Genomic DNA, 57,671 nt, shown 5'->3' with positions numbered 1-57,671 from the left:
TTGAACCGCTCTAAGTTCAAGCCTGCACCCATACTGAAGCCTGCCCCATGGCTTTTTGCCTCACCAGATGTGTCGAAGATGCGCATCTCATGTGCTCTTCGGAAGTTATATCCGAGTCCAATCCAGAAGCTTTCTGATAGATATGCGTCGGCGCCTACTATGAGATGATCGATTAGTTTGTAGTTCCAATGATTCATGTCTACTATCGTTGCAGAAAGCCTTATCGGTGTACTCGTGAGCTGTTTTGAAACTCCTAACTGAACATCTAAAGGCATTTTGTCGTATCGATCAACGTAAGATTTGAGTTGTCCTCCAAGGTTTTTAGCGACTAAAGAGACGCTCCATTCATGGTCACTGTCATAGTAGTTAAGTCCTAAATCGACACCCATTGCGATGGAGTTATAGTCTCCAATATAGGATGTTATGACCTTCATTGCGATGCCACCAGCAAGCTTTTCGGCGAGCATATACGAGAAATAACCTGCCAAAGAGATATCTTTTGCGTTGAATTCTCCCGTTTGAACGTTGTCTGCATCGACCTCTTTCATCTTGCCATAATCAAGATATTGTGCCGACAAAGCCCATGAAGCATGCTCTCCAATGTTACGATTGAAGGCCGCACTTGCCATGTTTGCACCACGCATATAGTGCATAAAGTTGAGGTTGATTGACTTATCTGAGACGCTCGAAAGCAACGAAGGGTTGTTGAAAATGAGTGCTTCGTCATCCTCAATCATCGTGATATTGTCTCCTCCAATGGCTGCCGCGTGAGCACTAACTGGTAGTCTTAGGAAGTTAAATCCCGTCTGACTATCCTGCGCTTTGGATGGAGTCACGCTTAGAATTAATAGAAGTGCGAATGCAGTTATTTTCATTTAATTTTCCTAATTATTCGACAAAGATACGTTTTTTTTCAAATATAAGCATTAATTTTGCCTTACAATGTGAAGCCCTTTGCAGGTAATGTGAGCACCCTATCAATGGGGTGAGCATTTGAACTGCCTTAAAGAGGCTTTCGAATTGCGTCATTTTAGTGGATGAAATGGCCTTAATTAAACGATGAAATGAGGCATTTTGTGAGACGAAATGGCGTAGATTGCACGGCTATCTGAAACACATTGAATAACAATGTGTTAGTGGTGGTGAGTGAATCAGCCATCAGCCGTGGCGAAAGAAAATGGATTTTGCACAGCGTGGAGAAAAAGAAATCATATCAAGCAGACTTGGAACACCAGCGGATAACAAACTTTCTGTTGGGGTTAGTGTTTGTGTTGGCTTTGCTTTATGTGAGTTTTGAGTATACCTCTGCACCCACATCAGACGAGCACAACAATGAAACAACCGATGATATGAGCCAAGATATCGAGCTCATGCCTGCCATGGATACGCGCGATATGATTTCGGTTGCATCGGGTTCTGCCTCACATGCGGTTACCGAAAAACTCAAAGCTGTTGACGGAAACCCTAAGTTAGGCGATAAAATCAGTCCGAACAATGGCGATATGACACAGGGAGTGGGCGGTGAAAACGTGCGTACAAACACGCAAGATGAGTCAAACACCACCACAGCTCAATCCCAGGTAGCTGTTGACGAGAATGATAACCCATTGCATTTCCGTATTGTTGAGAAGCTGCCTGAATTCCCGGGAGGCATGGTTGAGTTTATGAAGTGGCTCACAAAGAACTTACATTATCCCGTGTTGGCACAGAAACAGCGCCTTGAAGGCAAGGTCGTTGTGTCGTTTATTATCAACAAAGATGGGTCTATAACGAATGAAAAGGTGGAGCGAAGTGTAGATCCTTTGCTTGATCAAGAGGCTTTACGTGTTGTGCGAATGATGCCAAAATGGAAGCCCGGTATAGACAAAAATAAACCTTGTCGGACGCTGTTTGCGATTCCGATAAACTTTAAGTTATAACATGAATGCTGATGAATTATTAGTGAAAGTCAACGACTTTCTAAGCAAGCTAAGGTATGACCGCAAGCCAAGTGGCCTGTATGACCCCGTGAAATATGTGCTTTCAATGGGTGGAAAGCGTATAAGGCCCGTGTTGATGCTATTGGCTTATGGGCTGTTTAAAGACGATGTAGAGTCTATTCTCATGCCGGCGTGCGGATTAGAAACCTATCATAACTACACCTTATTACACGATGACCTCATGGATAACGCTGAGATGAGGCGTGGACATGAAACAGTTCATCGTAAATGGAATGCCAATACAGCGATTCTTAGCGGTGATTCTATGCTGGTTCTTGCCTATGAACGTATTGCTCAATGCAGTCAAATCTATTTGTCAGATGTACTTCATACCTTCACCGAAACAGCCTTAGAGATTGGTGAAGGGCAGCAATACGACATGGATTTTGAAACTCGTAACGATGTCACTGAAGCTGAATATATCGAGATGATACGTCTAAAAACGAGCGTGTTACTGGCTTGTGCCCTCAAGATTGGGGCTATTTTGGCGGGTGCTTCAAAGCAAGATCAGGACTATTTGTATAAGTTTGGTGAGCAAATTGGACTTGCTTTTCAACTTCAAGACGATTATCTTGATGTCTATGGCGACCCAAAAGTCTTTGGAAAGAAGATTGGAGGAGACATCATTTGCAATAAAAAGACCTACATGCTCATTAATGCTTACAACTTGGCTAATAGCGAACAGCGCCGAGAACTGCAGCATTGGATGGAGGCAGAAACGTTTAACAACGATGAGAAAGTGGCCGCAGTAACGGCTATATATAATAAGGTGGGTGTTGATAAGCTGGCAAATGAGCAGATAACCCATTTCTTTGAAGAAAGTAAAAAGTATCTTGATGCCGTGCAAGTTGACGATAAACGCAAGACAGAATTGCGGCATTATGTTCAAAATATGATGCACAGAACGTATTAATTGAGCCTATTTCAAGACGTAAATCATGCCCTATAGACGATTACCTAAAACGGATGCAAGCAGACTTAAGGCATTAAAGACCTTGCTTGATAACGATAGTCTCTACACTGTTAATGGTAGATTTATCGACTGGAAGACGATGAATGTAGCCCAACCTGCTTACAATCAGCTCAAGACTGCAGTCGATCAATATGCTCTTCAATTGCAAGTGCAGACGCGAAGAGCACCTTATGTGGAGAAACCTCAACGCAAAGCGATGATGTATGTCGGTCATTTTATCCAGGTATTGCTTATGGCAGTAGAGCGTGGAGAGATACGAAAGACTCAGCTGAAGCTATATGGTTTGGAAGAGACGGCAACGGCTTTGCCTGCCAATCTCAAATCGGTTGAGGGATTACTTGATTGGGGACCAAAGATTATAGAAGGCGAAAAGAAACGCCTTTCGCAAGGAGGCAGAGCCATATATAACCCAACTATTGGTATGGTTTCGACGCATTTTGATATCTTTAATGAGGCATACGAGCAGCAGCTTAGATTGAAACAGCAAACGCAGATGGCTTTAGAAAAGGTGCAAGAACTACGTCCTAAGGTCGACGAAATCATTCTTGAACTGTGGAATCAGATAGAGGCACACTTCCAAAATGAACCTCCCGAGGTAAGGTTTGAGCAGTGTCGGAAGTGTGGAGTGATTTATTATTATCGACGAAACGAGGAACATTTATATTAAAAATGATATTTACAGATACACATACACATTTAGATGGCGACGAGTTTAAGAACGATTTGCCCGATGTAATCCGTCGTGCGAAGGAACAAGGAGTAGGGCGTGTGTTCATTCCTGCTATTGACTTGAAGTCTGTTGACAGTGTTGTTGCCGTGTGTCGGCAGTTTCCTGGCTATGCTTATCCTATGATAGGATTGCATCCCGAGGAGGTAAAAGCAGATTGGAAGGACCAGCTTGACAAGATAAAATCACACTTTCATGATGCTGATTTCATAGCCATTGGTGAGGTAGGACTTGACTTTTATTGGGACAGAACCTTTGAATCACAACAGCTTTTGGCTTTTGAAGCACAGGTAGAATGGGCAATTGAGGCGCAGCTTCCATTGATGATACATTGTCGGAAGGCTCAAAATGAGTTGGTACACATCTTGAAACGTTATGAAAAGCAACTTGTTGGAGGAGTTTTTCATTGCTTTACGGGCAATCAAAAAGAGGCAGAACAGCTGCTACAATTTGACAAATTTGCACTTGGAATCGGTGGAGTGTTGACGTTTAAGAGTAGTCATCTGCGTGAGGATTTACCTGCTTCAGTGCCTCTTGAGCGTATAGTCTTAGAGACAGATAGTCCATATATGACACCCGTTCCACATCGTGGAGAGCGCAATGAAAGTGCTTTTGTGAGGTTGGTATTAGAGAAGTTGGCTGAAGTTTATGGGGTTTCAGCTGATGAAGTGGCGCGTGTGACAGAAGAAAATGTAAAGCGTATATTCACAAAAATATAATAAACAGAAATAAAGATGAAACATTTTATGGCACGTATTGTCCTGCTTTTGCTGCTAACAGCCATGTCTTGTGGCCCTGTAACAGCACAGAACAAGAGTGTAAAACAAGCAAAAGCAGATACAACGGCAGTTGATTCATCGGCAAATGACGATGCCCTTGCAGCGCAATTGGATGAGGCTGCAGCAGATAGTAGTGCGTTATTAGGTGATGGAGTGACCAGCGAGGGCTTCCATCAAGCCTTGAAAACCAAGTTTATTGAAGGCGATGCAGGCTTTATGTCGCTTGTAGCTTTGGCCTTAGTCATAGGACTTGCTTTCTGTATTGAACGTATTATATATCTCAGTTTGTCTGAAATCAATGCGAAAAAGTTTATGAATGACCTTGACAATAGCATCATGCAAGGTGATATAGAGGGTGCAAAAGCGTTGTGTAGGAATACTCGTGGGCCTGTCGCTTCTATCTGTTTCCAAGGTTTAGAACGTATAAACGAGAGTATAGATAACATCGAACGATCTGTTGTTTCCTATGGTTCGGTGCAGTCATCCAACTTAGAAAAGGGTTGCTCTTGGATTACTTTGTTCATTGCTATGGCTCCTTCTTTGGGATTCTTAGGTACAGTTATCGGCATGGTTATGGCCTTTGATCAGATTCAAACGGCTGGAGACATCAGCCCAACTATCGTGGCTTCGGGTATGAAAGTGGCCTTACTGACGACCATATTTGGTATTATTGTGGCGCTGATTCTACAGATATTCTACAATTATATCCTTTCAAAGATTGAACACATCACGTCACAAATGGAGGAAAGCGCTATCTCTTTATTGGATATTGTGATGAAATATAAGTTAAAGAAAGAATGTTAAGACTGAGCAATATAAGGCATTGGCCAACGGAAAAGATATCACAACGTGTGCTTTATCTATTGATATCGCTCACGGTTTTGGTGTTTTTGTTGTTCTATTGTGTGGGATATGACCGTCCGTTTGCAGACAATCCGAGTTTCAATGCACCTCTTTTCACTGACTTATTGTTGATATTTATGCCACTGTTGGCAGTGCTTGCGTTAGCTCTTTCGATATGGGCTGTTGTGCGAAGTGTTTATCGTTTGCGTGGCGGGGGTAATGGAATAGAGAACAATGTGCCTGCCGCTCGCATCTCACGGAGCGTTGTTTTAGGTACTGTTGGCATTGTAATCGTGTCGTTTCTCCTATCATCTGGTCGTGCCATGCGCGTCAATGGACATCCTTATGGCGATTGGTTTTGGCTGAAAACAGCTGATATGTTCATCTATACTTCAGTCATATTGTTACTCGTTGCCATAGGTTCGGTGATCTATGGAGCCACAAAATATTACAGAGGAGCAAAGAAGTGAGCATGTTTAAACATAGGAAACATAGTGTACCGGGACTGAATACTACGTCTACAGCAGACATATCTTTCATGCTGTTGATATTCTTTTTGGTGGCTTCTTCCATGGATATTGATAAGGGATTATCAAGACAATTGCCGCCAGCGGAGCACAAACAGCAACAAAATGAGACTGAAGTGAATCGCCAACGGCTGTTGGAAATCAAGATAACGGCACAGAATCAGTTGCTTGTTGACGGTAAACCGATGACGCAAAAACAGCTTCCTTTAAGCCTTATTCAATTCATTACAGCACGTGGAAAGAATCATCTCATCACCTTAGATGCTAATCCTGAGTCGAGTTATGATGCTTATTTTCACGTTCAAAATGCGCTTGTTACTGCCTATCGCACATGGCGTGACCGCACAGCTAAAGCCAAATTCGGTCGCTCTTACCAACAACTTACGGCGCAACAACGCGAGCAACTGCGGACACTTTGTCCTCAACGGGTTGCTGAAACTTATGGAACGGCGCAGAAAGGAGGTTCAAAATGAGTATGTTTCGACATCATTCTCATGAGATGCCAGGCTTAAACACCGCGTCACTTCCTGACTTAATATTCTCTGTTTTGTTCTTTTTCATGATAGTAACCCACATGAGAAAGGAAACTCTTAAGGTACAATATCGGGTGCCACAAGGTACAGAACTCACGCGCTTAACAAAGAAATCGGCCGTTAGTTACATTCATATCGGCCGGCCAACTAATGCTCATTATCCTGCAAAGGCTTTGATTTTTGACGGTTCTTGCATTCAGTTGAACGATAAATATGTTACACCTCGCGAAATCATTGATTACATTTCGGCAGAAAAAAGCAGTCTTTCTCCAGAGGATCAACAGTTGATGACGGTCTCCATTAAAGCCGATAAAGCAACAAAAATGAGTGTTATTAATGAGGTAAAACAGGCACTTCGTCAAGCAAAAGCATTGAAGATAAATTACTCTGCGATAGAAACAAAGCACTAATTTAAGTGAAATCAGCTAACAATCTATCATTATATTAGAAATAAAGTTGCAATATTCGAACGAATATACTAACTTTGCAAGCAAATTAATATATAACATGTCACATCATAATTTAGATTTACTGGATAAGAAAATCCTTAGACTTGTTTCTGAGGATGCACGCATTCCATTCCTTGAAGTAGCGCGCGCCTGTAATGTAAGTGGGGCAGCTATCCATCAACGTATACAGAAATTAACTTCACTTGGCGTACTAAAGGGCTCACAATTTATTATAGATCCCGAGAAGATTGGTTATGAAACGTGCGCTTATATCGCTTTATACTTGAAGAATCCAGAGAAGCATGACCTCGTGGTTGATGCCTTAAAACGTATCCCTGAAGTAGTAGAATGTCACACAACTACAGGCGGAATGGATCTCTTTATCAAGCTATACGCGCGCAATAATCACCATATGATGCAGATTATTCACGACAAATTGCAGCCTTTAGGGCTATCACGTAGTGAAACAATCATATCATTTAGTATGCTCATTGACCGTCAATTGCCAATCGCCGACATTCAAGTGGACGAAGATAATGACGATGATGACGACGAAAAAGCTTAAGGATTGAATGCTCATCTCTATTCTTTCCCGAGATGAGATAACTATAATATAGGTGCAAAGGCATTCACTTAGCACCTATGATAAATAGAAAAGGCGAAGGCAAGTGACTTGCTTTTGCCTTTTTTATGCTCTTCTTGAGCCACAAGTTGCCAGTCGTCATAAGCTGGAAAGAAGGCATCTGCTTGCAGAGGTAAGGCATCTATCTCCGTTAAATAGAGCTTATCGGCCTGTGAAATGGCTTCTTTATACACCTGTTCACCTCCAATTACAAACACTTCTGCTTCTTTTTGGCACATGGCTAAGGCTTCTTCAAACGATGAAACACGAGTGCAGCCTTTGAAAACAGTTTGTGATTTGCTGATAACAATATTCTTTCTATGTGGTAAAGCCCCATTCGGCAACGATTCAAACGTATGGCGTCCCATGATAATCACATGGCCCATCGTCAATCGTTTGAAATGTTCCATATCTTCTTTGATGGCAAACAGCAGTTTGTTTTGATAGCCGATGGCTCGATTTTTGGCTACAGCTGCAATAAGAGAGAGCGTCATTCTATCACTATATTGTTATCATTTGGAATGTGAGAACTTTTGATTTTCCACGCCTGTGGATAGAGATTGTTCGCGCGATTCCCTAAGTTCTTAGCAAAACCAAGTGGGAAACCACGATAAACGAGCAACACTATACCTCGCGGAGCATCAGAAGTCAGCGTGATAGCCTCAGTCCTTAAGTAGGCAATGGCTTGCTGAAGATCTACCGAAACGTGTGGATAGTTCTCTAAATCAGCCGCTACTGAGAGGGCTTTTGATTGGTCGGGAATGGCCTGTTTGCCTTTTATTGTGTCGGGAAGTGGCCCATGTGACAACACATGTAGCCTTTTTAAATCCTTTTCATTGATAGTCTTTATCTCCTTCAAGCGCTTTTCTTCAGACATTACTTCAGTCTCTCCATGTTTCCGAAGTACAGCCATGAAGAGCCCTTCTCCACGAGTTCGCCCAGGAATAAAGCGGTAAACAGGGTGCTCATCCACAAGACTTCCTGTGATATTCCACGCCTTTTCTGTTGGAATCTCTATGAAGTCGGCACCTAATTCCTTTGCTATCCATGCAACATTCTCTTCATTTTCGTGCGCATTAAAGGTGCAAGTAGAATAGATTAACACTCCTCCCGGCTTGAGACAAGGCCAGATATCGTGCACAATCTCACATTGCAGACGGGCACATTCCTCAACTTTCTTCACACTCCAATCGTCAATTGCCCCTGCATCTTTACGGAACATACCTTCTCCAGAGCATGGAACATCGGTCAGGATAACATCAAATTGTAGTCGGCTTTGCTGGTAATCGCGTGCATAATTGTTTGTAACCACGATATCAGGAACCCCAAATTTCAATATGTTTTCATTTAGAATGTTCGCCCGTTGACGTATCGGTTCATTGCTAAAAAGCATGCTTCCGGCAGGTAAAGCCGCATAGGAGCAAGTGGATTTTCCACCGGGTGACGCACAAAGGTCAAGCATTCGTATGGGACGTTTGACCACTTCGCGGATTACATGGGCTACAAACATCGACGCCGTCTCTTGCACATAATAGAGTCCTTGATGAAAGAAAGGGTCGAAAGTGAAGTTTGGTCGCGACTTCAAAAACATTGCATCACGACACCAAGGCACATCCGTTTCCTTGTCCTTTATGCTCACTTGCGTGCTATCGAGCTTGAAAGGATTCAGTCGAATGCTGACCGGAACGTCTTCATTCATTGCGTTTTCAAAGGCTGTGAAGCACGTTTCACCCATCAATTCTCGCGTATATGCTGTAAACTCTTTAGGTAGTTTCATCGTCAGTTGTCTTGTTCTACCATGCAAAATTAAAAATTTTTTTGTTCCTTTGCAACTAAACCATAAAGTGGTTCGTCTAAAAAGCAGAAATAATTAAAAAAGCAATGAATATGAAACAAACATTAATCGCACTATTGTTCGTGCTAACATTCGGAACGGTTCCTGGCGCAATGGCTAAGTATCATAGGCATACGCCACGCACAGAAGCGGTTCATCACACTGCAAAGTCTTCTAATCAAGCTGCTCAAACGGCAGACAAAAGCGCAAAGGATAAGGGCATCGAAGCCTTTTCTGACACTACTTCAACGGATGATGCGGCTGAAGATACAGCAGTAGTAGATACGACTTACACCTCAGGTACAGCTGTTTATAGTAACGATTGGAATGATACGCCATGGTTCTTAAAGGCAATCACGGGAACATTGGGCGTTGGAGCAGTTATCTTTGCCTTATTGATTGTGGTGTTAGTCTTCTTCTTTCTCATCGCCCCTTTTATTATTATAGTTCTTGTTTTGCGTTATCTCATCCGCAAACATAACGATAAAGTGATGCTTACAGAGAAAGCCATTGAGAGCGGACGCCCTATTCCTTCCGTCGTAAAGTCACAGGCTCAATATCGTTATTCGAATGAACAGCAATGGCAACGTGGGGTAAAGACGGCCGCAACAGGACTTGGACTCATGCTCCTTTTCGCCTTTTTGGGTGCTGAACAGCTTATTGGTGTAGGTGCGTTGGTACTTTGTATGGGAGCTGGACAGATGATTATTGGGAAGACTTCTCGTAAGAAAGACACGGAAACGCATGATGATTTCTCAGATAGAATGCCTGAATTTAAGGAAGAGAAAGACACAGAAGTGGCTTCAAACAATGACGAAACTCATCCTCAAGACAAATAAAGCGTGAAACAATTAGACGATATCTCTCTCGTAACGCAGGTGGCTGTGTTTCACAACCGAAAGGCTTTCGACCGATTGGTTGTGAAATATCAGTCGCCTATACGGCGTTTCTTTCTCGCTCAAACCGGGGGAGATGTTCAGTTGAGTGACGACCTTGCCCAAGACACCTTTGTCAAAGCATACACTCATATCACGCATTTCCGGGGACTTTCCAGCTTTTCTACATGGCTTTATCGCATTGCATATAACACCTTTTACGATTATATGAAATGTAGAAAACCTACAGACAACATCGAAAGTCCAAGCATGTTGGGACAGAAAGCCAATGGCGTTGACTGTGGTTTGAAGCTTGATTTGCAGCAGGCGCTTTGCATTTTGTCAGACAAAGAGCGCCTTTGCATCACACTTCAACTGCTTGAAGGGCAGGCCATTGATAAGATTTCAGAGATTACCGGCATGACAGAAGGGACTGTAAAAAGCCATCTTTCGCGAGGCAAACAGAAACTAACCACCTATCTAAAGCATAATGGATATGACAGAAAATAATATAGATGAAAAGTTGATAGAACGCTTTTTTGAAGCCAATTCGCTGCCCGAGATAGAGAATCGAGGCTTCTCTCGCAGCGTGATGCGACGCATTCCGCAGTCAAGAATAAAGTGTTTGAATACGGTGTGGATGATACTTTGCACTGTGGCGATGGTCATTTATCTTTATGTTCACCAAGGAATGAAGGTGCTTTTTGTTGCGTTGACACACCTTTGGAATAGTCTTTCGACCTCCTTTTTCATGCCAGAACTGAACCTCACTACAGCGATATGGGTATATGTAGGCATTGTTTCGGCAGTAGTCTTTGGTGTATATCAAGTCTTGATAAGTGACAAAAGGTTTATTTGATTAATTGGTTTTGCAAGAGATTCTCAATCATATAGATAGACTCAAGCAGTTTAGAAAGCGAACAAACTCAAATTGTTCGCTTTCTTTGTTGTTATATCTGGGTTTTTGAACCCCCAAAGTTCACATAATGATTTGCGTCATATTGTCTTGCGATTTGCTTCATTTTACCGCGTGAAATGACGCAAAACGTGGCGTGAAATGATGCAATTTACGGGATGGTTTGATATGATGCAAAAAATGAGTTGGAATTAATTGCGTTATAAAATGTGGGAATCAACGTTGTCAAAAGTAAATGTCGGGCGTTTCATTCTCCTTCCTTTGTTGTATCTTTTCAGCCTCTTTTTTCAGTTTTCCGTCTTTATCAAACATGCCATATGTGGTGCGTAGCACACTGAACTCTGTGCGTCGGTTCAACTGATTGCATATTTCCTGTTGCTCTTTATTTAGCTTTTCTATAAATGCTGAAGTCAGTTTGTCGCCCTCTTTCAGCCAAGTGTACTTCTCTGTAAGCTTCTTTCGGATTACTTTCGGACGTTGTTTTCCATAACCAACTGCCGTTAATCGGTCGGCAGAAATGCCTTTACTGATGAGATAACGCACTACATTTTCGGCCCTTTGTTGAGACAAACGGAGGTTATATTCGGCTGAACCACGGTAGTCACAATGGGCAGATATCTCAATAGTTACATGTGGGTTTTCGTTTAACAACGCCACAAGGTCATCAAGAGCGGCTGTAGATTCGGGGCGAAGTGTGGCTTTATTGAAGTCATAGAAGATGTTATCAATCAGCACTGGGGCTGTAATTGAGGCCAAAGGAAACTGCAACACATATTCTTTTGAAGCCTTTTCAGCATGCACATTCAGTGCTTCGTGGTGATTGAGAAAGCCATCACAGGTAGCCAAGAAGATGTAATCAATCCCCGGTTTGACGGTTTCGGTGAAGGAACCATCGCCTCTTACGCTCAGTTTTAGATTCGTTCCATCGTTTCCAACCATATAAACCTGGGCGCGAGGGAGTTCATATCCGTCCTTCTCATATACCCATCCTTTGACTGTTTGCACAATTTCGGGGTATTCAAAGCTATAGATGTGGTCATAGCCTCGGCTGTCATTGCGGTTTGAAGAGAAGTATCCGCGGTTGTGAGGTCCCTCGAAAGTCATGCCAAAATCGTCTGCATTGCTGTTCAAAGGATAGCCAGGGTGGGAGAGCGTAGCCTTTCCTTGTGAGTCGAAATGTGCGATATAGATGTCTAATCCGCCCATTCCGGCGTGACCATTACTTGAGAAATAGAGGTCGCCATTAGGCCGAAAAGTCGGAAATTCCTCATTCCCTGCTGTGTTGATTGGTGCTCCCAGATTCTCAACTCCACCGAGTCCGGCTGCTGTTATGCGTACGCGCCAGAGGTCAAGTCCGCCTTTTCCGCCCGGCATATCCGATGTAAAGTAAAGCCAATTGCCGTCAGGTGACACGGCAGGATGAGCGAAGAGAGAAAGCGTGTCATGGCTAATTGGAAGCTCGGTAGGCTTAGTCCATGAGGCATCGCTACGTGAAGATGTCATGAGACGAGCATAGCGTGGTGAGACAGGATCAGTGGAACACTGCGTCAGATACATAGTTCTTTCGTCGGGAGAAAAGGCACATGCGCCCTCATCGAAAGCCGAATTAAGCTCTCCTCCAATAGGTTCGGGCTTGCTCCACTTGCCTTTATCGTTTCTTTCGGAATAGAAAATATCTCCGTTTTTCATTCCCGTTATCCCATTAAGTTCGTCACCTGAAGCTTCCTTTCGTGTTGAAGTGAAATATAGAATGTTGTGGTCTGGTCCATAGAATACAGGCGAATAGTCGGCTTTATAAGAGTTAAACACATCCATTTTCCTAACGATATACTTGCTTCCTTGCTTCTTCCAAGCGGGTGCCTGGCGTGCAGAAGCAAGACCATTTAATATCAAAGTGTCGTTAGGAAGAGAGTCTTTCAGAGCGAGAAATGCCTTTTCTGCCGCCTTGTATTGACCGTCTTTGAGCAACAGTTGGGCATAGATGAGCTTGTCGTTGAGTGTTGCTTGCTCATAGCGGATAGCGTTTTGAAAGGCTGAAATGGCTCGTTGTGTTTGGTTAATCTTTGCATAACAGCGTGCCATTTTGACTGCCATTAGTCCACGTTCTCGGCGTAGTTTGGTCGGTGTTTGTTGGTAAGCCTTGCGATATTGCACTGCCGCGTCGTAGTATTCTCCAACAGATAGGTGCTGATCGCCTTTCTTTATAGCACGCTCTAAGCTACAAGCGGTGAGCACAAGGCAGGCAAGAATATATATGATAAGGTGGGATTTCTGCATACATAGATAACGTTTTGCATGGAGTTATATTATAGTTTTTAGTGAGTTTTGATTGGAGTTCCAGATAGATTTTTATATCTTTGTCTGGTTGATAAACGCAATATGAAGATAAAAAAGGTTTTTATCAGACTGCTGATAGGCGTGTTTTGGACGTGCCTTGCATTGGAAATGCCACCGCTTCTCTTGAAGATTGCGTGGCCAGCTGCATTGAATGATACCCTTTGGTTACTTGGTCCGGCATCGTGTTGTGCCTTGATTATTCGATGGTTTTATGTGCAAAGCCTGCGTAATCCGAATGCCGTGACCAGAGCATTATACGCGATATCATGGCTAAGTTTGCCTGTTTTGGTATTGCACTTACTATTTTATAGTTATGTGATGACAGGCGGAACGTATGAGGTTCTCTATCAAGACAAGGAGTATGAAGTTGTAGTTGACTATGCAGCTTTTGTCACAAATAGTGATTATATATCAATATATAAAAGGTGGTTTGGGCTTAAAAGGAGAGTCTATAGAGGTTATTATGAGCGTGAAACCGACTCGTTGAGGAGTCGGAAAGCCATAGAAAGTTTCTTGAAAAAGCAGAATTAAGCGTGAATTTGGGCATTCATCAAATGGTTATTCACCTTGATGAACGTTGTCTAAGCTTTGTCATTGAAAGGCAAAACGAATTTACAGCCATCCTTCCAACAGCTACATCCATAAGCCGTTTTACCTTTAATGATGTGTCCTTTCCCACAAACAGGACAGGATTTTCCAATGAGTTCGTCATTTGGTACTAATGTTTTTGCCTTCTTTGCAGGTTTGTTTGTAGTCTTTTTTGAAGTAGCTTTCTTCTTCGTTTTCTTCTTTACGTCTTCATCAGAGAGTATGGTTACACGGCGATTGCTATTGTCACTGAGCACATCTTTAACGATATTAGCAATCTGTTCCTTTAGTTCGCTGATGAAAAGTGAGGCATCATACTTCATGTGTTCAATGTCTCTGAGCTTCTTTTCCCATATACCTGTGAGCTCACAACTGGTGAGTAGCTTCTCATGTATCATGTCAATGAGTTCTATTCCCGTAGGCGTTGCAACGAGATTCTTGCGTTCCCGTCGGATATATCGACGTTTAAACAGGGTCTCAATGATGCCTGCTCGGCTCGAAGGTCGACCGATTCCATTCTCTTTTAAGGCTGCTCTTAGCTCATCATCTTCAACAAATTTGCCCGCCGTTTCCATGGCTCGAAGCAGTGAAGCCTCTGTATAGTACTTGGGAGGTGTGGTTTGTTTCTCGGTCAGTGTAGGCGTATGAGGTCCACTTTCGCCTTGAGTAAAGGTGGGAAGCGTAATATTTTCTCCCTCAACTCCACCTCGAAGAGAAGAAGAAGTGTTTGCTTCGTTCTCTTGAGATGCCATGTTATTTGATGGCATATCATTCTTTTCATTCTTTGTTGAGGAGCTTTCAGTGAGGCATCTCCAGCCTTCTTCCAATATTTCTTTACCCGTAACCTTGAATTCAATGCCGTCAACTTCGCCAAGAACTGTAGTGGTAGAGAACTTACAATCAGGGTAAAAGGCACTGATAAAGCGTGTGGCGATGAGGTCAAACACATTTTGTTCCATGATAGTTAGCCCCTGAACAGGAACTCCTGTGGGGATGATGGCATGGTGATCTGTAACTTTACTGGTGTCGAAAACCTTCTTACTCTTGGGTAATTTCTTGCTAATGGCGGCTAAATTCCTTATCCACGGCATGTACTTTGGCTGACTTTCTATCTTACATTGACTCAATCCATTAAGTATTTGAGGGCATTTCGGGTAGATATCATCACTTAAATACTGTGTGTCTACACGTGGATAGGTGGTGAATTTCTTTTCATATAAGCTTTGAATTAGATTCAAAGTAGTCTCTGCCGAGTAGCTAAACTTACGGTTACAATCTACTTGTAAGGAAGTAAGGTCATAGAGATGTGGGGGAGTTTCCGTTCCTTTCTTCTTCTGAACACTTTTGATTGTGAACGGCTTTCCTTCGATTGTAGCAAATGCTTTCTCGCCTTCTTCCTTATTAGTAAACTTACCTGACGTTGCTGTGAATTGGGTATCACGATATATAGTGGCTAAAACCCAATAAGGTTCTGGCTTGAAGTTGTCAATCTCTTTTTGCCGATTGACGATTAAAGCCAGTGTAGGTGTCTGCACACGACCTATACTTAGCACCTGTTTATTTTGCCCATATTTCAGCGTGTAGAGTCGAGTTGCGTTCATACCAAGCATCCAATCGCCGATAGCTCGACTCAAACCAGCCATATAAAGCGGTTGATATTGCTGCTCATCTCTAAGATTTTGGAAGCCTTGTAGAATTGCTTCGTCCGTCATTGAAGATATCCAAAGGCGTTTTACGGGGCATTTTACGTTGGCTTTCTGCATTACCCATCGTTGGATTAGTTCTCCTTCTTGTCCCGCATCGCCACAGTTGATGATTTCATCTGCACCTGCATAGAGTTTCTCTATAATCGAAAACTGTTTCTTTATGCTATCTTCGGGGATGACTTTAATTCCAAATCGTTCAGGAATCATAGGCAAAGCGGCGAGACTCCAGTGCTTCCAGTTCTCGTGATAATCATTTGGTTCCTTCAATTCGCATAGGTGTCCGAAGGTCCAAGTGACTTGATATCCGTTGCCTTCCATATATCCGCTCTTTGCCGTTGTGGCTCCTAAGATGCGTGCTATGTCTCTTGCTACGCTTGGTTTCTCTGCAATACAGACGATCATTCTTTATTAGTTTAGGTCTGCAAAGATACAAATTATTGTTGAAAATGTCACGAAAATGAAGATTGAAGCCTTGCAAGTTGATAAAAAAGTGCTTTTAACATATAGATACTTCGATTTAATTTGTACCTTTGTAGATAGTATTCAATAACATTAGTACGCAATGAAGAAATTGAAGATAGAAATAGATTATGATTTCTGTCAATTCGAAGAGTTGAGTGAACAGGACCAAAACCTCATAGAATGTGCTAAGGCTGCCATCAAGAATAGCTATGCCAAATACAGCCATTTCCATGTAGGGGCGGCGTTGCGTCTGCATGATGGTCGTGTTGTTATAGGCGCTAATCAAGAAAATGCAGCTTTCCCCTCGGGCTTATGTGCCGAGCGTTCAGCCATATTTGCATCTCAATCGCATTATCCAGAGCAAGCAATTGATACATTAGCGATTGTTGCTCACAATGAGAAAGGCTTCTTGTCAGATCCTATTACGCCTTGTGGCGCATGCCGACAAGTAATGCTTGAGATAGAAGATCGATACAAACAAAATGTCCGTGTGTTGCTTTTTGGCACGTCAGGTGTTTATATTCTACATAGTGTTAAGGACCTTTTGCCCTTTGCTTTCGTGGATGAAAACATGCGAAAATGACACGCTTTATATTATAACAAAAACATTATGAAAGTAGGATTGTTTATTCCTTGTTATGTTGATGCACTTTATCCAGAGGCCGGAGTCGCCACATATAAGCTGTTAAAGCACTTTGGTGTTGACGTCGGTTACCCCGAAAAGCAAACTTGTTGCGGTCAACCGATGGGGAATGCAGGCTTTGAAAGCATGTCAAAGTCATTGGCTTTGAAGTTTGATTCCATGTTTTCCGGCTTCGATTATGTTGTTGCTCCATCTGCTTCTTGCGCTGCATACGTGAAGTTTTATCACCCTCGTTTGCTGAAAGGGGAACACGAATGTCTGTCTTCTAAGAAGGTAATGGACATCGTAGAGTTCTTACATGACGTGCTAAAAATCACGTCTTTGCCAGGTAGTTTCCCTCATGTGGTGAGCGTACATAATAGTTGTCACGGCGTGAGAGAACTTGGATTGTCTGCTCCTTCCGAGCGAAACATCCCTCCTTACAATAAGATTATCGACTTGTTGAAGTTAATCAAGGATATAACGATTAAGGAACCAGACCGCAAAGACGAGTGTTGTGGCTTCGGAGGGATGTTCTCTGTTGAAGAAACGGCAGTCTCTATACGCATGGGAGAAGATAAGATTGGTCGACACATGGCCACAGGTGCCGAGTTTGTTACAGGCCCAGATAGCAGTTGTTTGATGCATATGGCGGGCATTGCTAAGCGAGAACACAAACCCATTCAATTCGTTCATGTAGCCCAAATATTGGCTGCCGGACTCTAATTTAGCATAAAAGGAAAAGAAATCTATGAGTACAGATCATTCAAAAAGGGCTGCCATATTCAACGAAAACCATGACAAAACTACATGGCATGACCAAACTTTCTGGTCACTTCGTATGAAACATGATGCTGCTGCGCATCAGTTGCCTGAATGGGAAGACTTGCGACAGCACGCGAGTGATATCAAACGACACACTCTTTCACATCTTGTTGACTACCTTGAGCAGTTCACTTCTCAACTCGAAAGCCGTGGAGTCATTGTGCATTGGGCCAGTGATGCCGCCGAGTTTAATGCCATTGTATATGATATTCTCAAGTCACATGACGTCAAGAAGATGGTCAAATCGAAGTCTATGTTGACGGAGGAATGTGAGATGAATCCTTACCTAATAGAACGTGGAATCGATGTTGTTGAGTCGGACTTAGGCGAGCGTATCCTCCAGCTTTTAGGTCAACGGCCGAGCCATATCGTTATGCCTGCCATCCATTTAACCCGACAAGAGGTTGGAAAGATGTTCGAAGAGAAGGGCATTTCGCATGAAATTGGCAACTATGATCCTACATATCTTACGCAGTGTGCACGCTATTCGCTTCGTAATGAGTTTATAGAAGCTGAGGCAGGAATGACTGGTTGTAACTTCGGTGTAGCCAAAACAGGCGATATTGTGGTATGTACGAACGAGGGAAATGCTGATATGTCAACCTCTGTTCCGAAGCTACATATCGTTTCGATGGGTATAGAAAAGCTTGTGCCTGATTATGATTCATTGGCTGTTTTCCATCGTTTGCTAAGCCGATGTGGTACAGGTCAGCCTGCAACTGCTTTCACTTCACATTTCCGTCAGGCACGTCCAGGTGGCGAAATGCACGTGGTTTTGGTTGACAATGGACGCAGTAAGCTTCTCGCTAACCCTGATCATTGGGAAACTTTGAAGTGTATTCGTTGTGGCGCTTGCATGAATACCTGCCCTGTTTACCGTCGAAGTGGTGGGCATAGTTATACTTATGTCATCCCAGGACCTATCGGAGTGAATCTTGGAATGATGCACAATCCAAAGCAAAACTATGGTGATGTCAGTGCTTGTTCATTGTGTTTGAGTTGTGATAACATTTGTCCGGCCGAGGTAGCACCTGGTAGTCAGATCTATGTTTGGCGTCAAAGTCTTGATAAAATGGGTAAGGCTGACAGAATGAAAAAGGCAATGTCTGAAGGAATGAAAGTGCTTTATGACAGTTCTTGGCTTTATCATACGGCATTAATGTTTGCTCCTTTAGCCGACTTTGTCCCCGAAAGGATGACTCATTTCAAGCATCTCAATCCATGGGGAATAGGACATACGAAGCCCGAATTTGCCAAAAAGTCTTTCCACGAGTTATGGAAGAAAGGCCAGGCTAAATGAAATCATGTAATGAATAGTTATGGAAAAGAAAGATTTTCTCGATAGATTGCGTTCTCATATCCGTCAACAATATGACATGCCTGACTTGCATATCGATGCTCTTACCTATCCTGAGCCTATCAAGCAGTTTGTAGAAATGACTAAATCTGCAGGTGCAAACATTGTCGAAGCAAAGCCAACAGACGACCTTAACGCTTTAATTGCTGAGGCATATCCTGATGCTAAGGTCATTGCCAGTAATGTTCCAGGCATCAATGCCAAACTAAACCCCGACACAGTTGCCGAAGCCAGTGACCTCAATGGCACGGATGTGGGCGTTGTTAAGGGTGAAGTTGGGGTGGCAGAGAATGGTTGTATCTGGATACCTCAAGTCATGAAAGAGAAGGTTGTGTGTTTTATCTCAGAGAATTTAGTTATTATTCTCGACAGAAATCAAGTCGTAGATAACATGCATCAGGCTTATAAGAGGATAAAAATGACGTCTTATGGCTTTGGAACTTTTATCAGTGGACCGAGCAAAACGGCTGATATTGAACAGGCGTTGGTTATGGGTGCGCAGGCAGCACGCTCCGTTTTGGTGATTCTTGTGGGTTAAATCTTCACGCATACTGCGGTTTCTCATATTCTGTTGACTTGCAATTCAACACAAAAATAAGGTTGAAATAAACGAATATGAGAAACCGATTTTATTATTTTTTCTAAGTTTTTACTTTATTCTTTGTAAAGTATCTTCTTCAAAAAAGCATATCTTTTGAAAGCTTATTCTGTAGAATTAAACAGGGTTTTCATTGTGTTTTCTTACGTTTTTGAGTGAAGTGAAGACTTCTTTCAAATGGTTGTAGACCCTGATTCAGGTCATTTTATGTCTCATGGGCCTCATTTCATCATTCTTTCTGCTGCATTTCATCATATGATTGCAGCCATTTTACGACACTATTTGACGCATTTCACATGATGAACTGATGCAAAAGGTTTCATCATGCGCCTTGATTTGCAAGATAAATCCATATTTTCGGTGCTGAAAATAATGTGTGATGATGAAACCTTTTGGTACTCAATGACTTATCATAACAGGCAAATAATGGCCCTATTCGTGACCCTTTGGGCTGAAGTTTGAAACAAAGGCCGTCTTTAAGAGGCTTTTGTTAAGTTAATTCTAACTTATTCTTTTTGTATGGTTGTAAGCCATTTGAGGCGTCTAAACACTTCTTCACGTATTTCATTACTTGTTTTGTGTGAGAGGTATTGCAGCGTTCCATCCATTGCTATGATAAGCGTTAGCGGGAAACCTTCGTTACCTACCCATTGCGTAAAGTATCTATCATTGGGCAAATGCGTCCAGTTGAAGCCATGTTTTTCGGTGATAGCTTTCACAATCTCAGGCTTTTCGAAGTTTGCAGAGAGGAAAATCACCTCTGGAAAGCGGGTCTTCCAGGTTGATAGTTCAGGCATTTCTTTTCTGCAAGGACCACATCCTGAGTACCAAACATTAACTACTATTACTCTGTTTTTTAGCGAATCTTGCGTCCAAGTGTTTCCATCGAGGTCTTGAAGTGTGAATGTTCCTGGTAGTTTTTGACCGATTTTAAGGTTCTTAAATTGTTTGTCTGCACTATGAGTTACCTTTTTCATCTCATCAAAAAGGAGCACTTTGGCTTCAAATTTGTCGGCATTGACAACATTACTGCGCTTGATTTCATATTTCTTCCAAGTCTTTGGCGCTACAAAATCGTCAGGAACAAGGACGTGAAGAACTGTATGTTGTTCGCCATCGTCAAGCTTTTGAAAGCCTTTCTGTATGCCCATGATTTCGTTAAGCGGCATATCTTTTGAATAAAACTGATGATTAATGAGCACTCCTACGAGTTCCTTTTTGGTCTGTTGTGCCTGACTTGTTGGCATAAAAGGAATGAAAAATAGCAATAATACTACGATTGTGGTTTTGTAAATGGTGGGTTTCATAGTTGTATATTTTATGTTCTTATATTGTCTTTTCCCATGTGTTAATCGAATGAATGACATATTCCACCTCATCATCGGTCATGGCTTGATTGCAGGGCAGACTGAGTTCTGTTGCTGCAATACGTTCAGTGATAGGGAGTTGTAGGCTGTTCCATACCGCATAACAAGCCTGCTTATGGGGTGGGATGGGGTAGTGGATGAGGGTTTCAATACCTTTCGACGCCAGATATTGCTGCAACTCATCGCGTCTTTTGCATAATATCGGATAGATATGAAACACGGAATTGCGTGGTTTTATCAGTGTAACGGCCTCGTGACGAATAGCTTCTTCATAGCGTTTTGCAATGTTTCGGCGACGTTGATTGTCATGATCTAAGTAGGTCAACTTCGTCATTAATATGGCTGCTTGCAATTCATCCATGCGACTGTTTAAGCCTTGATAGGGGAATACATACTTGCGATTGCTGCCATAATTAGCAAGAGAACGGACGATGGTTGCAAGCTGATTGTCGTCTGTTGTCACGGCACCTGCATCGCCCATTGCACCCAGATTCTTTCCTGGATAGAAGCTATGTGCAGCGGCATCTCCTATACTTCCCGTATGTTTTTCATGCCATTTTAGGCCGTGACCTTGGGCATTATCTTCTACAAGCAGTAGGTTATGGCGTTTGCAAATGGCACTGATGGTGGTGTGCATAGCACAAGTTCCATAGAGATGTACAAGCAGAATAGCTCGTGTTTTCGGTGTGATAGCAGCCTCAATCCGTGTGATATCGAGTTGCAAAAGCATATCAGGTTCGACAAGGATTGGCTTGAGTTGGTTTTCGGTTAGGGCGAGAATGGAAGCTATATAGGTATTGGCGGGCACGATAACCTCGTCGCCTTCATGAAGTTTTCCAAGCTGTTTATACGCTCTAAAGATGAGGGTCAGCGCATCAAGTCCATTGCCACAGCTGATGCAATGTTGCGTTCCAATATACTGAGCATAAGCCGTTTCAAAGTCATTTGTAGCTTTTCCTTGCAGATACCAGCCGCTATCGATGACCTTTTGCACAGCTTTGTGAAGTTCATCGGCATGTTGTTGTGTGATGCGTTGCAGTGAAAGATATTCTATTTTCATAAGTCCCATTCATACCAATCATAACAAACGGCACGGCCACCAAAGCTCTCTTTCTGAAAGATGAGGCCTTCGTTGAGGATTGTTCCCTGTTGTTCGGTGGATTTTCCAAAGTCAAACCACATCTTGTTTCGATATACTTCATGAATCAATTTGTCGAGAAGCAGGTCGAGAACGCGTAGTTTTTTACCTTCTAAAGAGGCTGAAATATACTGCGTATGTGCCACATTTCCGTATTCATATACCACCGTTCCGCCAAGTACTTTGCCGTTCAGTTGTGCTGTAAAAAGACGGATGTTGTTTGGAAAACTGGCTTTAAGCATGCGTATTTCTGACAGCGAATGAACGGGCGAAACATGATATTTGGTTTGTAGATTTGTCGTCAATACCTCCCAAAAGTCAGTCCAACGATTACTTTCTTCGACCATTATGCCATGGTGAAGTGCCTTTTTTATTCCCCTGTTTCTCATCTCATTGTAGGCTAAGGGCATGTCAAGTCGGATGGCAGTTGATATGTCTCGGGCTACTAATTTGGCGTTAGTTGTGCGGTAAATAGCATATAGATCTTCTTCAGCGGGCTGCTGATGATAGAGCCAAGGGATAGCTTTATACACTACTTTTCGTATGCCTTTATTGCGCAAATAGGCATTGATGAGCTTGAAAACTATAATAGAATCAGCCGCAGTGAAATGCTCGTTGACAATCAATCCGCCAAAAGTCAGGCCCTGATGTGTATAGAGAACATCGTGTGAAATGTTTGCCGGCAGGAGCGCATAGAGCTTGTTTTGTCGGTAAACTACAATCGAATGGTCCTCAAATCTGTCGTGATGATAGTCCATGTAATCCCTGAAAAAGAGAAACAATCCGTTTTTAGCTGCATCAACAAACGCATCCCATTCGGATTTCATTTCAGGGGAATAGGGCTTTATTTCAAACATTTTAAGTGGCTAAGGAATAGCTGATAATCGTATATATAGTCTTTTTCGTCGAAGTCATCTTCGGCTAACACGAGGCAAACGGCACCCGAAGAGAAGTCTTCTAACGTACGCCAAATGTTGGTATCAATAAGTAATCCTTGATAGGGATGATTGAGATGATAAGTCTTTTTGGCTTGCCCATTGTCAAGACACACGTCAAAGCTGCCGCTGACGGCAATGATAAACTCGCGGCATTTGTAGTGCGCGTGTCCACCACGGCTTTCACCTGAGGGTACATCATACGTCCAATAAACACGCTTTATGGCAAAGGGTACATGCTCAAAAGCCTGAGCAACGGTCAGGTTTCCACGCGGGTCAATGATTTTCGGCAGGTTAATTAGCTGTCCTAATTCATTCATCTATTTTGTTTTCCCTTTCTTTTTGATGTCCCTTATCCATGACATTCGCTCCTCATAGATAGGGCGGTATTTGTCAATTAAAGCCTGTAAGTCTCTACTTCTGACTGCAAGCTGGTTGTATTCTTGCGTCTCAGTGTTGTGCTTTTGCTTTAGATTCAGCATATAAGCAAGCACATTTTTCTGCTCTTCTTGAATGAGAGAGAGTTGCTTTCCAAGTTTCTCGAGGTCGTCAAGAAACTTGGTTATCGTGTCAATTTTATCTATTTCTTCCACGTGTTACTTATTTAATAACAGTTGCAGCCAATCGTTTTGCCTTGTCACGCAACTCATTCATGTCGCTGTCGAGGCTGCCATAACATAGCATTACGCCCATTCTTCGGTTGACATGTTGGTCGGGTTTGCCGAAGATTCGAACGCGCGTGCAATCTTCTTTCAATGCCTCCATGAGATTATATGTAGGTTCATGGTCGGCGTTTTCTTTTGAAAGGATGACAGCTGAACAGCCGTTGTGCTCTAAATGAATAGCAGGTATGGGCCAACCCATAATAGCTCGCAGGTGAAGTTCAAACTCGTTGAGGTTTGTTGTGTGTCCCAACGTGACCATACCTGTGTCATGTGGTCTCGGACTTAGCTCTGAAAAGATGACTTCTCCCTGCTTGGTTAGGAAGAATTCTACACCCCAAATGCCGTATCCTTCCAATGCTTTTGTCACCTCGTTTGCCATGTGTTGAGCTTGTGATAAGGCTTCATCGGGGAGACAAAATGGCTGCCAACTCTCACGATAATCGCCTGATTTCTGCACATGACCAATAGGGGGACAGAAGATGGTTGGTGCGTTCTTTTGAGTTACAGTGAGTAGAGTGAACTCTGAATCAAAGTCAATGAACTCTTCAATGATAACCTCTTTAACGTCTCCTCTGCCTTCTTCCATGGCCTCATGGAAAGCAGCTTGCAGCTCATTATCATTATGAACATAACTTTGTCCGTGTCCACTTGAACTCATTAATGGCTTTACCACGCAAGGAAAACCAATCTCGTCTGCAGCTTGTTTGAACTCTACAAAGGTCTTTGCATAGTAATATTTGGCTGTGCGCAGGCCCAATTCACGAGATGCAAGGTCACGAATTGCGCGACGATTCATTGTGAAGTTGACCGCTTTTGCAGAGGGAACAACTTGTATTCCACGTTGTTCAAAGTCAAAAAGTCGCTCTGTTCTGATAGCTTCTATCTCTGGAACGATGATGTCAGGACAATGCTTTTCTACAGCGGCTGCTAAGGCATCACCATCCAACATGTTGAAGATTTCGCGTTCATCTGCCACTTGCATTGCAGGCGCTTCATTGTAACGGTCGCATGCAACGACATGAAGTCCAACACGTTTTGCTGCAATAGTAAACTCTTTTCCAAGCTCTCCAGAGCCTAAAAGCATGATTTTCTTTGTCATGGTTGGGGGATATTATCGATTAGAGGGTTATCTATTACCATACATTTCAGCGTAGTATTTCTGATAATCTCCGCTGGTTACTTCTTCAATCCATTGCTGATTGTCGAGATTCCACTTAATAGTCTTGACGATACCATCGGTAAATCGTGTCTCAGGATACCAGCCAAGTTCTTCTTTTATCTTAGTAGGATCGATGGCATATCGCTGATCATGGCCCAAGCGATCAGTCACATGAGTGATTAAATCGTTATTAATCCAACTGATATCCCAGTCGCCTTGCGCGTCCTTTACTTTCTTTTTGAGTACAGAACGCAAGTCTTTATCGGCTTCCATCATATCATGTATAGTCTTAATCGTTAGCTTTACGATGTTAATGTTGGTCATTTCATTGTGTCCTCCAACATTATATATCTCACCTTCACGGCCTTCTCGTACAACTAAATCAATGGCTTTGCAATGATCTTCCACATAAAGCCAGTCGCGAACATTTAGTCCTTCGCCATAGACGGGTAGCTTTTTGCCCTCTAAAATGTTATTAATCATCAATGGAATCAACTTCTCTGGGAAGTGATAAGGGCCGTAATTATTCGAACATCTCGTAATCGTTACGGGCATGTGGAACGTGTCATGATAAGCCATAACGAATAGATCTGCACTCGTTTTACTGGCACTATATGGGCTATGTGGACACAAAGGAGTCTGTTCTGTGAAGTATCCTTCGGCACCAAGACTGCCATATACCTCGTCGGTTGATACCTGGTGATAACGCTTTCCGGCTTTCCATGTGGGATAACCACATTCATCTTTGCCTGTAACCCAAGCTCTCCGAGCCGCATCTAAAAGGTTCTGAGTCCCTAAAATGTTAACATTCAGAAATAGTTGTGGGTCTTCTATACTGCGATCTACATGGCTTTCGGCTGCAAAGTTGACAAGATAGTCAATGTCATTTTCGGCAAATAGGCGATCAACGAGTTCACGATCACGAATATCTCCCTTAACAAACACACAACGTTTATCGTCAATATCATCTTTGATTGTACCGAGATTGCCGGCATAAGTGAGGGCATCGAGGATGATAACTCTAATGTCTTGGTCCTTATACTTACGGTAAAGGAGATACTTAATGTAGTTAGCGCCAATGAAACCAGCGGCACCTGTCACAAGATATGTCTTCATATTATCTATAATTTTGAATGTTTCTGTCCTAATGTTATTACTTCACAATCAGTGAATTTGTTTCCTTCAATCGTCAAACGAACTATGGTTCGTTCTTTATGCCAGCCTTGCATACCTGCTGCTCCGGGGTTAATGTGGAGAAGATTCAAGCTTTTATCCGGCATAATCTTAAGGATATGAGAGTGTCCAGAGATAAATAAGTCGGGCGGAGATGCCATGAGTTGCGGGACAATTGCACGTTCATAACGTCCTGGATAACCGCCAATATGTGTCATCATTACATCCACATCTTCGCATTTAAAGCGTAGAATCTCACGATAACGGGCTCGTAATTCATAGCCATCGCAATTGCCATAAACTGCTCGAAAGATAGGTTTCATCGCTTCAAAGCGGTCGGCAAGTTCCACGGAACCTATGTCTCCAGCATGCCATATCTCGTCACATTCGCCGAGATATAGCTCATATTTATCGTCCCAATAGGCGTGAGTGTCGCTGATAATGCCTATTTTCTTCATTGCTTAAAATGTCTTTTTATAAATGAAGTGATAAATTCCACAGTCTCATCTAAACCTAAGATACTGCTATTTACACAGAGATCATAACTCTCAGAGGCTCCCCATTTCTTACCAGTATAGTAGTTATAATAGATAGCGCGGGCCTCTTCACGTGCTGAAATATATTTTCTGGCTTCTTCTTCAGACACATGTTGTCGTTCGGCAACACGCTGAATGCGGTCTTCAAGCTTAGCCGTGATGAAGATATTCACTGTATTTGGAAACTCACGCAGTACGTAATCGGCCGTTCTTCCCACAAAAACGCAGTTGCCTTCTCGGGCAGCTTTGGTGATAGCATCACTCTGAAATTGGTATAAACTCTCTTGAGAGAAGTCGTTCTTATAGAAGTTATTCTCGCCCATTAGTGGGATATTGACGTGGAAAAGCGTATGAAGGAAGCCTTTCTTCTCATCATTTTGCTCAAAGAACTTCTCGCTAAAACCACTTTCTTTGGCTGCAAGATTCAAGAGTTCTCGGTCATAGAAGGCGCAGTTTAGTACCTCTGCAAGTTGTCTTGCAATGATTCTTCCACCGCTTCCGATTTGCCTTCCTATATTAATAATTATCTTTTGGTCTTTCATGTTGTATTTCATTATATTGTTTCTTGAATTTTCTCATGTAGCCCATCAGCATTAAAGCGGCTATGACGGCAGCGAAACCGTCCGAAAATGGCATTGCATACCAAACACCATTTACGCCAAACCACATTGGCATCACAATCAAAGCAGGAAGTAAAAAGATGAGTTGTCGCGACAAAGATAGGAAGATACTAATCTTAACCTTACCGATACTTTGAAAGAAAAAGGCTGTAACCATCTGACTACCTATGACAGGATACATAATCATGCTTAACCGAATGGCTTTCATTCCCAAGCGAATCAGCGTCGGATCTTTGGTGAATGCGCGTGCACAATAATAGGGAGCAAACATCCCAATGAGCCATCCTGTGAACACAACTGCCGTTGCTGCCACAATCGATAGCTTCACTACGCGAATCATTCTCATTAATTGTTGCGCGCCATAGTTATATCCTACTATCGGTTGCATACCCTGATTGATGCCCATTACGAACATAATGAAGACGAAAGAAACCTTATTTGCGATGCCGTATGCACCCACATCGTAGTCACTTCCGTAACGAACGAGCTGCTGATTAATAAAGATTACCACCATGCAGGCACATGTATTCATGGCAAAAGGAGATATTCCTATGCCGATGATGTTCCTCACTAAAGACTTCCGAAGCCTATAAGTTCCGCGCTGAAAATGGAGTAGTTCCTTCTTGTTACTAAAGATATGAAGCTGCCAAATAAGGGCCATCACCTGAGCAAGTATCGTTGCATAGGCCGCACCTTGAATGCCCCAACCAAATTCTACGATGAAGATATAGTCGAGAAGTGTGTTCATTGCAACGGTAAATATCGTGGCATACATGGCTTGTCGCGGCTTACTTGCAGCACGAAGTACGGCATTCATGCCGAAATACATGTGCGAAAAGACGTTTCCTCCCAATATAATCAGCATGTAATCTCGGGCGTATGGCAGCGTGGCATCACTGGCTCCAAAGAATCGAAGAATAGGATTGAGGAACAATAATGACACTATTGAGAAGCCAATTCCTATGATAAGGTTCAATGAAACCGTGTTTCCTAAGATGTTTTCTGCAGTCTTATAGTCTTTTTGTCCCAGCTTAACAGATATCAAAGTAGATGCTCCTACACCCACCGCTGCACCGAAAGCGCTTGCTAAATTCATAAAAGGGAAGGTGATAGCAAGGCCTGAAATAGCCATTGGTCCAACGCGTTGACCGATAAAAACGCTATCAACAATGTTGTAAAGCGATGCTGCCATCATGGCAACGATGGCCGGCATGGCATATTGTAACAGCAATTTCCCAACGGGTTGTGTGCCTAATTGCAGTGTAGCTTCCTTATTATCCATGATGCAAATATACAAAATTATTTTTGGTTTCACCTTGTTTATAAAGATGAAATGTAACGAAAATATGATGAATCATGCGGTAAATCGCTTTCAATCTCTTTTCAGTGGGCTGAAGTAAGCAGTCAGCTTGACAGCCAAAGAGACTTGGCAAGAGATTTGTTGCAATGCTTTTAGCGTCATATAATGCTATTAAAAACAAAGTGATATGCAAATAAAACAAGAAGAAAAGCCAACAAGTGGTCGTTTCGTTGCATTTGAAAACGGAGTTGAAATCGGTCAAATGGAGTATGAATGGGACGACAAAGAACGTTTCGCAATCACGCATACTCTCGTAGGAAAAGCTTATGAAGGTCGTGGCGTTGCACGCGCCTTACTTGATGAAGCCGTAGCTTATGCACGACAAAACAATAAAAAGATTCGTGCCGTTTGCTCGTATGTCGTAGCACAATTCGCCCGACATCGTGCGTATGATGATGTGAATAGTTCTAAATAATAATGCGTTCTGAGAGGTAGGTAGATAGTGTTTAATTGTAAATTAAATTCAATTCACATTTGCATTTGCCTCTACATTTTATTATCTTTGCCGTAGGGGAAGTGCGAAAGTGCTTTCCCTTTTTTCGTGCTTTGTTTTGTTCTTTTGGTAGGAAAGGGCCGAAATCTGTATTAATCCATATCGAATTGCTTTGCGAAGTGGGTCATTTTATGGAACAAACAGGCTGATTTTATGAGATAAAATGAATGGAATGATGCAGTCATTTCATGCGAATGAAAGACTCGTTGATTTTGATTTATCTGATAAAATAGATTTTATCGTAAATTAATTTGATTATTTTGTTAAATAACTATAATGCATAAAATACCCTTTTTGCCTTGCTTTTATCCGATTGTTTTAAGGATATCATGTTTCAGACAAAGGCAAGGCAAAAGAGGATGTGAGGTGTGTTTAATTCTTCTTCAATACAACTTGCTGGCTTGTAAACTCGTAAGCTTGGTCAAGCATGGCAAGAATCTGTGCCCATTTAGCCGCAGGTATGCGTTGCTGTTTATACACTTTATCAAAGTTTATGACGAGTTTTCCGTCACGAACTTGGGCTTTTGTTGTGAAGTTTACATACTCATTGTCTATGTTATTATTGAGTTTTTGCAAACTTTCAGGTGCAATAGAATAGCCAGAAGGAATCGTTAGGTTCATGGTTACAGTGTAAGTGCGGGGGAAATCAAAGATTAAATCCGCATCACGCTTACGATCTTTGCCCTCAATATGAGTTTGTTGTCCAAACAATTGACCTACAGAAACCACAAGATTACGGCCTGCCTTTTTCACCAATCCATCCATTTGATAGTCTGTTGTATAGACAAATGGGGTGTTGTTTTCAGCGTAATTGTCTACGTTTGTGGCATTAATCTTCATGGCAGCTCTATCATGATAGGCTTTGATTTCTTTTGAAAACCTCTCCGGAATGACTTGTTTGTCCTTCTCAGCTCGTTCAGTTGCCCTCGCCTTTGCTTCGCTTTCTTTATAGTTATAGATGTCAGATGAGGTCGTAACTTCATAGGGTTTGCCCCATGCTTTCACGAGATCTTCGCCAGTAGAATAAGTCGAAATGAGACCTTCTTTCTCGCAACCTGTCGTTGTGTTTTGACGCTTAATATTTAATATTCCATCTGTAATCGTGGCGTCAATCATAACTTTTTCTACATTGTCTGAAGCCTTAGAACCTGCTGTTTTGAATGTAGTGAATGGGCCTTTATAAAACCTTTTCGCCCTGTCTGTATACATTCCATCTCGGTTTTGATAAAGAGAGGGGATGACATTTGCACTTACTACGTTGTTCAAAGGAAAGTAACATTTCCCGTTTTTGAGCATAATTGCGCGCGAAACATCGATATAACTGATGAGCTGATCAAGGGGCTCGTTATACCAACTGGTTAGTATTGCACGACTATAAGGTACTTTCAGCATATCAAGAATTGTCGTAAAGAGCGTTGAAAAGTTATCATCGGTCTCTTGAGGTTGATTGAAATACAGTGATTGTAATACCCAATAGTTGTATATATAGTCAGCTTTCTCTTCATCACTTCCAAGCTTTTTAGCATTCTTAATGACCTTACCCGTCTTCTTGTAGAATACCCATTTGGGGCAGTGATCATCCCAATCAGTCCATGCATCCTGTTGAATCACCTTTGCATCAGGGTTTGCTTGCAGTCCCTTTTGCTTTGCACTCTGTGGTGTATAGAGTAAAGCGATGTTGTTGTTGGTAACATAAAGTAACGTGAATGGAGCCTGTGCAATAGGGTTGAAAGCATAGTTTGGCAACGTCTTATCTATGTTTTTAGCGTGCACATCAAGGGTAATATAGTCACCTTTTTCACCCGATTTAAAGTCTGGAGCGCCATTCATCGTGCGATATTGTGTACAGAGTTTCTTGTCTATTTCGCAATGAATTGTGTAGTCAAGTATTGGGTAATCAGCTCCAAAAAAGAATAAAGTTGGGTCGAAGTTATCCTCTTTTATCACGTCAAAGTCATAGACAAAATAGTCTAACATGTCGCCAACTTGCAAGTCAGGTACAGCCAGTTTGGCGCGCTTTTCTTGTCCTTTCTTGCCCTCGTTAGCGTCTTGATATTCGTCACTGCTTACCTCTTTGATAGTTCCATCGGGTTTAATGACGCGCACTCCAAGCACAGTTCGATGGTCTTCGCGAAGCAAAAGATCATTGAAAGAGCGGTCATACGTGCGGAAATCAAATGTAGAGAAGTTATCGAGTGCAGCTTTATCGTTTATCTTAACGAGATAACGTCTCAGATGATTTGCTGTGTTTTGCTTGAGGTTTGCAAAGGCAAAGAAGTTGAATTTCTTACTTAAGTCGATGGAAAGTTCCTCATATCGTGCCAAAATCACAGCCGATTCGTTCTTGTATTGCTCAGGAACAGTGCGGTTTTTGAATTGTGGAAGGTCCTTTTTCCATACGTCTTCTTTTACCTCTTTGACAAACTTTTGGTAGTCGTTGTCGTCAAACGCTAATGTTGGTAGTGCGATGATGGCCAACAAAAGCAAAGTTAATAGCTTCTTCATAAATATGGGTCTGTTTATAGATGAGTATTATTTATATGTTATTCGCTTTGTTATTTCTTCAATACTACCTGTTCGTTGCAAGCATCTTTCCATTTACTTATGGTCTCATTCCATTTTGGAATGTTTGCAATGGGTATGCGACGATGGTTGATTTGCATCTTTTGGTGGAAGAGAATGGTGTTTCCTTTCTGGCTGAATTGGCACGAAAGGACACCTTCTGGGGTAGAGAATGTGGCAGAAGGAGGCATATAATCAACCTTATATCCTGCTGGAATGGTCAATGAAGCCTGTCGAACGATGTTGCAACGCACAGGGAAATAAAAGTCATTTGCACGCCCTGTGGTGTCTATTCTGTTGTCAAAGAGGTTATTATGAGGGTTGAGTTCAACGTAGATTTCACCGTCAGCTTGTTGTATTGCAGGCTGATTGACGATGTCACCAACAAAGTTTGCCCACACATTTCGTGCGTCTTTATCTATCCATTTCACGTTATTAACCGTCATGTTATGCGTGTCAGCATTAAGATTATTGGCTAAAATCTCTTCGCTATTCTTGTTTCCTGCATCGTCAATGAGACTCATAAACCATTCTTTCATGTCGCCTCTTAGCAGATAGTTTGCTTTTCCTACAAGTGCATCTCCTTGCAAATGGTAAGCATAAGAGAGGCTATCAATGGACGAATCTGCCTTTTGTTGTGGTACGATTTGCATCAAAGGCTTGTCTCCATTCTCTATCATTGCCTCTGAACCTTGTATGTATTGTGGCGTATAAGTGTATGGAATGTGGTTGCAAGTAGCATCGATGTAGAAGGTCTTTCCTTTGTAAAAGAGCGTACAAATGACGTGGTTGGCGCCAGCAAGTGTAGGTACTTCGCTCATCTTAAAAGGTATTTCATCCGTTCCAATGTCGGTAAGTCGTGCGTCAAAACCTTGCGCTTTAAGGAGCGTTTTCAGTAATAAGGCCATACCTTTACAGTCACCATATCGTTTGCGAAGCACCTCTTTAGGCGTATCTGGGCGGTGTCCTGCGATGCCAGCTTCAAAGGCTACATAGCGAATATGGTCCTGAATCCATTGGTAAGTGTTACTAATCTTGTCCTCATCTGTTTTACTATGTGCGTTGATTTCTTGTAAAAGTTCCTTTAAATTGGGTATAGTGCAGTCTACATTTGCCATTTCTTTTGACCAAGAATAAAGCGCATTGGCATCTGAAAACGACCCCGTGATGAGCAAATATGGGTATACATTTGAGATAGGGGGCATCATTTTATCCTCTTTCATGCGGTCCGCATTGTGCAAAGTGTAAGTAAAGGTTTCGCCTTCTGGGGTAGAATTATGGGAGGTTTCAATATTAAAGCCCTTAAAATTCATTTCTTTGATGTGATAACCTGACAGTTGTTTAGGGATGGTTATCGTCAAAGTCTTATCTCGAATGAAATATTCTTCAAGGAGATATATGCGGGTAAAGTATTTGATATCTTTGAAAGTGCGTTCAAATGAGGCTTTACAAGTTCCACCTTTCTTATCAATGTATCCTCGAATGATACAGGCTTTAGTGTCATCATAGAATACATTCTCTGGGGTAATATTCTTATATAACTTCACTCCTCGCCCCGAAACATCGTCTAATGTGATATTCTCTCCGTAGAAAGCAGCTGTTTCTGGATTGACGGTTATAGCCGAATTAGATTCGTAAACATAGCGTTTCGTGTTCTTAACGATAGGATTCTCATGATCAAGTAACATGACATATTGGTCAGTACATTGCGAAATGATGATTTTATCGTCCCATTTCTGTGCATAAGTAGTGTTGAAACACATTGTCAGAAGCAGTGTTCCTGCCGACAATAAGAATGATTTTAGATTACATTTCATGTGCGTTCGTATCTAAGAAAAACAGTTGTCCGAATATAATATGAATCAGTCGCAAAGATAAATAAAATTTCATTAGGTTGTTCTTTAAGTTGTAACTATTTTCAGTGTGAACTGGTTTTCATCCGTTTTTCTTTGTTTTTATGAGATAAAATATTACTTTTGTACACTTGAAACCTAAGTATGTATCGATGAATAAAACTTCTTTCCTGTTCATGTTTGCATTTCTCTGCTGTGTGGCTTCTGCCTTTGCAAGAGTCAATGCCACCGAGATGATTTCTTATCCTGGTGGAAAATGCTATATGTTTCGCGTGACCTTGAAAGATAAAAACCATTCGCGCTATTCGTTAAATGCCCCATCTGAATACCTTTCGCCACGTGCAATTGAGCGACGAAAGCGTCAACATATTGCCATTGATTCAACCGATTTACCACTCAATGAAAGTTATTTGCATGCCATTTCGGCATCAAAAGAGTTGAAGATTGTGGGCAAAAGCAAATGGAATAACACCGTACTTGTGCGCTGTAGTAACCCAGGAAAGGTTTATGAATTATTGAAATTACCTTTTGTGAAGAGTGTTTTCCGCACATTCTCTTCACCAGATTCTATCACAAACTCCGTCAGATTGAACTATAAAAAGGAGTTTAATCGTTGGGATACTATAGCAGAAGGCAACCGTTTTGGCGTCACAAAAGAACAACTTCTCACGTTAAATGGGATTAAGATGCACGCCTCAGGATATCGCGGAAAGGGCAAGATGATTGCCGTCCTTGACGCTGGTTTTATGAATGTTGACCGTATTCCATGCCTGCAAAAATGTCGAATCGTGGGACAGAACGACTTTGTTGTGCCTCGTTCTAAAAGCATTTTCTCGGAGATGGAGCATGGAACGATGGTCTTTTCTGTTATGGCTACCGACCTGCCGGGTATCTATGTAGGCAGTGCTCCGGATGCTTCCTATCTGTTGATACGTTGTGAAGACCGCCAAACGGAAAGCATTGCAGAAGAGGATTACTGGGCAGAAGCAGTGGAATATGCCGATTCTATGGGGGTGGATATCATCAATTCGTCGCTCGGTTATCATGATTTTGATGACGCATCTACCAATCATCACTATGATGAAATGGATGGAATGACGACCCTTATCTCGCGAACGGCATCGCTGTTGGCCTCAAAAGGTATCGTGTTGGTAAATAGTGCAGGTAATGATGGCATGGGAACATGGAAGAAAATCAATTTCCCTGCCGATGCAAAAGATATTCTTACGGTTGGTGCAATCTCACCTTCGGGCGTGAATGCAGCCTTTTCTGGCGTTGGACCTACACAGGATGGACGAGTCAAACCCGATGTAATGGCCTATGGAAGTCCTACAGCTGTCATCTCAGGTAGAGGCACTATAGTCGATGAAATGGGTACTTCTTTCTCTGCACCCCTTATCTCTGGGATGGTCGCTTGCCTTTGGCAGGCACTGCCAGATAAGTCAGCTCGTGAGATTATCAGCCTTGTCATTGCGAGCGGAAACAATGCAACCACGCCCAATAATGTCTTTGGTTACGGCGTTCCTGACTTTTGGAAAGCCTATAATTCAGGTCGAAAATGAAAGCATTATCACTCTTTGAACTCAACAATCTCGTGCGAGAAGTCATCTCAACTGCCTTTGATAACGAGTATTGGGTTGAGGCTGAGCTCTCCGAACTTCGCGAAGTGCGAGGCCATTGCTATATGGAACTGATACAAAAAGAGCTTTTCAGTAACACGCCTGTAGCCAAAGCGTCAGCCAAATGCTGGAAAAACAAGTGGCAAACACTGCGCCCTAAGTTTGAGAAAGTTAGCGGACAATATCTTCATGCAGGGCTAAAAGTGATGCTAAAGGTTTATCCCGACTTCCACGAAGCCTATGGGTTTTCATGGATTGTGACAGATATCAATCCCGAATTTACTATGGGTGATATGGCACGTAAACGCTTAGAGATTGTCAAACAGCTACAAGCTGAGGGCATTTTCGACTTGCAAAAGGAGCTCGAACTACCGCTTTTTGCCCAACGAATAGCTGTTATTTCAAGTGCAAATGCCGCGGGTTATGGTGACTTCTGTCATCAGTTGAACGACAATTCCTATGGATTGAAGTTCTATACTCGCTTGTTTCCTGCCGTCATGCAAGGTGAGGAGATAGAACAAAGTGTGATTGCTGCCCTCAACAAAATCAATCAACGGATGGATGATTTCGATGTGGTTGTGATTATAAGAGGTGGTGGTGCCACGAGCGATATGAGCGGGTTTGACACCCTTTCGCTATCCGAAAACGTGGCAAACTTTCCACTTCCCGTCATCACGGGTATCGGACACGACCGCGATGAGTCTGTACTTGACATGGTTTCTCATACTCGTGTGAAAACGCCTACAGCCGCTGCAGCCCTCCTTGTAGACCATTTGCAAGAAGTTTATGAGCGTGTTCTCGATGCACAAACAGAACTTTTAACCAGTGTTCGGCATCGAATGGAAATGGAAAAAGCTCAACTTCAGCACCTTGGAGAGAAGATTCCAATGCTTTTTTCGTTATATAAGGAGCGCCAAGAGACTATGCTTGAACATAGGCTTCAAGCTTTAACAACGGCTATTCAAACCCATTTGGTGCAAGAAACTCATAGACTTGAGCAGTTGAAACAGGGCATAAAACCGACTATAGAACAACAGATGATGCGCGAAAACTATCATTTAAGCTTACTTAGTCAGCGTGTAAAGTCGCTCGATCCTACGTTGTTGCTGCATCGGGGCTATAGCATGACCATGTTAAATGGGCGAATAGTGAAAGACAAGTCACTGTTGAAGAGCGGTGATGAAATAGAAACAATACTTGAAAACGGAACCATTCTATCAATTATCAAATAAAGAATATGGCAAAAGAAGAATTAAAATATGAAGAGGCTTTGCATCAGTTAGAGCATATTGTGACGCAAATGGAGAACAATGAACTTGGGATTGATGCGCTCAGTGAACAACTAAAGAAGGCACAAAAGCTGATTAAACTTTGCAAAGATAAGCTGACAAAAACAGATAACGAAATTAAAAAAATCTTAGAAAAAGATGCTTGATATAAGCTGAATTTATGGCTTTTGAATGTCGAAAGCTGTAATATTATAGTCTTAATTGTATTAACAAAGTTTAAGAAAGATGTAAGAATAACGGACAACTATAAAGTGCTTGCAATCTTATTGATAGCGTCTTGATTGCTCGTTAGCGTCAGTTTGGCTGTTGTTCTCTATGGAATCGGGTTGTTAAGAAGGCCATTTCGTGCGGTAAAATGACCTAAATTATGAGCTTATTTTGTAAGGATTATTTTTGATAAAGGGCCGTTTGATATGCCCTTATGAATAGAACCATGAAAAAAGGGAAAGCATATCAATACTTTCCCTGATGCAAAGATAATAAATTTTTAGGGCAAAAGCAAATGCACTTTGAATTTTATTGACGGATGTAGTGGCTTTCGTGGATTTGCAGATTCAATAATAATGTAAATTTATTCATTGCTTATCAACTTGCTTTTTCACCATGAGAGATTGATAATTTGAATAATATGGTCAATCATTAAGGTGTTTTTGTTTCATCGAAAAGTGGTATTTTCCAACGATAATAAATAAAAAACGTGATTAATTTTGACAGGGATTTGTTGGTCATGCGTATTTTTCTTTGTACTTTTGTAGTTGAAATAAAAATAAACAATAAAACATTTAAGGTGATGAAAGACTTGGATTGGTCTAATTTATCGTTTGGTTACAGACCAACAGATTATAATGTTCGCTGCTATTATCGCAACGGAAAGTGGGGCGAAATAGAGGTATGCTCTGAAGAATATATTCATCTTCACATGGCAGCTACATGTCTTCACTATGGTCAAGAGGCTTTCGAAGGGTTGAAAGCTTATCGTTGTCCTGACGGAAAAGTACGCGTTTTCCGTGTTGAAGAGAATGCATCGCGTCTGCAAAGCACCTGCCGTGGCATTCTGATGCCAGAGGTTCCGACCGACCTTTTCATTGAAATGGTGAAGAAAGTCGTTCGTCTTAATCAGGAATATATCCCTACTTATGAGAGCGGGGCAACGCTTTATGTGCGTCCTTTGCTGATAGGAACAGGGGCACAAGTAGGTGTTCATCCCTCCGAAGAATATCTGTTTATGATTTTTGTGACCCCAGTTGGCCCTTATTTCAAGGGAGGTTTCTCTGCAAACCCCTATGTTATTATTCGTGATTACGACCGTTCGGCACCGCTTGGAACAGGTAAATATAAGGTGGGTGGCAACTATGCAGCCAGTTTGAAGGCCAATTCTATTGCACATTCAAAGGGCTATGCCAGTGAGTTTTATCTCGATTCAAAGGAAAAGAAATATGTAGATGAGTGTGGAGCAGCCAATTTCTTTGGAATAAAAAATAACACTTATGTTACTCCAAAGAGTACTTCCATTCTGCCATCTATTACGAATAAGAGTCTGATGCAGATTGCAGAAGACCTTGGAATGAAGGTAGAGCGTCGCCCAGTTCCTGAAGAAGAACTTGAGACTTTTGAGGAAGCAGGAGCTTGTGGAACAGCCGCCGTCATCTCACCGATATCTCATCTTGACGATATGGATACCGGAAAAGTCTATCGTTTCGGTGAGAGGCCAGGCCCATGGTCAACCAAACTCTATGAAACCTTGCGTGGAATACAGTATGGAACCATTGAAGATAAGCATGGTTGGACCACAGTTGTTATTGGATAAACAATTAAATCAAAATACGCATTCGATGGCTTTGTGCCGTCGAATGTAAATTATTTACTCATCAATTAATTTATTTTATACTATGGACAGTATTACAAATTACAAGAACCGAGCGCTAAGTGCCTTGGAAAACAAATGGGGAAACTTTGTTGCTATTACCTTTGTTTATGGGTTTATCATTGGTGTTACCCAAATTTTATCAGGAGATAAGGATAGTCCTGCTATCTTACATCTCATTGGTTTAGTGCTATTTATCTTGGCACTTCCTTTAACTTGGGGCTATCAGACGCTTTTCCTTGGCGCTGTAAGAGGTGGAGAAGCAACAGCAAAAGACATGTTTGAGGGCTACAACAAAGAACTGTTCTCAAGAGTTTTGACTACAACCTTGTTGTATTATGTTTATGTTTTCCTCTGGAGTTTGCTGTTATTAATTCCTGGTTGCATTAAGTCTTATTCGTATGCAATGACACCTTACATCTTGAAAGATAATCCAGAGATGAAGAACAACGCTGCTATTGAGGAGAGTATGCGCATGATGGATGGCCACAAACTTGAGCTTTTCTTACTTGATTTGAGTTTCATCGGTTGGGCAATACTTTCAATATTGACTTGCTGTATAGGCTTTTTGTGGCTTGTTCCCTATATGAACATGGCTCGTGTTAACTTCTATGAGGACTTGAAGAAGGCTTCAGTAGAAGTGAAAGAGGCTTAAACAAAGATATTCTTTTTGTGGGTATCAAACGTTGAAACCTTTCGTTTATGAAAGGATTTCAGGGTTTGGTGCCCATTTTCTTTGGCCTTTGGTTTCATGTTTTCAATTTGATTTGGTTGTATTCTTTTGGATAATGCCTCTGAAAGTTGTGTATATCATACTTTCCTTGTACCTTTGCAATAAATTCATTCTATGGGAAAAGGAAAGTTAGCCAAGTTTGCCGAGATGGAGACATTTAGCAATGTCTTTCAATATCCGTATTCAGTTGTCGACAATGTGCCTTTTGAAATGCAAGGACATTGGCGTGAAATGTATTTCAAAAACAATCATCCGATTGTGTTGGAATTAGGATGTGGCAAGGGAGAATATACGGTAGAATTGGCTCGTCTCTATCCAGAAATGAACTTTATTGGCGTAGATATCAAGGGAGCGCGTATGTGGACAGGAGCCAAGCAGGCTTTGGAAGCAGGACTAAAGAATGTTGCTTTCTTGCGCACGAATATCGAAATTATTGACCGTTTCTTTGGCAAAGACGAGGTAAATGAGGTTTGGCTCACCTTCAGTGACCCGCAAATGAAGAATCCCCGCAAGCGTTTGACCAGTACTTTCTTCTTGAATCGTTATCGAAAGTTCCTTGTTAATGAGGGAATAATGCATGTAAAGACCGACTCAAATTTCCTCTTTACCTATACCACTTATATGATACAGGAAAATCATTTGCCTGTAATTTTCTCAACAGATGACCTATATCATACCGCAGGTTTAGATGAAGAGACGCGCAAAATCTTATCCATTCAAACCTATTATGAACGCATGTGGATAGAAAGAGGCTTGAATATACGGTATGTTAAGTTCCTTCTTCCACAGCAAGGTGTACTTCGTGAGCCCGATATTGAAATCCCTTTGGACGAATATCGCAGTTATCATAGGCCGAAAAGAAGTAGTTTAAATACGAATAAATAAAAAAAAGTAAATTATTTGTTGTATTAAAATAAAAACCTTACTTTTGTATTTCAATCGCACATCTTTTATGAGTTGTGCTTTTGTTTCATGAATGTTATGGCCTTAGGGCTAACATAAGATATGCTTATCTCCGTTGGGAGAAAGTTTTGTTTAATTAGTCGTGTATACTCGAGCTCGTGAGAGTGTAAGTATACAAAATCTTAAAAGTTGAGTAAATAGAGAACGCATAGTCGGACGACCGTGCGTTTTCGCTTTTTATATTGTTTCATTTCATGGAATGAAAAATAATCCTTACTTTTGTAATTAGATAATAAAGTAAATACAAAAAGATTTCATTTAAACGACACGAAAGATGACATTATATCCAAAATTGATTACCGATGCATTGGCAACTGTTATTTATCCCGGGACAAAAAAGAACCTTGTGGAGAGTGAAATGGTTGCAATGGATGATGTACATATTAGTGGTATGGAGGTGAAAGTAACGTTGATATTCCCACGCGACACGGATCCATTCCTCAAATCGACTGTAAAGGCGGCCGAAGCTGCTATTCATTATCATGTCAGTAAAGACATAAAGGTGACCATTGAGACTGAATTTAAGTCGTCACCACGCCCAGAAGTGGGCAAACTTCTTCCCCAAGTGAAGAATATTATCGCTGTAAGTTCGGGAAAAGGTGGTGTTGGTAAGAGCACGGTTTCAGCCAACTTAGCCATAGCTTTGGCGCGTTTGGGCTATAAGGTAGGCTTGTTAGACACCGACATCTTTGGTCCTTCAATGCCTAAAATGTTTGGTGTCGAAGACGAAAGGCCTTATGCTATCGACAAAGATGGCCGACAACTCATCGTTCCTGTAGAGAGATATGGAGTTAAACTCTTAAGTATTGGCTTCTTTGTTGACCCAGATACGGCCACACTTTGGCGTGGAGGCATGGCGACTTCTGCCTTGAAACAGCTTATCGCTGATGCCGATTGGGGCGACCTTGATTACTTTATTCTCGACACTCCTCCAGGCACAAGTGACATTCATTTGACGCTACTTCAGACGTTATCCATAACAGGTGCCGTCATCGTTAGTACTCCTCAGAAGGTTGCTTTGGCTGATGCGCGCAAGGGAATTGACATGTATGAGAACGATAAAGTGAATGTACCCATCCTTGGATTAGTTGAGAACATGGCTTATTTTACACCCGCGGAACTGCCCGAAAACAAATATTATATCTTTGGAAAAGATGGTGCAAGCAACTTGGCAAAAGAGAAAAAGGTTCCTCTTTTGGCTCAAATCCCAATCGTTCAAAGTATTTGTGAGGGAGGAGATAATGGCGAACCAGCCGCTACAAAGGTAGATTCTGTGATGGGACAAGCCTTTCTTAGTTTGGCGCAGGCTGTTGTAACGGTCGTTAATCGACGTAATAAAGAGTTGGCACCAACAAAGATTGTTGATGTGAACAACGAATAACAAACCTATTGATTCAGCATAATCTGCTTGCATGCAGACTATGCTGTTTTGCTTATAAGACTCACTTTTATGATGATATTTATTAAAACGGAGATACGATGAAAAAGCTTTCATACCTTTTAGGCATAGTACTTTTTCTTTTATTCACGGCTGGTATGGTTGTACTTGGTTTTTATTTGCCCCAAGGAGAGCCGCCTTATAGTTACTTAGAAGCCCAGAAAGAAGAGGTCAGTGTAGATAGTTTTGAAACCCGAGGCATACGAAAAGTAGATGGGTTTTGGATTAAAAGTATGCCTGATGCAAATATAAACATCATCATAAGAACTACAAACGACCCCCGAAAGTGTTGTGTAACCTATCCCAAAGATCTTATCCGAATGGTGAGAACGGATAGTGTTTTGTTATGTTATCCCACTGAAAAGGGAAGAAAGATTGATGTGTGGAGGAAGAATCGTCTCGTTCATAAATATTCGGATTTTGATGTTCGTGTGTTATCAGAATATAACTTAGATCAGGATGATGGAGATGGAAGTTTGAAACGAAGTTATGAGAATAGCAATCACGATATATTCATTTATCTAACTGTTCCGACTTATTTTTGGGCTATACGATGCGATAGTCCAGGATGTAATTTCTTATTTGTTGATGCCAAGTTGCCCTCATTATATTATACAAACCAAGAGAATGGAAGTTTTACTTTCTTAGGAAAGACGACTATAGATGACTTCTGTTGTGCTTGGATTTTTGACCGGTTAGATTTGCGAAAGGCTCATATTAAGAACATGAAAATACAGCTGGGATATAGTATGAACTATGGAGACGGCGATTGTAAGGTGGGCCATCTACTCGTAACGGATGAGGGAAATCTCACTCCTTTCTTTCCAAAGTCCTATGGCTCGATTGAAGTTCGTGAGAAGAAATATGGCGATATCACCTATGGAACGGACTCAATTCCAATGGCAACACTAATGAAAAATAATAAGAAATAATATGGAACAGTCATTTTTTAGCCCAAATACAGTGGCATTTATGCGTGCCTTATGGAGTGCTTCTAAAAAGAAAGTAATTATAACAACAATTGTTTTCTTTCTTCTTATGTTGCTTGTTGAAGGCTTCATTTCCGCAATTCGTGGCATGGGTTCACCCACAGCAACAGTCTCTATGTATAGTGTTGTCATAGCGCTCTTTCCTCTTTGGTTGTTAGCCTGCTGCATCTTTGCCTCTTGGGGCATGAGTAATGCTTCAGCGATTGACGAGCGTCGTGTCAATGCATCGCGTGGATGGATCATCAGATGGACATTCTTTGTGCTGTTACCATTTTTATTTTATGGTATACTGGCATATCTTTTAGATGCAATTATCGCAACTCCAACATACCAACCAATGCCTTGGGTAGAGGGATCTGAATTTTTTCCTTTCGGTAATATCTTGCCATTTATATTCTTCTTTTCTTCCTTCTTCTTTGTCGTTTCAACTTATTTCCCTCGTTATACCTTTCTGATTGGTTGTGGAATCCTTATACTTGTCTACATTATCATCAGCATAGTATGGCCACAGGCAGTCTGGTGGAATCCTGATAATATAGAAATTCCAACGCCCTTTATGATCTATTTTCTCATCTTAGCGGTTCTTGCTTTGCCTTTATCCTATTTTAGAATTAGGTGTCTTCATCAAGATGAGGAGGAAACGGCATTGGAAAAATAATTGAAGGTCATGTAAATGGTATTTTGAATACAGGCATTTTGCCATGCAAAAGCCGTCATTTCATCGTCTGATATCATTCATTTTAGGCGATGAAATGGGCTGGATTTGTTGACGAGGTGGAAGGGATTGTGATTCAATGTATTACAATGCTTCTCACGAGGCAGCTTTCTTTGAAGATTTTCTCTGGTAAGATGGTGAGTTAAAGCGTTATCTTTTGAATCGTAATTCAAATGAAAAAAGATTGCGAATAAATAAGATTTTTATTATATTCTTATTTATTCGCAAATTTGTTTTTTCTGCATCTATCTCATTATTCCAAGCTACGAGATCGATGTTTAGGATTGCGGTGCTATTTCTTCTGTTTTATTTTGTCTTTTATTCTTTGCTGCTACAGCCTTTGCTTTCAGCATATCCATACGTGCATAAGCCTGTTTTCGTGTCTTTATGATTTGATAACGATAGACGGCGCACGTAGCAAAGAAATAAACAACTGTTTGAATCCACAATGCCGTAAACTCTGGTTCGATGTCGTCAAGGGTTCCCCCCATACTGCTGATGCGTAGGAAACCGCGCACTCCAAACGTTGAAGGGAATAGCTGAGCAAAGGCTTTCCATAGGTCGGGCATGTTTGTTTCGGGCCATGAGATGCCTGTAAGGAACAATAGAGGAATAGAGGTGAAGACAACGAGTAGCATCACATTTTCGCGATATCTCACAAGACATGAGAGCGCCATTCCAAAGAAAATAACAGCTAATAGGAAGGGAATCATCAGCCCAATGAGGTCAATCGCGTGGACCATTGATGTGAAATGGAAGAAATGTGGCACACAGAGGGTGAGATAAGCTGCCATGACAGCAAACACCATAAAGTAACACATTGACTTGCCAAGTACTATTCGGAAGATGCCAACATAATGCTTACTGATGGGTATAAGTTCCTGATATCGGTTGTTCTCTCGGGCCGTTCCAGCTGCCAAACCAATACCCAATAGTAGGGTTTGTTGTAGGATAAGGATGAGTACTCCAGGGATAATGGCGTTGCCATATCCCCCTGTTGTGTTGAAGATTGGCACCTCTTCATAGTCAAGAGGCTTTGTGGTTATCTCGTCATCACGATTGGTGAAGTCGATGGAGTGACTGATTTGGATGGCAGAATTCATTTTTGAGGCCACCGCTTGTGCCGTTTGATAGATGGCTTTATAAGTCAACATCAAACTCATATCGCAATAAACACTGACGTGTGCCTGCTCACCTCTGTAGAGTTTATGAGCGAAGTTTTTCGGGAAATAGACTACTCCGTGGACGACTTGTTTAGCAACAAGATCTTTCGCTTCATCGATACTGTTGCAGTAGTAGGCCACTTTTACCTCGGAAGCCGCATCAAAGTCACGGATGAATTCGCGACTGGTTTGGCTGTGACTCAAGTCTACTATTGCCACAGGTACCTTTTTAACGACCTCATTATTGTATATCCATGAGTAGAGCAAAGGGTAGAGTAATGGAACAAGGATAAAGAATATTAGCACCCCTTCGTCTGTGATTGTGGAGCGCATCTCCTTGGCCCAGATATAACACATATCCTTAATGCCATTGCTTATCTTAGTAAATAGTCCGTTCTCCATCAGGGTATATAATCATATAATAGCATGGAACGTTTGATGTTCCACATCGTAAATATAGGCAAGATGCTAAAAAGCACGAGGGCAGAGAGGTTGAACCATGCATCCATCAGTGGGAATCCGTTAAAGATGTTCATCTGATAAACCATGTAATAATGGCGTAAAGGGAAGAGTTGGGCTATTCCTTCAATGATAGGACTCATGGCAAATGCAGGGAAAGTAGCGCCACAAGCAGAGAAGCTTACTACTGACCAGAGTGAGCAAACGCTCATAGACATACGCAGACTCGGGATAAGTCCAAAGGTGAAGATACCGAAACCTTCAGCAGAAGTCACAGCAAGCAGCCCTAAAAGCAACATTGACCAGACGCCACCAGGGTGGGGGAAGTCCATCACTCCATAGATATAGAACTCGAATCCGTAGAAGATAGCGAGGAAAATTATGGTTTGTGGCAGAAATTTTCCAGTTAAAGCAACCCATGTTTTGTTTTCGGCCATAGCCATCCACTCCTTAGAACGTTTGAATTTTAGCTCTGTTCCGATAGAATAAGGCGTAAGCAAGAAGACGAATAACATCAGCAATCCCGGCACCATGACTGTGGAAAGATAAACATTATAATTTGCCCATGGGTTGCCAATCATGTGTAAGTCAATGGCGATTGGCTGTAGAAATGTTCGTATTTCTCCTTCAGTCTTGCCAAAAGCACTCAGCTTTTGTTTTCCAACAGCAGCAGAACCTAAGGCACTAATCGTCTTTAAGTCACGATAAAGTAATGAGCCTGCAACCAATGTTACATTACTATAATAGAATGATATCTTAGGTTGTGAGGCGCTCATCAAGCCACTTGTAGTACCTCGGGGGATATAAAGGAAGGCGTAAATCTTATTTTCTTGTATGGCGCGCCGTGCTTCATTTACATTATTATATGAAGCAATAACCTTTGTACTTTGAAAGGCATCGAGCTTTCGTATCATGGCTCTCGTGGTGGCTGTGTTGTCTAAATCCACCACACCTACAGGCATGTCTGTAGGTACTCCGCTTTGCATCAGTGAAGTAAAAAAGTAGATAACGATTACAGGAAACAGCACCATGCAGAACCAATAGATTGGATTCTTGATGATGATGCCGCATTCTCGCACGGCAATCTTATATATATTTTGGAGTGTGTGCATTTATTTTTTTATCAGACTCATGCCTGGACGTAATCCATCTAACTTGTCAATAGGACGTGCTTTCACTTCGAAGGTCTTTAAATCATATTGACCTGTGGTCTTCGTTGCTTTCCAAACCGCATAACTTCCTTGGTCTTTGATATAGAAAACCTTCATGCGGATGTCTTTATTAAAGGCTGGAACAAAGGCTGAAAATGTATCGCCTATCTTCATTCCTTTAAGCTGATCTTCACGAATATTGAATGCTCCCCAGATGTCTTTCATAATTGAAATGCTCATGATTGGCGAGCCAAGACCGACAAGTTCGCCCACTTTCGGGTAAACATCACTCACTTCTCCTTCAACCTGTGACACCTGAACAGTTTCTTTCAACAATGAACTAACAACGTCAACTGCACTTTTTGCTGCTTGTGCATTACTTGCTGCGATGCGCTTTTCTTGTGATCTTGCTCCATTTTTTGCCATGTCATATTGGCTTTGAGCGGCTTTAACCTGCGCCTCAGATGCCTTGAATGCTGCGAAAGCTTCATCGCGTTTCTGTCCACTAATGACCCCTTCGTTATAGAGATTCTGCATGCGTGTATAAGTCTTTTTTGTGATTTCAGCAGCTGCTTTAGCCTGTTGAACGAGCTCAAATGCACCCTGAATCTGTTCCTTTCTCGCCCCGGCATCGGTGAGATCTTGTAGGGCTTGGGTTGCAGCACCAGCCGCTTGAGCTACTTTTTTCTGTGCATCTATCTCAGGAATCTCAAGGATAGCCAGAGTGTCTCCTACATGAACGAAGTCTCCTTCCTTAACACGTAGTTCGACGATTCGGCCTGGAAGTTTACATGAAACACGATATTCTGATACCTCAACTTCACCCTGAATAGTATCATCTTCGCGTCCAAGTGTTAGGAAACCAATAAGACCTACAATGACAACGACAAGGATAAAAGCGATGATTGCAAGTAGAATGTTGTTATGTTGTGATTTTGCTGACATGATATTTTCTTTTTTTCGATATTAATAATTCAATACACCGAGTGACTTTTGGAGATTGACTTGCGCCATCTTTACTTCCACTTCAGCGTCTATTTGCTGACTCTTTGCCTGTTGCCATGCAGTCTGTGCCGCCATGACTTCAGTCGTTTCCATGACACCTTCCTTAAAGCCCACATTTGCACAACGCAGATTTTCTTCTGCACTTTTAATGTTTTTGCGTGCCATTAAGAGTCGTTTGTGTGCCTCTTTTACTTTGAATTCACTTTGTGTTATCTGTAGATTTATCTTCTCCTGTGCATCATATAACTCCATCTGAGCCATGCTGGTTGCAGCCTTGGAAGCACGTACTTTGTAGGCACCTTCAAACCAATTCCATACAGGAACCTGAACGATTACGCCGACATTCCATGTTCCTGCAAGCTTACGTTCAAAGCTATTGAAAAGGTTTGGATTGCTAACGATGTAGCCACCTGTTAATAATATGTGTGGAAGATAAGTGGCGCGAACGAGTTTTGTGGCTTGTTCACTGATATTGATAGCATTCTGAAGCAGTCGAAGCTCTGGGCGATTGGTGTTCGCCGAGGCTTTATCTGCAACAGTAGTCGATAGTTCATTGAGATTGACATTCAGTTGTTTGCGATTCTCATCAGCTAAGGTGATGTCTCTATCCATTGGCAAACCACAGAGTTGGCATAGCAACATCTTTGCCAATGTGAGTCCATCTTCAACTTGAGTCAATTGCATTTCTGCTTCGTTGACTTTCACATCGACCTTCAATCCGGCTGCGCGTGTGGCCACTCCCTGTTTAATCATTTTGTTAACATCGTCATCAAGCTTCTTAACTAAGCTAAGATAGCTTTCGGCCAAGGCTTTTTTCTGTTTCAAAGAAACTACTAACCAGTAAGCTTGATCAATGCTGTAGAGCGTAGCTTGCATCTTAGCATCGGCATCATTTGCGGCTAACTGTTCATTGATTAGTGCAATGTTATTCAATGCAGTGATAGCTCCGCCCATGTAAATTGGTTGCCGAAGCATGATAGCTCCACCCCAAATATGGTGCGTGTTGGTGTCTAATGACTTCGTAATTGAACTTCCGATATCATTCCCAACAGTAGCAATGGGTGCTCCGATTTGGCTCACCATTCCGTTTATTTGCTGTGCAATGGCGGGAGTGATAAGGCCTTGTTGTACTAAACCTGTAATCATTCCGCCGAGACTTCCGCCTGCAGCAGTTGTGAAATTTGAACCTAAATTATTGAGCGCGCTCTTCTGATCTTTACTCAATAAAGAGATAGTTTCACTGAAATATTGGTATCCTCCCGCCGCATCTACTTTGGGAAGATATTTTGTTTTGGCTGCTTTTCGAATGTTCAGTGCTATCTCTTGTTTCATTTTTGAAACGTTAATCTGCTTATTATTGCGCAAAGCCAATGCACGACAACTATCAAGGCTCAATGTGTTTTGAGCCGTGACGGGCAGCATAACGCTACAAATAATTGCGAAAGAAAGTATTTTCTTCATCTACCTTACTATAGAATTGCAGTTTGTTTCAATGGATTCACTATTTAAAAGTGAAGCTTCGTGTTCCAATCATATTGCCATCTGCAAAGATACTAACATTGTATGTACCTTCCATTAGCGCTTGATTGACATTCCAATATAAAGTTACAGGGGTTTCTTGTCCACCATATTCAATGGTTTTTTGCATAGAGCTTGCCAAGGATTTATTCTCATATTGGAACGTACCTCCACCGCTAAGTAGTGACCCTGTGGGTGAAGTTATCCTCACATATACAGTCTTTGTGCCATTCCCTGCAGTAACATTCTTACTGATAGTAAAGTTTAATTGCAAGGCCGTACACTTGGAAATCTTGTTTGTTGTCTTGCCATGTTTGTTCTTACCTTGTAGCGAAATACCAGTCGCATCAAGTTGAGCGGCGATGGCAACTTTCTCAGATAGGGATGCTTTTTCATTGTTGAGGCCTTCTATCTGACGTGTAGCTTCTGCATATTGTCCTTTGATTTGTGTGTTCTCCGCAGTCAGATTTTGATTTAATCTGTTGAGAGAATCAATCTCAATGACATAGCTTCTTAACACCTTTCTGACAGTAGCCAGCTCCCTTTTCAAGCGTGCAATCTCTGCAGCATCAGTGCTTTTAACGTTTCTAAGTTCGTCTAATAAACGCTGTGTTCGTTCTTGTTCTGCCGTAAGTTGAGCCACAATAGAATCATTACTGATTTGACTCTTCATCTCACTATATTGATTTGCGAACTGCTGATACTCGTTTTCCATTTCTTTTTTGTCGAGTTCTGCCAGTTCTTGCATGGCCTTGTTCTCTTTCTTTTGATTGCTGAGAGTAATTGAAAGATAGGCTATGCCTGCTACAAGTAACAGACCTATAAGGATTATAGGGATTAAAATTTTCTTATTCATAAGTTATATCGTCTCTTCATTCAATTAACATCGCAAATTTAATTATTTTATCTTAATTATCAAAGTATTTCTGAGAAGCAATTGAAAGCAAGTGATTTTTTTTGCATTTTTACGAAAAAAACGAATCATATTAATTTTTTTTCTTAATTTTACGGCCGAAAACCTTAAGTAAGTGGACTAAATGAGTATAATGAAGTTTGTCAAAAAGGCATTCTATCTTTATTATGACGGCTTCAAACAGATGACATTGGGTAAGACGCTTTGGCTGATTATCCTTATCAAGTTGTTTGTAATTTTTGCTGTCTTGAAGTTGTTTTTCTTTCCTGATTTCATAGGAACAAGAGTTAAGAACGGCGATAAGGCTACGTTTGTCAATTCGCAGTTAGAACGTCGTATGCCTAAAAAAGCACGCTAACCTATATCTTGTAATTCAACTAAGTTTTAATAATAATCAATAAACAACATTATGATGCATCAACTTTTAGACGTCAGTGCGGCTACAATAGACTGGTCGCGGGCGCAATTTGCACTTACAGCCATCTACCATTGGCTGTTCGTTCCTTTGACCCTTGGACTTGCTGTGGTCATGGGAATCGTAGAAACTTGTTACTATCGTACAAGGAAAGAGTTTTGGAAAGAGGCTGCAAAGTTCTGGCAAAGACTTTTCGGAGTTAACTTCGCTATGGGCGTTGCAACGGGTATTATCCTTGAGTTTGAGTTTGGAACAAACTGGAGTAACTATTCATGGTTTGTCGGAGATATCTTCGGAGCGCCTCTTGCCATCGAAGGAATCCTTGCATTTTTCATGGAGAGTACATTTGTTGCAGTGATGTTCTTTGGCTGGAAGAAGGTCTCAGCGGGATTCCACTTAGCTTCTACTTGGCTAACAGGTATAGGCGCAACTCTATCTGCATGGTGGATATTAGTGGCCAATGCATGGATGCAATATCCTATTGGTCAGACCTTTAATCCTGACACTATGCGTTTCGAAATGAGCTCATTCTTTGACGTAGCACTATCTCCTTTTGCTGTCGATAAGTTCTGTCATACTGTTACATCTTCATGGATTATCGGTGCAATTTTTGTCGTTGGAGTTAGTAGTTGGTATCTATTGAAGGGCAGAGAAAAGTTGTTAGCAGTCAATAGTATCAAGATTGCGACAATCGTTGGACTATGTGCTTCTCTCTTAACTGCTTTCACTGGGGACAACTCTGCCTATCAAGTGGCACGTGTTCAGCCAATGAAACTCGCTGCAATGGAAGGGCTTTATCAAGGTGGAAAGGGGCAAAGTCTTTCGCTTGTTGCCGGTGTTCCTCTCTGTGGACAGCCTGATTATCGCAACGAACAAGAGCCACCTTATAGAATAGGTATACCCAAAGCATTGTCTTTTATGGCGACACATGACTTCAATGGTTATGTTCCGGGAGTGAACAATATCATTCAAGGTTACGTGAAAGATGATGGTAGTAAGGAGCCATCTGTAGCCGAAAAGATTAAGCGCGGACGTATGGCTATCGCAGCATTACAGCAATATCGTGCTGGAAAGAAAGACGCAACGACACGTAAAACCTTGGCAGATAATATTAAATATTTCGGCTATGGGTATGTCAAATCAGCTGATCAGATTGTGCCAAACATCCCATTAAACTTCTGGGCTTTCCGTATAATGGTTGGTCTTGGCTTTCTTTTCATCTTGTTCTTTGTTGTCTCCGGTCATGTCGGATGGCGTAAGGATATCTCACAAAGACGCTGGCGTTGGCTTCATATCTCAGCCATCGTACTTGTTCCTTTGGCTTATGTTGCGTCTGAAGCTGGTTGGATTGTGGCAGAAATGGGACGTCAACCATGGACTATTCAAGACATGCTTCCCACGTGGGTTGCCGTCAGTGATATCCATGCAAGCAGCGTAATGATAACATTCTTCCTGTTCCTTTTGCTCTTTACTACAATGCTTGCAGTAGAAATAAACATTCTTTTGAAACAAATAAAGAAGGGGATGGAGGCCCCAACAGTATGACATATACATTCTTACAGCACTATTGGTGGTTGCTGGTTTCAGTTTTAGGAGGACTCTTAGTGTTCCTGATGTTCGTGCAAGGTGCCAACTCTTTAATCTTTAGTTTGGGCCATACTCCCGAAGAACGGAGGCTTGTTGTTAATTCCACAGGACGCAAATGGGAGTTTACTTTCACCACACTTGTCACCTTTGGTGGGGCATTTTTTGCTTCGTTTCCATTGTTCTATAGTACAAGTTTTGGTGGTGCTTACTGGTTATGGATGGTCATTCTCTTTACGTTTGTGCTGCAAGCGGTGAGCTATGAGTTCCAGAATAAGTTAGGAAATCTACTCGGAACACGAACCTTTCAGTGGTTCTTAATCATCAATGGTATCGTGGGACCACTGCTTGTTGGAGGTGCTGTTGCAACGTTCTTTGATGGGAGTAACTTCATCGTTGACAAGATGAATATCACCAATTCTATGCAACCTGTCATCAGCCGTTGGGCCAATGCAAGTAATGGTCTCGATGCTTTGCTCGATCCATGGAATTTGATTCTCGGCTTGGCTGTAATGTTCTTGGCTCGTGTTTTGGGATTATTCTATATGATTAATAATATTGATGATAAGGTCATTAATGAGCGTGCACACCGTCATCTCATTTATAACGTTGTACCTTTCCTCGTGTTATTCCTTGCTTTCCTCGTTCGAACCTTGTTGAAAGATGGCTATGCTTATCATCCAGAAACAGGCGTTATATTTATGGAACCGATGAAATATCTGCATAATCTTATTGATATGTGGTATGTCACCTTGGTGCTTCTTGTCGGCGTAGTACTATTGCTTTTCGCCGTAGTTCGCACAGTGATGCGCCCTGCTTACACACGAGGTATATGGCCAGCTGGTATTGGTGTGGTGCTTGTTGTTATTTGTTTGTTGCTTTATGCAGGCTGGAATAACACTGCATATTACCCTTCAAACGCTGACTTACAAAGCAGTTTGACGATTATGAACAGCTGTAGCAGCAAGTTTACACTGACAGCTATGTCTGTAGTTTCATTGCTTATTCCATTCGTTCTCGCTTATATCTTCTACGCATGGAGAGCTATTGACGGAAAGAAAATAGACCGCGCAGAGATTGAAAAGGACGAAGCTTATTAAAGGATTGTAATTTTCCGACTTTGTTTTTAACCTAATGCTGCAGACCATGTGATGATGGTCTGCAGCTGTTTTTTGCTAACGGAATGCCTGTTGAGGCGTTTTTGCTCTTTGAATGGTCTTCCTTTTTGATTGCTATCCTTTTTAATGATTCCATGAAAGCAGGGGGTTGCTCTTTCAAAAAGCGCCAGTTTACTTCATTATTTGACGTTTTTCGTTCGGTCAAATAGATGCTTTTGTGACGTGAAATGATAGTACTCGTAACACGTTGTAAATCAGAAAGAATCTCAGTGTGTTACGAGACCTATCTCAATCTTCCTGCGTTAGGTCTGAAATACGATTCATCAGTGCCTTTGCTTTGCTCAACAACGAAGCCTTATGCTCATGTTTTATAATGGGTTGTTCATTCATTTTGAAGGTCATGGTGTGCGCCTCCGTGTCATCATCTTGTATGCCAATGCCTGCCGTCTGAGGTGTTCTGTCTTCAAATTCTTCTTCGTCTACAGGCATTTCGACCGTAAAGGGCACATCCAAATCTGTTGATTCCCCATGCTCTTCGGGCTCTTCTGCTTGTGCGATTGGTTGTGGCGTAAAGCCAAACAACTGTCGTTTATAGGGTTTGTAAAGTTTACTAATGAGCGACTCAAAGTAATTTTCGCTTTGATTCACAGCCAACTCGTCTTCTGATTCCTCCTCAAACCCCGTGGCTAAAATCGTCACTTTGGCCTCTTCTCCAAGCGAATTATCCTTACTTACACCCCATATCACATCAATATTGGGGTCGAGGGCATCCATGAATTGGTCGATTTCATTCATCTCACTCACGAAAAGGGGATGCTCTTCACTTGTGTAAATGTTCAGCAAAATGCGTTTCGCTTTGTCTATTTCATTGCCATATAGCAAGGGCGAATCAAGGGCGTCGATGACTGCATGCTCCACTCTGTGCTCGCCATTTCCACGCCCCATTGCCATGATAGCACCGCCTCCGCCACGTAAGGTGGTTTCAACATCGCGAAAGTCAAGGTTGATGTCGCCTTCAACTGTAATCAGTTCGGAGATTGATTTCGTGGCATCGCTTAGGATTTCATCGGCTCTTTTGAATGCATCTTTTACGGTTACGTCTGTGTCATGATAGATATCGCAGATGCGTTCATTATTGATAATGAGCAAGGCATCAACGTTTTTGCGCATTGCTTCCACGCCTTGCAGGGCCTTAATAATCTTCTTTTTCTTTTCAAAATAAAACGGAATGGTTACAATGCCGATAGTCAATATGCCCATGCGCTTAGCTTCTCCTGCAATTATGGGCGCTGCTCCTGTACCTGTTCCGCCTCCCATTCCGGCAGTGATAAAGACCATTTTCGTACCATCATCAAGCAACTGGTGTATCAAGTCAATGCTGGATTGGGCTGCCTCACGGCCCACTTCTGGGTCTGAACCTGCTCCCAAACCGCTGTCACCCAATGGTAGTTTCACGCTCACGGGCGACTTTTGGAGGGACTGACTGTCGGTGTTGCAGACGGCAAAGGTCACGTTTACGATACCTTCTCGATACATATTGTTTACTGCATTGCATCCGCCTCCGCCTACACCAATAACTTTGATGATGCCTTTTGACTTATCTTCCACCGGACCGAAGTCCACTAAGGGTTGCAGTTTGTTGTTTTCTCCAAAATCTTCCATTGGCTTCTGTTGATAATAGTTGTGATGTTTATTTGTAAAGCTCAGCCAAACGTTGCATCAGATAGCGTGCACGGTCAATGTCGTTACCTACTGAAATGCGTTTTCTTTCATTGTCTTTCAGCGCAATGACCACTTGATAATCGTTGGCGACATAGGGATTTGAGCTATTGTTGAATGTGATATCATAGATATTCTTCTTGTCAATACGCTCCTTGTTGATAATGAGATAGTCTGCATATAGCAACACAGGAAGTTCTTGTCGAGTATTCGTGAGTACCGAATTGCTTAGTATTTCCACCGGTTCTCCATATTGTTCAATCATCTCATTGATATAATTTTCTTCAATGTTCTCTTCGTTAATCTGTTTGCTTTCAACGCATTTCTTGCCCGCAAACAGGCATTTCCACAGAATGTAAAGGCTGATAACAGCTACTACTCCGTATAAGAAAATTTTAATCATAGGCTTTGGTTTTTGAGTAATATTATTCTTCTATAATGTTTCTATCGTATATTTATTGTCCTCATTTGCTTAAAAGAAAGAGGATTTGACATCTTGTTTTCTCTACTTTTGCTATCAGTTTTCATTTCTGTTGCTTTGTTTCTATGGGCTTATTTTTATACTAAAGCTTATAGTATGTGGTTGAAAAACCTGTATTATAAGAGCCTTATATCATTTGTTTAGAATGAAAATATGCTCTAATTCCATAGATTTATGGTGTTCTTTTCTTCTTATCTCCCCGGCTGTTTAAGGCATTTCGTTCCCAAAACACATTGTCTGAATAACCTTGTATCACCTTATTCTTTATGGCATTCATGAGTCTTTTGGCAGCCCAAAGGCAATAGTCGCGGTTGAGTTCAATACCCACATAGTTGCGATTGAGTTTATAAGCCACAACAGCTGATGTGCCACTACCTAAGAAAGGGTCAAAAATCTTATCTCCAGGCTTGGTTGATGCCAAAATCAATTTAGCGTAAAGCTTCTCTGGTTTCTGTGTAGGATGGTCGGTGTTCTCAGGCATTGACCAGAAAGGAATACTGATATCATCCCAGAAATTCGAAGGATAGGTGATGCGAAAGTTCCCTGATTCTGTCTGTTCCCAATCTTTTGGTTTCCCATCGACCTTGTAAGGAGCAATTACTTTTCTTTTCATCTTGACAGCTTCAACGTCAAAGTAATAGTCTTTGGGATTCTTTACAGCAAACCAAATGTCTTCCATGGCATTCTTCCAATTAGCTTTTGCACCTCTTCCCTTTTCTCTTTGCCAAGTGATTCGGTTCAATATGGTGAGTCGTTCGGATATAACTTTCTGCATAGAGAGCGAACATTGCCAGTCACCACACATGTATAGCGTTCCATTTGGGACGAGTTTGTCACATACTTTGCCAAACCAACTCCTTAGATAGGCTTCATACGAAGTTGTGTTTAGCTTTGAAAATTTATTTCCGTGAAAGTCTTTTGCAAGATTATAGGGTGGATCTATGATAATCAAATGAAAGTAGTCGTTGGGAATTACATCAAGACAGTCGAACAAATCGGCATTAATCACGCTATTATCTGCAAATGATTTCTTCAGATCATTAGCGTTAATGATTGCTTTTTCTAATGTAGTAATCTCGTTTTCAGCGATTGTTAATGTCCTGTTTCGGTTTGCACGAGCTTTTTCTGTCATATTGTTTTGATGCTGTTTCTTATTTGTTTATTCAGTATTTTATTATAACCTCTTTCGTTTATATGGGTCTGTTGATAAACGATGTTTATTGGTTTTTGGCACTAATCGCATTTACTTGCCTTCGTGTTGTGGGGTAAAGTAAAGATAGGGTGCCACTGCTTGCACAAAAATACAAATAAAATCAGAGAATCAATAAGCTTCATAGGGAATATTTTCAATTAAACTATGTTTTGAGTTTTCCTATACTTTCTTCAATCAAGTTTATATTCTTCATAACCAACGACATAACTTTTATATGCACTTTCTTTAAGATATTTATGATATTTCTAAGGTGTTTTCTGCATGATATTTCATATTTTTGCGTCATGAATAGTTTAATGGGATTGATTTTCTTAGTTATTCCACTGCTCGGATGCAGTTTTGTGGGATGGCATGTGTGGATGATTTTACCTTTCGGTAATGTCTGTAAGGCTGTAATTTTGGGGTTGATGATACTGGCTTTTCTTTGCATTTTCTTCAACTTTTTTATTGGTCTTGATGGCTTACCCACTATTGTTGCACGCATATTTTACGAGATAGGTTATTCATCTCTCTTTATATTGCTCTATCTTTTCATGCTCTTCCTCTTGGCAGATGTAGCACGTTGGATAGGGATTCTTCCTCGCGAATACCTCCATGCAAGTGGAGTGGGGAGTCTTGTGGTGCTATTGTTGATTGTAGGAATATTCACTTATGGAAACCTCCACTATTATAATAAGGTGAAAGTTCCTATTGCTTTGAAATCTTCTAAGCGGTTGAAGCAGCCTGTAAAGATGGTGATGGTGAGCGATATACATTTGGGATATCATAACACACGCACTGATTTGGCTAAGTGGGTAGATATGATTAACGCCGAAAAACCAGACTATGTGTTGATTGCTGGCGATATTGTTGACTTCAGTGTTGTGCCATTGTTGCGTGCAGATATGGCTAAAGAGTTCCGTCGTTTGCAGGCTCCTGTCTTTGCATGTCTTGGCAATCATGATTATTATGCAGGCGAACCAAACAGTGAAAAGTTTTATCGTGATGCGGGAATCAAGCTGTTAAGAGATGCAACGATAGACTTAGGAAATGGTATAACGCTGATTGGGCGTGACGATAGGACTAACAAACGGCGCAAACCTTTGAAGGATTTGATGAGTGGCGTAGATAGGAACAATTATCTGATTTTGCTTGATCATCAACCCTATCACTTGGAAGATGCTGAACGAAATGGGGTGGATTTCCAGTTTAGTGGACATACACATGATGGACAAGTATGGCCAGTGAATTGGATTGAAAAAGCTATTTATGAAGATAGTTATGGTCCTTTGATGAAGGGACGCACGTTTTATTATGTGTCAAGCGGACTCGGAATTTGGGGTGGAAAGTTTCGTATAGGAACGCAGTCTGAATATTGTGTTGTTACAATAGAGTGATGTTGTTGCATGATTTGATTGTAAATGCTATTACTTTCGAGTGACTTTGCATACCAAAATATATTGAATCCTCTTACTCTGTAATGAAGTTTATTCTTGAAATAATCTCTCATAGCGTAATGGGGAAATGCAAAACTCATCAAAAAATCTAAAAAAATAGGACAAAAAGTTGTTTTCGTTTTCTCTTGAACTCACTCCAATCTTTTCCCATTTCTCAGCGAATGTTCAAAGGTTTAGATAAATTAACAAATGGAGCTATTGATAATCAGGAAGTTAGGTTGCCTAAGAACTAAGAACGAGAACAAAGAACAAGAACGACGAAAAGAAAGAAAGAAAAGATCGCCGCCGTCGTCGTTTTATTGTCGAGGGTTATTTTATGGGTTTTTCTTTGCCTGATATTGCAGTGTGCTTTGTGTGGAGTTGTCGTCTGAAGTCATGCATTTGGTCATGCTTTTTGCCTTGTTTTGTCAAACAACGCGAAAATTTTCACAAGTTTTCAAACTTTTCTTTAAAAACATTTGGATTGGGGCTTT

The 57,671-nt window shown here is 41.6% G+C and carries 56 protein-coding genes (1 of these 56 running past the window's edge); 31 read left to right on the top strand and 25 right to left on the bottom strand.

Annotated features, from left to right (window positions below; genetic code table 11):
- Nucleotides 1-875, bottom strand: partial view of a type IX secretion system protein PorQ gene (gene porQ / locus HMPREF9420_RS04635; RefSeq protein ID WP_007134300.1) — the 5' portion only. Its footprint begins 73 nt before the window's first position; only the first 875 of its 948 coding nucleotides appear in the window; its start codon is at nt 873-875; the stop codon falls past the left edge of the window.
- 318 nt (nt 876-1,193) lie between these two features.
- Between porQ and HMPREF9420_RS04630 the strand changes: the two genes are divergently transcribed.
- The 9 genes from HMPREF9420_RS04630 to HMPREF9420_RS04590 all read left to right on the top strand — a co-directional run bounded on the left by HMPREF9420_RS04630 (nt 1,194) and on the right by HMPREF9420_RS04590 (nt 7,375).
- On the top strand, nt 1,194-1,919 hold the full coding sequence (locus tag HMPREF9420_RS04630; protein WP_044079092.1) for an energy transducer TonB: 726 nt from the start codon (nt 1,194-1,196) through the stop codon (nt 1,917-1,919).
- Nucleotide 1,920: 1 nt separating this feature from the next.
- A complete protein-coding gene (locus tag HMPREF9420_RS04625) occupies nt 1,921-2,892 on the top strand; it encodes a polyprenyl synthetase family protein (RefSeq protein WP_007134298.1) in 972 nt (323 codons plus the stop codon).
- A gap of 25 nt (nt 2,893-2,917) precedes the next feature.
- Nucleotides 2,918-3,619 carry a hypothetical protein gene (locus tag HMPREF9420_RS04620; protein ID WP_007134297.1) on the top strand — a complete coding sequence of 234 codons (702 nt, stop codon included), beginning with the start codon at nt 2,918-2,920 and terminating at the stop codon, nt 3,617-3,619.
- Between the two features lie 2 nt (nt 3,620-3,621).
- On the top strand, nt 3,622-4,398 hold the full coding sequence (locus tag HMPREF9420_RS04615) for a TatD family hydrolase (protein WP_007134296.1): 777 nt from the start codon (nt 3,622-3,624) through the stop codon (nt 4,396-4,398).
- 15 nt (nt 4,399-4,413) lie between these two features.
- Nucleotides 4,414-5,262, top strand: coding sequence for a MotA/TolQ/ExbB proton channel family protein (locus HMPREF9420_RS04610; RefSeq protein ID WP_007134295.1), 849 nt, complete (start codon nt 4,414-4,416; stop codon nt 5,260-5,262).
- Nucleotides 5,256-5,771, top strand: coding sequence for a hypothetical protein (locus tag HMPREF9420_RS04605; RefSeq protein WP_007134294.1), 516 nt, complete (start codon nt 5,256-5,258; stop codon nt 5,769-5,771). The genes HMPREF9420_RS04610 and HMPREF9420_RS04605 overlap by 7 nt, the downstream gene beginning before the upstream one ends.
- A gap of 2 nt (nt 5,772-5,773) precedes the next feature.
- Complete coding sequence (locus tag HMPREF9420_RS04600) at nt 5,774-6,301, top strand: ExbD/TolR family protein (RefSeq protein ID WP_007134293.1); 528 nt, start codon at nt 5,774-5,776, stop codon at nt 6,299-6,301.
- On the top strand, nt 6,298-6,771 hold the full coding sequence (locus tag HMPREF9420_RS04595; RefSeq protein ID WP_007134292.1) for an ExbD/TolR family protein: 474 nt from the start codon (nt 6,298-6,300) through the stop codon (nt 6,769-6,771). Before HMPREF9420_RS04600 ends, HMPREF9420_RS04595 begins: the two co-directional genes overlap by 4 nt.
- A gap of 97 nt (nt 6,772-6,868) precedes the next feature.
- On the top strand, nt 6,869-7,375 hold the full coding sequence (locus HMPREF9420_RS04590; RefSeq protein ID WP_007134291.1) for an Lrp/AsnC family transcriptional regulator: 507 nt from the start codon (nt 6,869-6,871) through the stop codon (nt 7,373-7,375).
- Nucleotides 7,376-7,443: 68 nt separating this feature from the next.
- On the opposite strand, the gene HMPREF9420_RS04585 is transcribed toward HMPREF9420_RS04590, so the two are convergent.
- A complete protein-coding gene (locus tag HMPREF9420_RS04585; protein WP_007134290.1) occupies nt 7,444-7,926 on the bottom strand; it encodes a dihydrofolate reductase in 483 nt (160 codons plus the stop codon).
- The gene (locus tag HMPREF9420_RS04580; protein WP_007134289.1) at nt 7,923-9,209 is read right to left on the bottom strand and encodes a methyltransferase RsmF C-terminal domain-like protein; all 1,287 of its coding nucleotides are present in this window, start codon (nt 9,207-9,209) and stop codon (nt 7,923-7,925) included. The genes HMPREF9420_RS04585 and HMPREF9420_RS04580 overlap by 4 nt, the downstream gene beginning before the upstream one ends.
- A 110-nt stretch (nt 9,210-9,319) precedes the next feature.
- Between HMPREF9420_RS04580 and HMPREF9420_RS04575 the strand changes: the two genes are divergently transcribed.
- From HMPREF9420_RS04575 to HMPREF9420_RS04565, 3 genes are read left to right on the top strand one after another with little or no spacing between them, the layout of a single operon-like run.
- Nucleotides 9,320-10,105: a DUF6249 domain-containing protein gene (locus HMPREF9420_RS04575; protein ID WP_052297299.1), complete on the top strand. Its 786-nt coding sequence runs from the start codon at nt 9,320-9,322 to the stop codon at nt 10,103-10,105.
- A gap of 3 nt (nt 10,106-10,108) precedes the next feature.
- On the top strand, nt 10,109-10,651 hold the full coding sequence (locus tag HMPREF9420_RS04570) for an RNA polymerase sigma factor (RefSeq protein WP_007134287.1): 543 nt from the start codon (nt 10,109-10,111) through the stop codon (nt 10,649-10,651).
- Complete coding sequence (locus tag HMPREF9420_RS04565) at nt 10,638-11,000, top strand: DUF5056 domain-containing protein (protein ID WP_248628076.1); 363 nt, start codon at nt 10,638-10,640, stop codon at nt 10,998-11,000. The genes HMPREF9420_RS04570 and HMPREF9420_RS04565 overlap by 14 nt, the downstream gene beginning before the upstream one ends.
- A 282-nt stretch (nt 11,001-11,282) precedes the next feature.
- On the opposite strand, the gene porE is transcribed toward HMPREF9420_RS04565, so the two are convergent.
- Nucleotides 11,283-13,334 (bottom strand): PorE family type IX secretion system protein, encoded by a 2,052-nt coding sequence (gene porE / locus HMPREF9420_RS04560; protein ID WP_007134285.1) that lies wholly within the window; start codon nt 13,332-13,334, stop codon nt 11,283-11,285.
- 102 nt (nt 13,335-13,436) lie between these two features.
- Between porE and HMPREF9420_RS04555 the strand changes: the two genes are divergently transcribed.
- Entirely contained in the window at nt 13,437-13,925 is a 489-nt protein-coding gene (locus HMPREF9420_RS04555; RefSeq protein ID WP_007134284.1) for a hypothetical protein, read from the top strand.
- A 50-nt stretch (nt 13,926-13,975) separates the two neighbouring features.
- Here HMPREF9420_RS04555 and HMPREF9420_RS04550 read toward each other — a convergent pair whose 3' ends face one another.
- Entirely contained in the window at nt 13,976-16,090 is a 2,115-nt protein-coding gene (locus HMPREF9420_RS04550) for a DNA topoisomerase 3 (RefSeq protein ID WP_007134283.1), read from the bottom strand.
- Between the two features lie 160 nt (nt 16,091-16,250).
- Between HMPREF9420_RS04550 and cdd the strand changes: the two genes are divergently transcribed.
- Genes cdd through HMPREF9420_RS04530 form a run of 4 tightly spaced genes read left to right on the top strand, consistent with a single transcriptional unit; the run spans nt 16,251 to nt 19,492 of the window.
- Entirely contained in the window at nt 16,251-16,733 is a 483-nt protein-coding gene (gene cdd, locus HMPREF9420_RS04545) for a cytidine deaminase (protein WP_007134282.1), read from the top strand.
- 27 nt (nt 16,734-16,760) lie between these two features.
- Nucleotides 16,761-17,498, top strand: coding sequence for a (Fe-S)-binding protein (locus HMPREF9420_RS04540; RefSeq protein WP_007134281.1), 738 nt, complete (start codon nt 16,761-16,763; stop codon nt 17,496-17,498).
- A gap of 25 nt (nt 17,499-17,523) precedes the next feature.
- Nucleotides 17,524-18,897 carry a lactate utilization protein B gene (locus HMPREF9420_RS04535; protein ID WP_007134280.1) on the top strand — a complete coding sequence of 458 codons (1,374 nt, stop codon included), beginning with the start codon at nt 17,524-17,526 and terminating at the stop codon, nt 18,895-18,897.
- Nucleotides 18,898-18,916: 19 nt separating this feature from the next.
- On the top strand, nt 18,917-19,492 hold the full coding sequence (locus HMPREF9420_RS04530; RefSeq protein ID WP_007134279.1) for a LutC/YkgG family protein: 576 nt from the start codon (nt 18,917-18,919) through the stop codon (nt 19,490-19,492).
- Between the two features lie 566 nt (nt 19,493-20,058).
- On the opposite strand, the gene HMPREF9420_RS04525 is transcribed toward HMPREF9420_RS04530, so the two are convergent.
- The 10 genes from HMPREF9420_RS04525 to HMPREF9420_RS04480 are packed head-to-tail and all read right to left on the bottom strand — an operon-like array spanning nt 20,059 to nt 28,427.
- The gene (locus HMPREF9420_RS04525; RefSeq protein ID WP_007134276.1) at nt 20,059-20,859 is read right to left on the bottom strand and encodes a TlpA family protein disulfide reductase; all 801 of its coding nucleotides are present in this window, start codon (nt 20,857-20,859) and stop codon (nt 20,059-20,061) included.
- A gap of 19 nt (nt 20,860-20,878) precedes the next feature.
- Nucleotides 20,879-21,979, bottom strand: a complete 1,101-nt coding sequence (locus HMPREF9420_RS04520) for a DegT/DnrJ/EryC1/StrS family aminotransferase (protein ID WP_044079091.1) — start codon at nt 21,977-21,979, stop codon at nt 20,879-20,881.
- Nucleotides 21,976-22,914 (bottom strand): GNAT family N-acetyltransferase, encoded by a 939-nt coding sequence (locus HMPREF9420_RS04515; RefSeq protein ID WP_007134274.1) that lies wholly within the window; start codon nt 22,912-22,914, stop codon nt 21,976-21,978. The genes HMPREF9420_RS04520 and HMPREF9420_RS04515 overlap by 4 nt, the downstream gene beginning before the upstream one ends.
- Nucleotides 22,902-23,312 (bottom strand): sugar 3,4-ketoisomerase, encoded by a 411-nt coding sequence (locus HMPREF9420_RS04510; RefSeq protein ID WP_007134273.1) that lies wholly within the window; start codon nt 23,310-23,312, stop codon nt 22,902-22,904. Before HMPREF9420_RS04510 ends, HMPREF9420_RS04515 begins: the two co-directional genes overlap by 13 nt.
- A complete protein-coding gene (locus HMPREF9420_RS04505) occupies nt 23,313-23,585 on the bottom strand; it encodes a hypothetical protein (RefSeq protein WP_007134272.1) in 273 nt (90 codons plus the stop codon).
- Between the two features lie 7 nt (nt 23,586-23,592).
- Nucleotides 23,593-24,756 (bottom strand): formate-dependent phosphoribosylglycinamide formyltransferase, encoded by a 1,164-nt coding sequence (gene purT, locus HMPREF9420_RS04500; protein ID WP_007134271.1) that lies wholly within the window; start codon nt 24,754-24,756, stop codon nt 23,593-23,595.
- Nucleotides 24,757-24,783: 27 nt separating this feature from the next.
- Nucleotides 24,784-25,932, bottom strand: coding sequence for a dTDP-glucose 4,6-dehydratase (gene rfbB / locus HMPREF9420_RS04495; protein WP_007134270.1), 1,149 nt, complete (start codon nt 25,930-25,932; stop codon nt 24,784-24,786).
- 5 nt (nt 25,933-25,937) lie between these two features.
- Complete coding sequence (locus HMPREF9420_RS04490) at nt 25,938-26,447, bottom strand: metallophosphoesterase family protein (RefSeq protein ID WP_007134269.1); 510 nt, start codon at nt 26,445-26,447, stop codon at nt 25,938-25,940.
- Entirely contained in the window at nt 26,444-27,067 is a 624-nt protein-coding gene (locus HMPREF9420_RS04485) for a cytidylate kinase-like family protein (RefSeq protein ID WP_044078767.1), read from the bottom strand. The genes HMPREF9420_RS04490 and HMPREF9420_RS04485 overlap by 4 nt, the downstream gene beginning before the upstream one ends.
- Entirely contained in the window at nt 27,042-28,427 is a 1,386-nt protein-coding gene (locus HMPREF9420_RS04480) for an MATE family efflux transporter (RefSeq protein ID WP_007134267.1), read from the bottom strand. The genes HMPREF9420_RS04485 and HMPREF9420_RS04480 overlap by 26 nt, the downstream gene beginning before the upstream one ends.
- Before the next feature lie 205 nt (nt 28,428-28,632).
- Here HMPREF9420_RS04480 and HMPREF9420_RS04470 point away from each other — a divergent pair, with 205 nt between their 5' ends.
- Complete coding sequence (locus tag HMPREF9420_RS04470) at nt 28,633-28,920, top strand: GNAT family N-acetyltransferase (protein WP_007134265.1); 288 nt, start codon at nt 28,633-28,635, stop codon at nt 28,918-28,920.
- Nucleotides 28,921-29,370: 450 nt separating this feature from the next.
- Here the strand turns inward: HMPREF9420_RS04470 and HMPREF9420_RS04465 are convergent, their stop codons facing one another.
- Both HMPREF9420_RS04465 and HMPREF9420_RS04460 read right to left on the bottom strand, forming a co-directional pair.
- Complete coding sequence (locus HMPREF9420_RS04465) at nt 29,371-31,503, bottom strand: DUF3857 domain-containing protein (RefSeq protein WP_007134264.1); 2,133 nt, start codon at nt 31,501-31,503, stop codon at nt 29,371-29,373.
- A 50-nt stretch (nt 31,504-31,553) separates the two neighbouring features.
- Nucleotides 31,554-33,377 carry a transglutaminase domain-containing protein gene (locus tag HMPREF9420_RS04460; protein ID WP_044078765.1) on the bottom strand — a complete coding sequence of 608 codons (1,824 nt, stop codon included), beginning with the start codon at nt 33,375-33,377 and terminating at the stop codon, nt 31,554-31,556.
- A 188-nt stretch (nt 33,378-33,565) separates the two neighbouring features.
- Here HMPREF9420_RS04460 and HMPREF9420_RS04455 point away from each other — a divergent pair, with 188 nt between their 5' ends.
- From HMPREF9420_RS04455 to HMPREF9420_RS04415, 9 genes are all read left to right on the top strand, one after another.
- A complete protein-coding gene (locus HMPREF9420_RS04455; RefSeq protein ID WP_007134262.1) occupies nt 33,566-34,975 on the top strand; it encodes a S8 family serine peptidase in 1,410 nt (469 codons plus the stop codon).
- Nucleotides 34,972-36,264, top strand: coding sequence for an exodeoxyribonuclease VII large subunit (gene xseA, locus HMPREF9420_RS04450; protein WP_007134261.1), 1,293 nt, complete (start codon nt 34,972-34,974; stop codon nt 36,262-36,264). The genes HMPREF9420_RS04455 and xseA overlap by 4 nt, the downstream gene beginning before the upstream one ends.
- A gap of 5 nt (nt 36,265-36,269) precedes the next feature.
- Complete coding sequence (gene xseB / locus HMPREF9420_RS04445) at nt 36,270-36,467, top strand: exodeoxyribonuclease VII small subunit (RefSeq protein ID WP_007134260.1); 198 nt, start codon at nt 36,270-36,272, stop codon at nt 36,465-36,467.
- 581 nt (nt 36,468-37,048) lie between these two features.
- The gene (locus HMPREF9420_RS04440; RefSeq protein ID WP_007134259.1) at nt 37,049-38,128 is read left to right on the top strand and encodes a branched-chain amino acid aminotransferase; all 1,080 of its coding nucleotides are present in this window, start codon (nt 37,049-37,051) and stop codon (nt 38,126-38,128) included.
- 82 nt (nt 38,129-38,210) lie between these two features.
- Nucleotides 38,211-38,840 carry a DUF975 family protein gene (locus tag HMPREF9420_RS04435; RefSeq protein ID WP_007134258.1) on the top strand — a complete coding sequence of 210 codons (630 nt, stop codon included), beginning with the start codon at nt 38,211-38,213 and terminating at the stop codon, nt 38,838-38,840.
- A 192-nt stretch (nt 38,841-39,032) separates the two neighbouring features.
- On the top strand, nt 39,033-39,803 hold the full coding sequence (trmB, locus tag HMPREF9420_RS04430) for a tRNA (guanosine(46)-N7)-methyltransferase TrmB (RefSeq protein ID WP_007134257.1): 771 nt from the start codon (nt 39,033-39,035) through the stop codon (nt 39,801-39,803).
- A 352-nt stretch (nt 39,804-40,155) separates the two neighbouring features.
- Complete coding sequence (locus HMPREF9420_RS04425) at nt 40,156-41,262, top strand: Mrp/NBP35 family ATP-binding protein (RefSeq protein WP_007134256.1); 1,107 nt, start codon at nt 40,156-40,158, stop codon at nt 41,260-41,262.
- Between the two features lie 98 nt (nt 41,263-41,360).
- Nucleotides 41,361-42,251, top strand: a complete 891-nt coding sequence (locus tag HMPREF9420_RS04420; protein WP_007134255.1) for a hypothetical protein — start codon at nt 41,361-41,363, stop codon at nt 42,249-42,251.
- Between the two features lies 1 nt (nt 42,252).
- Nucleotides 42,253-42,966, top strand: a complete 714-nt coding sequence (locus HMPREF9420_RS04415; RefSeq protein WP_044078764.1) for a hypothetical protein — start codon at nt 42,253-42,255, stop codon at nt 42,964-42,966.
- 335 nt (nt 42,967-43,301) lie between these two features.
- On the opposite strand, the gene HMPREF9420_RS04410 is transcribed toward HMPREF9420_RS04415, so the two are convergent.
- From HMPREF9420_RS04410 to HMPREF9420_RS04390, 5 genes are read right to left on the bottom strand one after another with little or no spacing between them, the layout of a single operon-like run.
- Complete coding sequence (locus HMPREF9420_RS04410) at nt 43,302-44,588, bottom strand: ABC transporter permease (protein ID WP_007134253.1); 1,287 nt, start codon at nt 44,586-44,588, stop codon at nt 43,302-43,304.
- Nucleotides 44,588-45,757, bottom strand: coding sequence for an ABC transporter permease (locus HMPREF9420_RS04405; RefSeq protein ID WP_007134252.1), 1,170 nt, complete (start codon nt 45,755-45,757; stop codon nt 44,588-44,590). The genes HMPREF9420_RS04410 and HMPREF9420_RS04405 overlap by 1 nt, the downstream gene beginning before the upstream one ends.
- Entirely contained in the window at nt 45,758-46,741 is a 984-nt protein-coding gene (locus tag HMPREF9420_RS04400) for an HlyD family secretion protein (protein ID WP_007134251.1), read from the bottom strand.
- Between the two features lie 21 nt (nt 46,742-46,762).
- On the bottom strand, nt 46,763-48,262 hold the full coding sequence (locus HMPREF9420_RS04395) for a TolC family protein (protein WP_007134250.1): 1,500 nt from the start codon (nt 48,260-48,262) through the stop codon (nt 46,763-46,765).
- A 40-nt stretch (nt 48,263-48,302) separates the two neighbouring features.
- A complete protein-coding gene (locus HMPREF9420_RS04390; protein WP_007134249.1) occupies nt 48,303-49,175 on the bottom strand; it encodes a GumC domain-containing protein in 873 nt (290 codons plus the stop codon).
- A 181-nt stretch (nt 49,176-49,356) separates the two neighbouring features.
- On the opposite strand from HMPREF9420_RS04390, the gene HMPREF9420_RS04385 reads away from it, so the two are divergent.
- From HMPREF9420_RS04385 to HMPREF9420_RS04375, 3 genes are read left to right on the top strand one after another with little or no spacing between them, the layout of a single operon-like run.
- Nucleotides 49,357-49,590 carry a DUF4492 domain-containing protein gene (locus tag HMPREF9420_RS04385; protein WP_007134248.1) on the top strand — a complete coding sequence of 78 codons (234 nt, stop codon included), beginning with the start codon at nt 49,357-49,359 and terminating at the stop codon, nt 49,588-49,590.
- 51 nt (nt 49,591-49,641) lie between these two features.
- Nucleotides 49,642-51,192: a cytochrome ubiquinol oxidase subunit I gene (locus tag HMPREF9420_RS04380; protein WP_007134247.1), complete on the top strand. Its 1,551-nt coding sequence runs from the start codon at nt 49,642-49,644 to the stop codon at nt 51,190-51,192.
- The gene (locus tag HMPREF9420_RS04375; RefSeq protein WP_007134246.1) at nt 51,189-52,331 is read left to right on the top strand and encodes a cytochrome d ubiquinol oxidase subunit II; all 1,143 of its coding nucleotides are present in this window, start codon (nt 51,189-51,191) and stop codon (nt 52,329-52,331) included. The genes HMPREF9420_RS04380 and HMPREF9420_RS04375 overlap by 4 nt, the downstream gene beginning before the upstream one ends.
- 306 nt (nt 52,332-52,637) lie before the next feature.
- Here HMPREF9420_RS04375 and ftsZ read toward each other — a convergent pair whose 3' ends face one another.
- The 3 genes from ftsZ to HMPREF9420_RS04360 all read right to left on the bottom strand — a co-directional run bounded on the left by ftsZ (nt 52,638) and on the right by HMPREF9420_RS04360 (nt 55,681).
- A complete protein-coding gene (gene ftsZ / locus HMPREF9420_RS04370) occupies nt 52,638-54,011 on the bottom strand; it encodes a cell division protein FtsZ (protein ID WP_007134244.1) in 1,374 nt (457 codons plus the stop codon).
- 28 nt (nt 54,012-54,039) lie between these two features.
- Nucleotides 54,040-54,471 (bottom strand): hypothetical protein, encoded by a 432-nt coding sequence (locus HMPREF9420_RS04365; RefSeq protein WP_007134243.1) that lies wholly within the window; start codon nt 54,469-54,471, stop codon nt 54,040-54,042.
- Between the two features lie 250 nt (nt 54,472-54,721).
- On the bottom strand, nt 54,722-55,681 hold the full coding sequence (locus HMPREF9420_RS04360; protein ID WP_007134242.1) for a DNA-methyltransferase: 960 nt from the start codon (nt 55,679-55,681) through the stop codon (nt 54,722-54,724).
- Between the two features lie 365 nt (nt 55,682-56,046).
- Between HMPREF9420_RS04360 and HMPREF9420_RS04355 the strand changes: the two genes are divergently transcribed.
- The gene (locus HMPREF9420_RS04355; protein ID WP_007134240.1) at nt 56,047-57,138 is read left to right on the top strand and encodes a metallophosphoesterase; all 1,092 of its coding nucleotides are present in this window, start codon (nt 56,047-56,049) and stop codon (nt 57,136-57,138) included.
- Nucleotides 57,139-57,671: the final 533 nt, after the last annotated feature.

This window comes from Segatella salivae DSM 15606, assembly GCF_000185845.1.
Lineage (GTDB): Bacteria > Bacteroidota > Bacteroidia > Bacteroidales > Bacteroidaceae > Prevotella > Prevotella salivae.
This window is presented reverse-complemented; position numbering and strand designations above follow the sequence as displayed.

Coding starts and splice junctions, on each gene's coding strand:
- HMPREF9420_RS04575 (WP_052297299.1), top strand. CDS start 9,320: ATGAAACAAACATTAATCGCACTATTGTTCGTGCTAACATTCGGAACG.
- HMPREF9420_RS04355 (WP_007134240.1), top strand. CDS start 56,047: ATGAATAGTTTAATGGGATTGATTTTCTTAGTTATTCCACTGCTCGGA.
- HMPREF9420_RS04555 (WP_007134284.1), top strand. CDS start 13,437: ATGAAGATAAAAAAGGTTTTTATCAGACTGCTGATAGGCGTGTTTTGG.
- HMPREF9420_RS04480 (WP_007134267.1), bottom strand. CDS start 28,427: ATGGATAATAAGGAAGCTACACTGCAATTAGGCACACAACCCGTTGGG.
- HMPREF9420_RS04490 (WP_007134269.1), bottom strand. CDS start 26,447: ATGAAGAAAATAGGCATTATCAGCGACACTCACGCCTATTGGGACGAT.
- HMPREF9420_RS04515 (WP_007134274.1), bottom strand. CDS start 22,914: ATGTTTGAAATAAAGCCCTATTCCCCTGAAATGAAATCCGAATGGGAT.
- purT (WP_007134271.1), bottom strand. CDS start 24,756: ATGACAAAGAAAATCATGCTTTTAGGCTCTGGAGAGCTTGGAAAAGAG.
- HMPREF9420_RS04425 (WP_007134256.1), top strand. CDS start 40,156: ATGACATTATATCCAAAATTGATTACCGATGCATTGGCAACTGTTATT.
- rfbB (WP_007134270.1), bottom strand. CDS start 25,932: ATGAAGACATATCTTGTGACAGGTGCCGCTGGTTTCATTGGCGCTAAC.
- HMPREF9420_RS04460 (WP_044078765.1), bottom strand. CDS start 33,377: ATGAAATGTAATCTAAAATCATTCTTATTGTCGGCAGGAACACTGCTT.
- HMPREF9420_RS04605 (WP_007134294.1), top strand. CDS start 5,256: ATGTTAAGACTGAGCAATATAAGGCATTGGCCAACGGAAAAGATATCA.
- HMPREF9420_RS04530 (WP_007134279.1), top strand. CDS start 18,917: ATGGAAAAGAAAGATTTTCTCGATAGATTGCGTTCTCATATCCGTCAA.
- HMPREF9420_RS04615 (WP_007134296.1), top strand. CDS start 3,622: ATGATATTTACAGATACACATACACATTTAGATGGCGACGAGTTTAAG.
- HMPREF9420_RS04375 (WP_007134246.1), top strand. CDS start 51,189: ATGACATATACATTCTTACAGCACTATTGGTGGTTGCTGGTTTCAGTT.
- HMPREF9420_RS04400 (WP_007134251.1), bottom strand. CDS start 46,741: ATGTCAGCAAAATCACAACATAACAACATTCTACTTGCAATCATCGCT.
- HMPREF9420_RS04510 (WP_007134273.1), bottom strand. CDS start 23,312: ATGAATGAATTAGGACAGCTAATTAACCTGCCGAAAATCATTGACCCG.
- HMPREF9420_RS04435 (WP_007134258.1), top strand. CDS start 38,211: ATGGACAGTATTACAAATTACAAGAACCGAGCGCTAAGTGCCTTGGAA.
- HMPREF9420_RS04580 (WP_007134289.1), bottom strand. CDS start 9,209: ATGAAACTACCTAAAGAGTTTACAGCATATACGCGAGAATTGATGGGT.
- HMPREF9420_RS04365 (WP_007134243.1), bottom strand. CDS start 54,471: ATGATTAAAATTTTCTTATACGGAGTAGTAGCTGTTATCAGCCTTTAC.
- HMPREF9420_RS04385 (WP_007134248.1), top strand. CDS start 49,357: ATGAGTATAATGAAGTTTGTCAAAAAGGCATTCTATCTTTATTATGAC.
- HMPREF9420_RS04420 (WP_007134255.1), top strand. CDS start 41,361: ATGAAAAAGCTTTCATACCTTTTAGGCATAGTACTTTTTCTTTTATTC.
- HMPREF9420_RS04455 (WP_007134262.1), top strand. CDS start 33,566: ATGAATAAAACTTCTTTCCTGTTCATGTTTGCATTTCTCTGCTGTGTG.
- trmB (WP_007134257.1), top strand. CDS start 39,033: ATGGGAAAAGGAAAGTTAGCCAAGTTTGCCGAGATGGAGACATTTAGC.
- HMPREF9420_RS04595 (WP_007134292.1), top strand. CDS start 6,298: ATGAGTATGTTTCGACATCATTCTCATGAGATGCCAGGCTTAAACACC.
- HMPREF9420_RS04540 (WP_007134281.1), top strand. CDS start 16,761: ATGAAAGTAGGATTGTTTATTCCTTGTTATGTTGATGCACTTTATCCA.
- HMPREF9420_RS04565 (WP_248628076.1), top strand. CDS start 10,638: ATGACAGAAAATAATATAGATGAAAAGTTGATAGAACGCTTTTTTGAA.
- HMPREF9420_RS04470 (WP_007134265.1), top strand. CDS start 28,633: ATGCAAATAAAACAAGAAGAAAAGCCAACAAGTGGTCGTTTCGTTGCA.
- HMPREF9420_RS04525 (WP_007134276.1), bottom strand. CDS start 20,859: ATGAAACCCACCATTTACAAAACCACAATCGTAGTATTATTGCTATTT.
- xseA (WP_007134261.1), top strand. CDS start 34,972: ATGAAAGCATTATCACTCTTTGAACTCAACAATCTCGTGCGAGAAGTC.
- HMPREF9420_RS04415 (WP_044078764.1), top strand. CDS start 42,253: ATGGAACAGTCATTTTTTAGCCCAAATACAGTGGCATTTATGCGTGCC.
- HMPREF9420_RS04410 (WP_007134253.1), bottom strand. CDS start 44,588: ATGGAGAACGGACTATTTACTAAGATAAGCAATGGCATTAAGGATATG.
- xseB (WP_007134260.1), top strand. CDS start 36,270: ATGGCAAAAGAAGAATTAAAATATGAAGAGGCTTTGCATCAGTTAGAG.
- HMPREF9420_RS04590 (WP_007134291.1), top strand. CDS start 6,869: ATGTCACATCATAATTTAGATTTACTGGATAAGAAAATCCTTAGACTT.
- HMPREF9420_RS04380 (WP_007134247.1), top strand. CDS start 49,642: ATGATGCATCAACTTTTAGACGTCAGTGCGGCTACAATAGACTGGTCG.
- HMPREF9420_RS04360 (WP_007134242.1), bottom strand. CDS start 55,681: ATGACAGAAAAAGCTCGTGCAAACCGAAACAGGACATTAACAATCGCT.
- HMPREF9420_RS04610 (WP_007134295.1), top strand. CDS start 4,414: ATGAAACATTTTATGGCACGTATTGTCCTGCTTTTGCTGCTAACAGCC.
- HMPREF9420_RS04485 (WP_044078767.1), bottom strand. CDS start 27,067: ATGAAAGACCAAAAGATAATTATTAATATAGGAAGGCAAATCGGAAGC.
- HMPREF9420_RS04550 (WP_007134283.1), bottom strand. CDS start 16,090: ATGATCGTCTGTATTGCAGAGAAACCAAGCGTAGCAAGAGACATAGCA.
- HMPREF9420_RS04405 (WP_007134252.1), bottom strand. CDS start 45,757: ATGCACACACTCCAAAATATATATAAGATTGCCGTGCGAGAATGCGGC.
- HMPREF9420_RS04535 (WP_007134280.1), top strand. CDS start 17,524: ATGAGTACAGATCATTCAAAAAGGGCTGCCATATTCAACGAAAACCAT.
- cdd (WP_007134282.1), top strand. CDS start 16,251: ATGAAGAAATTGAAGATAGAAATAGATTATGATTTCTGTCAATTCGAA.
- HMPREF9420_RS04520 (WP_044079091.1), bottom strand. CDS start 21,979: ATGAAAATAGAATATCTTTCACTGCAACGCATCACACAACAACATGCC.
- HMPREF9420_RS04585 (WP_007134290.1), bottom strand. CDS start 7,926: ATGACGCTCTCTCTTATTGCAGCTGTAGCCAAAAATCGAGCCATCGGC.
- ftsZ (WP_007134244.1), bottom strand. CDS start 54,011: ATGGAAGATTTTGGAGAAAACAACAAACTGCAACCCTTAGTGGACTTC.
- HMPREF9420_RS04620 (WP_007134297.1), top strand. CDS start 2,918: ATGCCCTATAGACGATTACCTAAAACGGATGCAAGCAGACTTAAGGCA.
- porE (WP_007134285.1), bottom strand. CDS start 13,334: ATGCAGAAATCCCACCTTATCATATATATTCTTGCCTGCCTTGTGCTC.
- HMPREF9420_RS04440 (WP_007134259.1), top strand. CDS start 37,049: ATGCGTATTTTTCTTTGTACTTTTGTAGTTGAAATAAAAATAAACAAT.
- HMPREF9420_RS04390 (WP_007134249.1), bottom strand. CDS start 49,175: ATGAATAAGAAAATTTTAATCCCTATAATCCTTATAGGTCTGTTACTT.
- HMPREF9420_RS04625 (WP_007134298.1), top strand. CDS start 1,921: ATGAATGCTGATGAATTATTAGTGAAAGTCAACGACTTTCTAAGCAAG.
- HMPREF9420_RS04395 (WP_007134250.1), bottom strand. CDS start 48,262: ATGAAGAAAATACTTTCTTTCGCAATTATTTGTAGCGTTATGCTGCCC.
- HMPREF9420_RS04600 (WP_007134293.1), top strand. CDS start 5,774: ATGTTTAAACATAGGAAACATAGTGTACCGGGACTGAATACTACGTCT.
- HMPREF9420_RS04465 (WP_007134264.1), bottom strand. CDS start 31,503: ATGAAGAAGCTATTAACTTTGCTTTTGTTGGCCATCATCGCACTACCA.